Below are 57,671 nucleotides of genomic sequence, written 5' to 3'. Positions count from 1 at the left end.
TCAAGGACGACTGCAGCGAAACGCCCGTCAAGGTGAAGAACAAGAGTGGCTACGAATTCTCGGTGGCTTACCGCGGCGGGGTCACGTTCAGGGTGCGCTCCGACAAGAGCGAGGCTGCCGAGGGGCGCGACTTCCCGGCCAACATCGACTCGATAAAGCGGCTCTACGGAGGCCGCAAGGACGGCATTTACAACATGGCATACGTGAGCAACATACTGCAGCACCTGAAAGACAACTATGGTGTGCCGGAATACAAGGCCGACATGGCCGACAGGAAATATGTGTTTGTGATAGACGAGATAAACCGCGGCGAGGTGTCGAAGGTGTTCGGAGAGCTCTTCTTTTCCATCGACCCGGGCTACCGGGGCCCGCGCGGCGCCGTGGCCACGCAGTATGCCAACATGCACGAGGGCAGCGAACTGTTCTATGTTCCGGCCAACGTTTACATCATTGGCACCATGAACGACATAGACCGAAGCGTCGAGAGCTTCGACTTTGCCATGCGCCGACGCTTTGCGTGGGTGGAAGTGACGGCCGGGGAAAGCGCCGTCAACATGAGTTTGCCGGCCGACGTGGCCGAAAGGATGGGGCGGCTTAACGATGCCATCTCCGAAACCGAAGGCCTAGGCAGTGCCTACCATGTGGGCGGAGCCTACTTTCTGGGCACCGACGGGCGCCCCGACACCGACATCAAGGGCGTGTGGCGCTTCAGGATAGAGCCGCTGCTCAGGGAGTATCTGCGCGGACTGCCTGCGGCCGACGCCAAGCTCGAGGCCTTGCGCACGGCGTTCATGGATGGCGGAAAGGGCTGAGAGGGCAATGGAGAGGCTGTATACCACCGACAACAACGGCGGCAGTATGGAGGTGCCGGCCGGGTGCCTGGCCGACCTCGAGGCCATTGGCAACGTGCCGTTGGCCGAGCTTTGCGAGCGCAACCCGGGCCTGCTCGTCTTTCCCGACGACCTTTCCGACAGTCGCGACGGCATTGGCGGCATGCCCGTGTTCACCATTGGCGGCGGCCGCCTTGCCACGGCCAATGTGATGGGCTTCGTGGGGCGCAATGCCACGAGGCTGAACATAAGGTCGCGCTTTGCCCGCGACGATGCCTCCGACTATTTCCTTCATTACATGCTGGGCAGGGTGTTTGACGCCAACATGCTCGATTTCGACCAGTCGGCAGGCGGCTTAGGCATGATTGACTATCTTGACTGCCTGTTTCCCTGCTGCCTCAGGCGGGCCTGGGCCCAGGGCGTCTACAGGGCGTACGTGGGCCGGCAGTGCAACGACGCGGGTGTCAAGGGGCGCATAGACATGGCGCGCCACCTGCGCACCAACATGCCGTTCAGGGGCAGCGTGGCCTACACCATGCGCGAATACAGCGCCGACAACAGCCTCATGCAGCTTGTAAGGCACACCATCGAGCACCTGAAGGCCAAGCCGTTGGCGCGGGCCTTGCTTGCGGCCGACAGCCAGACGAGGAGCATTATAGACACGGTGTTCCACATCACCCGGCCCACATACAGCCCGCGTGGGCTGCGGCGGGTGGTGGAGGCCAACCTCAAGCCGCTGTCACACCCCTTTTTCACCGGTTACCGCACGCTGCAGCGCCTGTGCCTGCGCATACTGGCCGGCGACCGCATGGCCTATGGCAGCAGTGACGACAGGGTGGGCGGGTTGCTGTTCGACGGCGCGTGGCTGTGGGAGGAATATCTGGCCACGGTGCTGGCCGGAGGCTTCATCCACCCCGAAAACCGCACCGGGCGCCACAGGCAGTACCTGTTCGACGGGTTCCAACCCATATATCCCGACTTCATGAGCCGCACCCAACCGTGCGTGGTGGCCGACGCCAAGTATGTTCCGCTGGCCGGCAAGAGGGCTTACGGCGAGGATTCGACGCAGGCAACAGCCATATATTACAAGACCATAACGTATATGTACCGTTTCGGCTCGACCCGCGGCATGCTGCTCTATCCTCACCCCGGCACGATGTCGGAAGACGTTTGCGCCATAAAGGACACCGCCGGCAGGCTATGCAAACTGGGCATGGCCATAGCGCAAGATGCCGGCAGTTTTGCCGGTTTCTGCAGCGCTATGAGTCGCAACGAGGCCGACCTGCTTGGCCGGATAGCCGGATTTGCGCGCGGTGGCGCCGCCATGTGGTAGCATTGGGCTTGTGCCGCCATGGCCGCCGAAGGCCTTCCGTGTGCTTTTTTCGCATTGGTGAAACAGAAAGGCAACCCCACGGTGCATTCTGGATGCACTCCGTAGGGTTGCCTTTGCCTGGAGTTGGCGCGGCTGCGCCCCGCCTTCGGTCAGAACGTTACCGTGCGGCTGCCGTCTTCCTTCTCTTCAATCCTCACGCAGGTGGCGTCGCCCGGCAGCAGCTCCTCTATCAGCTCGGGCCACTCGATGAAGCACAGTGCCCCGCTGTAGAAATAGTCTTCGTAGCCCATGTCGTAAACCTCTTCAATCTTCTTTATCCGGTAGAAGTCGAAATGGTATATTAGCTCGCCCGAAGGTTCGGCCCTGTATTCGTTTACTATGGCAAATGTGGGCGAGGTAATCACGTCGTCCACTCCCAGTTCCTCGCACACGGCCTTGATGAAAGTGGTCTTTCCCGCCCCCATCTTTCCGTAGAAGGCAAACACGTTGCCGTTGCCCATGTTGTCAACAAACTGCCTTGCGGCATTGCGTATGTCCTCAAGTCTGTCTATTCTTATTTCCATCTTATCTTTTTTTTCCAGTCATTGTTATTATCGGTATGATCATCTCTTCCATCGAAATACCACCGTGCTGGAAGGTGTCTTTGTAGTAAGAGACGTAATAGTTGTAGTTGTTCGGGTATGCAAAAAAGGAGTTGCCGGTGGCAAAGACGTAGCTCGTGCTCAGGTTGGGCGCGGGCAGTTGCACCTTGGCGGGCTCCTTAATGGTGAACAGGTCTTTGTCTGAGTAGCCCAGGTTTTTGCCGAGCTTGTATCTCAGGTTGGTGTTGGTGTTGCGGTCGCCCACAATCTTCACCGGCTTGCTGACGCGTATCGAGCCGTGGTCGGTGGTGACCACGACCCGGCAATTGGTTTGTGCTAGTTGCTTGAACAGCTCGGATATGACCGAGTGGCGGAACCAGCTGAGCGTTATGCTGCGGTAGGCCGACTCGTTGCTGGCCAGTTCGCGCACCATCTTCGACTCGGTGCGGGCGTGGCTCAGCATGTCGATGAAGTTGAACACAACCACGTTCAGCGCGTTGTGCCCCAGCTGGTTGAACTTCTGCATGAACTTCTCGGCACCGGCCGAGTCGTTGATTTTCGTATACGAGAATGTGTCGTGGCGGCGGTACCGCTCCAGTTGCGTCTTTATGAGCGGGCCCTCGTTGAGGTTCTTGCCTTCCTCCTCGTCTTCGTCGACCCACAGTTCGGGAAACATTTTCGCAATCTTGTTGGGCATGAGTCCGCTGAAGATGGCGTTGCGTGCGTACTGTGTGGCCGTGGGCAGTATGCTGAAGTAGAGGTCTTCGTCGATGTCGAAGAGGTCGCCCAGCTCCCTGGCTATGATGCGCCACTGGTCGTAGCGGAAGTTGTCGATGACCACCATGAACACCTTCTCGCCCTTGTTGAGCAGTGGAAACACCTTGCGCTTGAACACCTCGGGGCTCAGCGTGGGGCGCCCTTCGGCCGTGGCCCCGGGCGTGAGCGATGCTATCCATCCGGCATAGTTGCCCTTGATGAACTTGGCGAAGGCGTTGTTGGCCTCTTCTTTCTGCATCTGCAACATCTCGGTCATGTTGCTGTCGGTGCCGCTAAGCTCCAGTTCCCACCTCACGAGCCGCTTGTACAGCTCCGTCCAGTCGGTGTGGCTCCGGCACATGCCAATCTGCATCGATATCTGGCTGAAGTCTTGCTGGTAGCCGCTTTGCGTCACTTCGGCCACTATTTCCTTGCGGTGTATGTTCTTCTTCAGTGTCAGCAGAATCTGGTTGGGGTTGACCGGCTTTATCAGGTAGTCGGCTATCTTCGAGCCGATGGCCTGGTCCATGATGTTCTCCTCTTCGCTCTTGGTGACCATGACCACCGGCACGGCGGGCATGATTTCCTTTATTTTCTGCAGCGTTTCGAGCCCGCTGAGGCCGGGCATCATCTCGTCGAGCAGCACGAGGTCGAAGTTTTGCGTGCGGCATTGGTCGATGGCGTCGGTGCCGTTGGTCACCGTCACCACCTCGTATCCTTTCTTCTCGAGGAAAAGTATGTGGGCCTTGAGCAGCTCTATCTCGTCGTCGGCCCAAAGTAACAGTCCGTTGCTCATTGGTAAAAGTCGTCTCCAAAGTCGAAGCCGCCGTCGTATTGCGGTTCGTTGTTGTTAATGATGTCTTCTTGTTGCTGCCCTTCGGCGCTGTCGCTTTCGGGCTCTTTCTCTTGCTCAACGCTCTCGGGCATGTTTAGAAGTTGCTCCTTGCTTATGCTGATGGGCGCGAGCGCGTCTTCAAAGAACTTCTCATACTCGTTGTAGCTGTACTTAGTGCCGAGCAGCTTGAGGTTTTCCTGGCTGATGATGATTCTCCTGCAGCCTTTCACCTTGGCGGCCATGGCCGGGTCGGCATACAGGTGGCGGGCATACTGCAGGGCCTCGTCGTAGCTCAGGAAACCGCTTATCATCAGCCTGCAGATGCCGTTGTCCTGGTCGACGGCAATGTCGAAGTTGCGCACGAGGAAGTTTGAGAAGTTGTATTTGGCCATGTCGTAGAGCAGCTGGTTGGCGTCGACAGAGTCGGGCTGGTATGCCAGCAGGAACACAAAGCCCGTGAATCGCTCCATGCTTAGCGTGTCGTTGGCCGTCGAGTCGGTCTCTGCCAAGGTCACGCCTCGGCGCGACCATATATCGCCTATGTCAAACTTGCCGCCGTGGAGCGCCCTTCCGGCCTGAACGCCCTTTATTATCATGCCGGCCATCTCGGCCACTTCGCTCTTCGGGTATTCCTCCACCACCTTCTTCATGTTGGCCACGCACGCATCGGTATCGCCCTCGTTGAGCATGCCCAGGCCTTCGATGAATATGAACTTGGGTCGGTTGGCACCCAGGGGGAACCGCTCTGCCGAGATCTTCGCGTTGGCCTTGACCTCGCCGAAGCGGTCGGCCTTGAAGGCTTCATACGTGGCTGCGTATATAGAGTCTTCTATGTGTACGCCGAACTTGGCGTTTTCGGCAAAGTATGGGTCGCTCAGCAGCGTTGTCCAATTGCTGTTCGGAAAGTCGGCCTTCAGCCTTTCGAGGCAGTTGTCGGCCATGGACTTGTTGCCAAGGCGAGAGTAAAGCAGGAACAGGTGGTACCAAGCCTCGTCGTTTTTCTCGTAGTCTTGGTATTGCGAAGTGAGCCTGGTGAGCGCTTTCTCGCTCAGCTTCAGGTTGTCGAGCTTGTCTTTGAAGATGACGCCCGAGTTGAAAAGGCCGTCCTTTATTATGTTGTCGCTCTCGGCTTTCTGCTCTTCTGTAAACGGTATTTGCGCCAGGTAGTATTCCCGTGTGTGCGGGTCGTTGGCGGCAGAGTCGGCCGGAGTGCCATCGGCGGCGGTGCTGTCGGTTGGTGCCCCGTCGGTGGCGGCCATTCCGCCTTCGGCGTTTGCCGCCAGCGAGTCGGCTGGTTGCTCGCCGGCCGCAAGGTTCACCACCGTCTGGTTTATACGTTGCCAGTTGTCTACATTCTCACGCTTGCCCCACTGTTTCTGGAATGCGGCCTTGCCTTGGTTGACGGTCATGGGGTTGTAGAAGTACCAGGTGCCTCCCTTCTGTTGCTGTGTCGTCGTCAGCCTGTTGCCGGCCAGTTGGTTGCCCACGGCGCCCTGTTGTTGCAGTTGCTGCTCGGCGGCGGCCTCCTGTGCGGCCCGCTTCTCCTCCTCTTCCTTCTTCTTGAGCTCTTCTATCACCCTGTCTATGGCCTTGTTGCGCTCGGCCTCGGGCAGTTTTGCGAGCACTTGGAGCGAGTCTTGCAGGTAGACGGCGTCGGTGAACGGCACCAGTTCGTCGAGCACCTCCGACCGTTTAGACAGCAGCGCGTAGTCGGGCCTGTCCTTGTCGAGCAGCCCGATGGCCTCGCCGTAGCACCTCTGGGCGTCGTTGTACTTCTCCCTGGCCCAGTAGAGGTCGCCGAGTTTCAGCAGCAGCACGCCCTTTTCGATGCCGCTGCGGGTCGATTCCTTGTTGCCTCGCTCATACGCCGAGATGGCGTTCAGCGTGTCTTGCCCGGCCAGGTAGATGTTGCCGATGGCGTAGTACACCTGGTCGAGGTAGTCTTTGTTCTTGTCCGACTTGGCCATTCGGCGCAGCCGCTTTATCATTTGCTTCGAACGGCCCCCTGCCATGACCTCGGTCTGGGCTATGCGGGCGTTGAACTCCACTTCGTAAGGCGGGTTCTGTCTCACCACCTTGCCGTAAGCCTTGTATGCCGCCTGCCTGTTGCCGAGCCGGGTCTGCAGCTGTCCCATCAGAAACCACTCGCGGGCTTTCTGCTTCTTGCGCCGTTCGTGCTTGATGACCTTGGCAAGGTATTTCACGGCCTCGTCGTATTGCTTGCTCCGTATGTAGTAGTCGGCATAGGTGTAGTCCCACTCTTTCACGGCCTTGTAGTGCATGGTGTCGCGCTTCATCTTCGTTATCACGTCTTCGGCGTCGTAAAGCCAATCGAGCTCGGTGTAGCATTTGGCGAGCCACGCCCTTGCTATGCCGTTTATCTGCGGCTGTGTGGCGTACAGGCGCGACATGTATGAGAACGTTGCGGCGGCTTCGTCGAACTCCCCTTTCTGGAATTGCGACTTGCCCATTAGCAGCCATGCCTTCCACAGGAAGGGGTTGTATTCCTTTCGGTTGAGCCATTCTATGTCCTTGGCGGTCTTGCGCCGGCTTTTGTTCCATGTGGGCCTGCGCTTTATGCTGTGCTGTTTTATGGCTTTCTCCGACTTTTCTATGGCTCTGTCGAAGTTGCCTTTGCCCAGCTCTCGGCTGGCTTTGTTGCCCACGGTATATAGCGGAATGATTTCCGTGAAATTGTCTTTGTTGCCGTTTTCTTTCTCGAGCGAGCCCTCGATATAGGCCTGGCTGCCGTTGTAGTAGGTGTTGTAGCGGGCGGTGAACGAGTGCCACCATCGCGTGTTGGCTGTGTTTTTCTTCGTGGAACACCCTGCCGCCATCATTATAGCGATGGCGGAAAGCACTATGGCGATATGTCGGTTGGCAGATGTTCTCACTATATTACATAAACTTTGCCGCTGCCGTTTTTATTGTCTTCAGGGCTGCATAAATGATGATTGACACGAATATTATTGATGCTCCCGACGGTACGTTGAGCCAATACGAGACGGCCAGGCCGCCAGCGCAGTATGCCATGCCGAACAGAATGCTCAGTGTGGCCATGCGCGGAAAGCTGTAGGTGAATATGCCGGCGGTGAGTTGGGGCATTGTCAGCAGGCTTATGGCGAGCACGATGCCCACAAGCCTGAGCGTGGCCACTATGGTCATGGCTGTCAGTGCCATCATGATGTACTCGATGGCCGGCACGGGCAGCCGTAGCGAACGGGCGAACACAGGGTCGAACGCGGTGCAGACAATGGTGCGCATGAGCAGGGCGAACGTGGCAACGACGGCCGCCGCGACAATGCCGAGCACCCAAAGGTCGCCCGGTCCGATGGCCAGTATGCTGCCGAAGAGGTAAGACGAGAGGTCGGCCACGAAGCCCGGGGTCATGAAACTGAATATTATGCCAAGGCTCATGCCGAACGTCCAGAACACGGCGATGGCCGAGTCTTCGCGTATCCGCCCCCGTGCAGACATCCATTGCACGCCGCACGCGCTCGCCACGGCAAAGGCCATGGCTGCCAGAATGGGGTTGACGCCGAAGTAAACGCCCAGCCCGATGCCGCCAAACGATGCATGTGTGATGCCGCCGCTTATGAGAACGAGCCTGCGGGATACGATATAGGTGCCTACAAGGCCGCAGGCTATGCTGGCGAGCAGGCTGCCCAGCAGAGCGTTCTGTACAAATGAGTATTCCAGTATCATGCTTCCTGCCCGGCCTCCTCGACGGTATATCCGGCGCGGCGCAGGTCGTCCCAGAAGTGAGGGTACGACTTTGACACCACCTCGGGGTTGTTTATCCGAAGCCCCGGGTGGCGCATGGCCAGCGGCGCGAATGCCATTGCCATGCGGTGGTCGTCGTATGTGTCGATGGCGGGGTGTGTTTGTGCCTCGCATCTCTCGCCCTTCCATGTCAGCTCGCGTCCTTCGACGTCGTGCAGCACGTAGCCCAGCTTGCGCATCTCGGTCTTCAGGGCCTCTATCCTGTCCGTTTCCTTAATCTTGAGCGTCTGTAGTCCGGTGAAGCGGAACTTGATGTCCATGGCCGCGCAGCACGCCACGAAGGTCTGGGCCATGTCGGGCGAGTTGACGAAGTCGTACTCCAGCCGTGGCAGCCTGTGCCCGGTGTGCCTCAGCCGGATGGTCGTTGGCAGTCCCTGCTCGGTGCAGTCGAATGTTGTCTTCACCCCCAGCAGGCTGAATATGTAGCGCGCCGACGAGTCGCCCTGCATGCTCCCGTCGGCCAGCCCGGCCAGTGCCAGCTCGTCGTCGCGGTTGTTGCTCAGCGCCATCATCTCATACCAGTATGAGGCGGCGCTCCAATCGTTCTCTATTAGCCACCTCCGCCCGGTGTAGGGCTTGGGCTTTACGGTTATCGTATCTATGTCGTTCCACTCGGCCTCTGCCCCGTAGGCATTCATCAGCCACAGCGTCAGGTCGATGTAAGGGCGTGATATTATCTCGCCGGTGAGCCTCAGCTCGAGCCCTCCGCGCAGCACGGGCCCTATCATGAGCAGCGCCGAGATGTATTGCGAGCTCACGTTGCCGGCTATTACCAGCGGGCCTCCGTCGAGCCGCTTGCCCGTTATTCGCAGCGGGGGGTAGCCTTCTTCGCCCGCATACTCTATTTCGGCGCCTATGTAGCGCAGTGCATCCACGAGCACCCCTATGGGCCTGTGGAGCATCCGCTCCGTTCCCGTTATGGTGTGTACGCCCGGTGTCACGGCAAGGAAGGCCGTCATGAACCTCATTGCCGTGCCTGCCGCCTTTATGTCAATCACTTCTGGCATTTCGTTCAGTGCCTTTACTATGACCTCGGTGTCGTCGCAGTCCGACAGGTTTTCGGGCATTGGCCCGCCTCCGGCCAGTGCGTGTATGATGAGTGCCCTGTTGCTGATGCTCTTCGATGCCGGCAGTGTTATCGTGGCGTTGAGCTTTTCCGGTGGATAAATGATGTATTGCATGGGCAAGTGTTTTTGTTTGTTCCTGATTGTACTTATTGATTGCAAAGTTAATCAATAAAATTTGCACACGCAAATCCGTCGTGCAAAACTTTGCAAACGCCCCTGTCGCGGTTTGCGTTGCTTGCGGTAGCGTGGCGGAAAGGTGCCGGGGGCGCTCCAGGACGCAAAAAATGGCACCATGCTCCGCCCGCAGGCGGTGGTGCCATCTCCTCTTAAATGTACTCTATATGTTTTGTGTTGTTACCCTGGTACAATCGGATTACATACAATTATTAATGTGATTACGCGTTAGATTTCTTTGAGTGGTATGAAAAGTCATTATCATTTCCCTTGCCGGCCGGTGCATGTAGGTCTACGGCTCCGTTGGCTTTCTGTCATATAGTGAGCAATCCCGATGAGCGGGTGTAGCCCATCACCGTGTCGTTCACCTCTATCCTGAGGCTGTCGGAGGCGAGAAGCACTATTCGGGTGCGTGCCGGTTTTTCGGTGTAGTCGGTTCCGTCGGGCATGATGTAGGTAAGCACCAGCCTTCCGTTGGCTATCCGCCACGTCCTGAGAGTGAGCTTCCCGGTTCCCACCGAGCTTGCGGCGCCGTCGGGCGCCAGCCGTAGTCCGTTGCCGCTGCCGTCGTCGCAGAGCCACAGCCCGACGAGTTGCGACACGTTGACCCCTGCCACCATGCTCCGTCCGCCGTCGTCGAGCACCATGGCGAGCGTGTCGCCCAGTGTCAGTTCGCCGGCGATGGCCTTGTGCTCGGCGGCGTTGGCCACGCCAACCGTAATCAGGCTGCTGTCTGCCAGCAGGGCCACGCTTATGCTGTCGTTGCCGGTAGACTCAATCCTGGCGTATACCGTAGGGTCTTTTATGGTTGCGGCCTTCCTGCGGGCCGCGTCGTTGCTGCGCTTCTGTGAGCATCCGGCAAGCACCATGGCCGTCAAAGCCACTATCATGAATGCATTTCTCATAAGTCAAGAGTGTTATTTAAAAGAGAGGATGGGGCTTCGTCCGAGCAACCCATCCCCTCCTTTTGTGATGTCAGTGAGCCAAAGGCCGCATTGTTACATATTGGCCTTGACAGTCACGGTGAATGTATATTCGGTCACGGCACCCCATACGTCGGTGACAGTGAGCTTGAAGTCGACATCCGTATTCTTCACCATCGAAACCTTGTCGTCGGTCACCAGGGTGTAAGTACCGTCGCCATTGCTCTTTATTTCCTTGAACAACGCGTTGTTGCTGTCGTCAGCCTTGGCGAACTCGATGCTTGTGTTGGCGATGCGGGCGTCTCTGTTCTCGAAGAAGTTTACGCGTGTTGCCGTTGCCTCCTTCGGGTCGAGGGCGTTGAAGTAAGAGTTGTTTATCGTCACGCTCTGGCGGTAGTCAACGCTGATTTCGTCGTTCTGCATTCCTTCGTAGGTCTTGCCGGGTATGTAGTCCTTTGTTCCGAGGATGGCATATCGTATCGGCGAGAGGAACTTAATCTGGAATTCGTCGGCGAATCCGCCTTCACCATTGTAGCTGATGAGGTTTGGTAGTCCGTAGAACATTATTCCGCCTGTCATCGTGTAGGTGTGCTCCTCGTTAGCCTTTTGGTTGATGGCGGCGTTGGGCACATACATCACGTAGTTGGATGCAGCCGGCATCTGCGTTGGCAAGAACTTGTGGTTGGCCTCGCCCGGTGCATACGATTCGCTGTCGTTGAGCTTGAATGAGTACGGGTCGCCTGCTGTGGGGAATCCGTTGTCAATCTGGTAGAACGAGCCGCTGAGGTCGTACCATCCCGTTGTGTTGGTTGCGTCGTTCTTGTCGGGTGTGGCCCATGCGATGGTGAGCTTGTCCTCGGTGTCGAATGCAGCCTCGATGTGCCATGGGCTTGGCTTACCTGTCGGTACGGTCATGGTGAAGCTGATGTTCACAATGTTCACCTTGAAGCCGTTGCGGTCGAAGAACGTCAGTGTGATGTTGTACTCGTGGTCGAGCTCGAGCGTGCTCGGGTCGTACGACAGTTGCAGCTGCTTGATCTTGTCGAGTGTCGAAGTGTTGAGCGCTCTCCTTGCGGCCCCTACCGTGACAGCCTCGTAATTGGTGCTCTTGTCGGCGCTGTTGAGGTTGATTACGGCACCTTTTATGTCGGCATCGTCGTTGCCCACAGTAGCCTCTACGTAGTAAGCCTCTTGGCTCCAGGTAGTTCCGTTGGAGCTCTTCTCGCCGTTGACGAATGCGAACTTGCCGAAGTCGTCAGAGTATACGGCCTGTGTTGACGAGCCCGTCGGGGCCATTGTGAGCGAGGTGTTGTCCTGTCCCCACAGCGTCTGGTTGAATACCAGCTTCTTGTCGATGGCGCTCACCGATCCGTTGTAGTTCCAGATGTAGTAGCGCAGCGTCACGGTGTAGTTCTTGTAGCTCTCCGGGCAGGTCACGTTTATGGTGTCTTCCTTGCCATAGTCGTTGGCGGCGAGTATGGTGTACAGCTGGCTGTTGGCTTCGTTGAACGTCTTCACGCCGTCGGCCAGGGGCTTGCCCTCGCTGTTGACCACGCTTACGCACTCTACGAACTTCTTGTAAACGCGCTTCCCGTTGGTGCTCAGCCTCAGCTCGCCGTTAAGTGCCGAGAACTGGATGTCGATGCCTTTGGCCGGGTTGTTGTCAAGGTTGTCGCCATGGCCAATCACGTCCATGTCGATGCTTGAGGCTGCCGTGGCGGCCTGCGGCACCTTGTTGATGGCATAGTGAGAGTATATCTTCTTCTGTATCTTCACAATATTGCCCTCTGCGTCGAGCGTGTCCTGCTCATAATTGGTGGTCAGTGCATAGAGAGCCTTGGCTTCCACGCGCTTCGTCGGGTCGTCGGTAGACGACGTGATACTGTTCACTGGCAGTTTCCACAGTCCGTTCTTCGACGTCGTGGCGCGCGTTTCGATGAGGTGTCCTTCTGCCGGCTTGGCCACGCCGAGGCTGTATATGGTGTTGCGGTCGCCCAGGCTGTTCTCAAGGTTGATTACGGCTGTCGACGCATCGATGTCGGTCGGGTTTACCGTGGCGTATATCTCGCCGGCATACTCCTGTATGTTGTAGTGGCCCACGGTCAGCTTTGCATATCCGCTATAGCCCTCGTAGGGGAATATGGCCGTCTTCTTCTCGGCGTCGTCCTTGGCGAACACTGCCCCGGCCGTGCCCACCTTTGCAAACACGTTGTATTCGGTGGCATCCTGATAGATTATTCCCGTGATGAGATTGTTGACGTTGAAGTTGAGCCGGCTGTTGATGTTGGCCAGCTTGACGTTGACCACCTTGAGGTCATCCTCGATGCCTTCGACCGTTGTCTTAAGGCTGCTTACATCATCCTTTATCAGTTCGTCGGCTGCAGCATACTCCTTCTTCAGATCCTCTATGGCCGTGCCTACAGAGCTTATGCCGCCAAGTGCCTCTTCCACCTTTTTGTCTGTGTATTCCTTGGCGCTTGCCAGGGCTTCGTCGGCAGCGGTCTTCAGCGGTTCGAGCTCTTTCCTCAGGTCGTCTATCTTCGTCTGGTTGGCTTCGATAAGCTGCCTGAGCGCGTCGTCTTCGGCTCCGAGTGCCTCGAGCGCGTCGCTGTTGCTCTTTTCAAGGGCATCCAATGCGTTCTCCTGGGCCGTTATCCTCGACGCAGCGTCTTCGGCCGTCTCTTTCACCTCTTTGAGCGAGCCTTCGATGACGTTGAGCTGACTGCTCAGCGTCTCGTTGATGGTCTTCAGGTCGTCGGCCACCTCGGCTGCCTTGTCGGCAGCGTCCTTTGCGGCTTGCGAAGCCTCGGCGGCGCTCTTGCTTGCCTGCTCAGCCAGCGTGTAAGCGTCGTTCGCGCGCGATGTTGCAGCGTCTATTCCGTTCTGCAGTTCCTCGTCGGCCTTGAGCAGAGCCTCCACCGTCTTGCCCTGCTCGTCGATGATGCTGTTGGCCTTGTCCAAGGCCTCCTGCAGTTTGGCCGATGCCTCTTCCACGAGCTGGCGGGCAGCATCGATGGCAGCGGTCTGTGCTTGCTGTGCCTGAATCTCGGCGTAGCCCTGTGCGTCGTTGGTCGCGTTCATGATGGCGTCGTTCAGAGCCTGGTCGGCCTTCTTGTAGGCCTCGTCAAGGCTTGACGCCTGTTCTTTCAATGCGGCAATCTCATTTTCGGCATTGCCAAGCTTCTCGTCGACCAGCGAAGACAGGTCTGTTGCGTTTGTTGTAATCTGACCACGGAGCTCGGTGATGTCGTCATCGTAGTCTTTACAAGAAACGAACGTACTTGTCGAGGCCGTGACGAGGGCTCCGAAAAGCAGTGCACTAATAAACTTTCTTTTCATACGATTAATTATTAAATAAGAAACTATATTTATTCTCGCTGTTCCATGAGCTTGAAAAATGTCCGTCTCTTATGGAGAGATTGTCGCTGTTTTTGTCCCGGGTCGAGTGTTTGGCCGTGGCAGAGTTGCGCTATGGTTTGCCGTTGGGCTGCTTCAGTCAGTTTGCTGAGGCTTTTGTGTGTTGTCTGAAAGGGTGTTAGGGCTGTGTGGCCGGTGGCTTTCATGCATGTGGCGTCCATCATTCGGTTGTGTTTTCATGCCCGGGCCGTTGGTTGGCATAGTAGTAATGTTTGGCTTCGTTTTGCTCAACTACTGTTTAGTAAAATAGTCGTTAAGCGAAAAAAAGACGTCGAAATATTTGTGAGTTTATTGGATTAATTGTATCTTTGCAGCGAAAATGCCATCTCTCCATAAGAGAAACTTACATCCCCACCGCTCTTGTTCGCCATCACCAATATGCCTCCGGGCCATAGCCATGGGCAGGCTTTTGCGGCCGTCGAGCCCCGAGCCCGCCGCAATGCCGGTGGTATCTTTTGTTTACACTGGCAGGGCGGCCCCGCCGTCTAGCCTGTTTGGCCCTGCCGTACGGCCCGTCTTGCATTGCCGTACGGCCCGTTTTGCACGGTCATGGCGGCCGTTTTGCAAAGCTATGTCGGCACAGGGCGCAAGTGGCTGTGCCTCAGTGGCTTTGGCCAATGGGCCCCACCGGTCGGCCGTCGTAGGCATTTTCTTACATTTTCTTGTCATTGCCATTTGCCGAAACCACGTCCATAGGCGACATCAGACGCCGCGGCCGTGGGCGGGCTGAGGCTTTTTGAAACAAAAAAACGGGCTGGGCGATACATCGTATCCTAATATTCCGTATCTTTGTCAGTGGGCCGGTGAAGCCGGCCTGAGCCCCGCCTGCGCCCCCGCCGTGCCGCGCCCCATCGGCCGCCACGGCCGTCGGCCCCCTTGGCAGTGGCAGTGTGGGCGGGCCCGGGCGTGGCCGAGGGACGCCCGGCAAACACTTGTTGTCATGCAAAAATTATTGAAACTGTTAATACTGTTGATCATCATGGCTGTAAACATTGGTTGCACCGAGCCTCAAGGCGAGGCAAGGTGCAGGCCCGCAGCCGTGGCCGGGCAGTTTTATCCTGCCGCGGCCGATACGTTGCGGGCCGAGGTAGAAGGGTTCATCGGCATGGCGGGCTGCAGCGCCCGCGGCGATGTGCAGGCCGTCATAGCGCCCCATGCCGGTTACGTATTTTCCGGCCGGACGGCCGGTCTGGCCTTTGCGCGCATATCGCCCGCCACGCGCTACGAGCGCATCTTCCTGCTCGGGCCGAGCCACCGGGCCGCTTTCGACGGCGTTTCGGTTGAGCTCGGCTATGGCGCCTATGCCACGCCGCTGGGCCGGGTGGCTGTCGACACGGCCGTCTGCCGCAGCTTGGCCGTGGCCGACAGTCTGTTTGACTTCCTGCCCGAAGCCCACCAGGGCGAACACTGCCTCGAGGTCCAACTGCCGTTCCTGCAGGTCAGGCTCGACAGCATGCCGCCGGTGGTGCCGCTCATCGTGGGCACGGCCGACATGGGCAAGCTGCGCCGTGTGGCCGATGCGTTGCGCCCGTATTTCACGGCTGCCAACCTGTTTGTCGTGAGCAGCGACTTCTCTCACTACCCGGCTTATGCCGACGCCGTTGAGGCCGACAGGCAGACGGCCGACGCGGTGCTCACGGCATCGGCAGGCGCCTTTGTCGAGGCCTTGGCCGGCAATGCGCGCCGCGGCGTGCGCAACCTTTACACCAGCGCCTGCGGCCAGTCGCCCATAGTGGTGCTGCTCATGCTCATGGAGGGCAGGCCCGACCTGTGCATCGAGCACCTGGGTTACAGCAACTCGGGCGACTCGCCTTACGGCGACACCGCCCGCGTGGTGGGCTACCACGCCTTTGCCGCCGTCGGCCGCGGGGCCTCGGCCGGCGAGCCACTGGGCCACGGCCGCTTTGCGCTCACCCGGGCTGAGAAGTCTGCTTTGCTTGCCATTGCGAGGCAGAGCATAGCCGACAGCCTGGCCGGACGGCGCATCCGGCCCGTCGACGAGGCCCTGCTGACGCCAGCGCTCAAGGCCCGTTGCGGGGCCTTTGTGACGCTTAGCGCCGGCGGCAGGCTGCGTGGCTGCATCGGAAACCTGGTGGGACGCAGGCCGTTGTGGCAGACGGTGGGCGAAATGGCGCGCGCGGCGGCCTTCGACGACCCGCGCTTCAGTCCTGTCGGCGCCGCCGAGCTGCCGGGCATAAGCATCGAGGTGTCGGTGCTGTCGCCCCTGCGCCGCGTGGCCTCCGAGGCCGAGGTGGAGCTCGGCAGGCATGGCATACTCATAGTGAAGGGCGGCCGCTCGGGCACGTTCCTGCCGCAGGTGGCCACCGACACGGGCTGGACGCGCGAGGAGTTTCTGGGCCACTGCTCGCGCGACAAGGCCGGACTGGGATGGGACGGCTGGCGCGCCGCCGAGCTGTATGTGTATGAGGCCGACGTGTTTGGCGAAGACTGACAGCTGGAGGAGTGCGCCATGACAAGGCTGGATGATGGCTTCCCGATGCGCGAGGCCGAATATTGGGAGAGTTGCGGGGGCAGGGCGGTGAGGTGCCTGCTGTGCCCCAACCGGTGCACCCTGGGCGAGGGGCAGCGCGGACTGTGCCGCAACAGGGTGAACCGCGGCGGCCGCCTGCTGGCCGAGGCCTACGGCAGGGTGTGCGCCTTGGGCGCCGACCCGGTTGAGAAGAAGCCGCTGCTGCATTTCATGCCGGGCTCTGAGTGCTTCTCTATCGCTGCGGCCGGCTGCAACCTGGCGTGCCTCAACTGCCAGAACCACGCCATATCGCAGGCTGCACCGGCCGACGTGCCGTCGCGGCGACTGCTGCCCGCCGACGTGGCTGCCATGGCCGTGGCCTGCGGGTGCGGCATTGTGGCCTACACTTACACCGAGCCGCTCACCTACATTGAGTACACCCGCGATTGCGCCGGGCAGTGCCGGCAGCGCGGCCTGCGCAACGTGCTGGTCACGGCAGGCTACGTATGCAGTGAGCCGCTGGCCGGGCTGCTGCCGCTGATCGATGCGGCCAACGTAGACCTGAAGTCGTTTTCCGATGCGGTATACCGCCGGGTGAGCCGCGCCGCGCTCGACCCCGTGCTCCGCACGCTCTGCATGATGCGCGACGCGGGCGTTTGGCTCGAGGTGACCAACCTTGTGATACCGGGCTTCAACGACGACATGAGGCTTGTGGCCAGCATGTGCCGGTGGCTCGCGGCCAACTCCCTCGGCAGTGCCCCGCTGCACTTCAGCCGTTTCTTCCCGTGCCACCGCATGTCCGGGGTGCCGCCCACGCCGGTGGCAACGCTGGTCGAGGCGCGGCGCGTGGCGCTCGATTGCGGAATCAGGCATGTGTATATAGGCAATGTCGACATGCCCGGCGCGGCCGATACCGTTTGCCCCCGGTGTGGCGCGACGCTCATCAGGCGCTGCGGCTATGCCGTCGACAAGGCGGGGTTCGACGGCCTCTGCCCCCGGTGCGGCCAGCCTGTGGCCGGCGTGTGGCATTGACCACCGGTCGTTGAAGGGTGGGGGATGTTGCCAAACAGGCCGTCCGGCAATGCCGGACGGCCTGTTTGGCCTTGTGATATGTGCCGTTTGGGAATGTCAAACGGCCCGTTTTGCAACTCGTTGTGGCCCAGAGTGTTGCGCGGGGTGGTTGCCGCCGTGGGCCGGTTCAGTCGCCGGCTTTCATCGCGGCGAACGGCACGGCAGGCAGCCCGGCCGAGTTTTCGAGGTTGGGCTGTGCCGTCTCGTGCCATCCGAAGCGCACGTAGCGTGGGCTGGCCACGTCGACGCTGTATGCCACCACGGTGCTGTCGCTCTGTATGTCGGCCACGGCGGGGTGGAAAATGCCGTCGTCGCCCGCCACCTCAAACCATCCGATGCGCTTCCCGTCGGCAGCCCTCAGGCTGTCGGCGCAGTGGCTGAAGGTCACGGTGAGCTTTCCGCCGGCGGCGCGGGCGGCCTTGAAGCGCGGCCCCGACCACTCTGTGCCACCGTGGCCGTAGGTCTTGGCCAGGGCCACGCGGGCCAGGCGTGCGCCCACAGTCCATTTGTACGACGGGTGAATGTCGTGGATGTCGTCCACAAGGTCGGTTATGCAGACATACTCGCAGTTGCCGGCCAGCTTGCCGGCGCGCTTCTGCTGTTCGCGAAACAGCGGCAGCGTCTCTGCCGTCTGGGGCCCATGGTTGTGGCGGTGCATCCTGTCGGAGTAGACGTGGGGCGCCAGCAGCACATAGTAGAAGGGCGCGTCGGGGGCGTCGAAGGCCTTGCGCCACCAGTCGGCCATCACTTTGAACTTGTCGGCGTAGCGCCTGTCGCCCGAGCCGCAGTTGTTTTCGCCCTGGTACCAAGCAAAGCCTCGCACGGCAAACGGCAAGAGCGGTTCGACGAACGTTGCGTACCACTGCCCCGGGCCTATGCCGTCGATGCGCCCTCGCTGCCCCATCTCGGCGGCAAACAGCGGCGACGCCTCGTAGGCGGCGCGCGGCGTCCATGTCTCTATGTGCGTTCCGCCGAGCGCGGCGGTGATGATGCCCACCGGGACGTTGAGGCTCCGCTGCAGCGAACGGGCGAAGTAATAGCCCACGGTCGACACGTCGGGCAGGCTCTCGCCGCTGGCCGGTGCCCAAGGCCGCTGGCCTTTGCGCGCCGAGACGTAGACGCGCAGCATGGCGTTGGCCGGTTTCTGCATCTCGACGATGGCCGAGTCGACACCGTGGGCCGGTGGCACGAAGGCCTTGTGGCGGCGCATGGAGTACTGCATGTTAGACTGTCCGGCGGCTATCCACACCTCGCCCACCACCACGTTGGTGTATTCAATGGTCTCGCGGCGGCCTTTTATGGTAAGCGTGCGCGGCGTGGCCGAAGCCGCCATGGGCTTCAGCGTGACGCGCCACGAGCTGTCGGCCGCGGCGCGGGTGCTCGTTTTCTGCTTCCCGAAGGTCACCGTTATGCGCTCGCCCGGGGCTGCCTTGCCCCACACGGGCACCGGGCGCCCCTGCTGGAGCACCATGTCTGACGACAGTATGGGCGGAGTGCTTATCCGGGCATGTGCCGCCGCGGCCGCAACAATGGCGGCCATGATTGCCAATAATGTTCTTTTCATAGTTTGTGAAGTATGGTTGGTCGTGGTGCCGGGCCCGCCTCACGCCGTCGTGCGGCAGGCCCGGCGGGCTGCCGGCGCCCACAGGCAGGGGCGCCGGCTTGCGTTTTTCACTTGTCTTCCTTGCCTGCAAAGGCCTTCCACTTTATGTTCTTTGTGTTCAGGCCCTCCACATTGGCAGCCCGTGTGGTGTATTTGCGCACGGTGTCCACCTCAAGGTTCTCTATGTTTACGTTCTTTACGGGCAGCCGTTTGTCGCCGTTTATCTCGTAAATGCCGTCGGCCTCATGGCATCTGACGTCGCGCATGAAGATGTTCCTTATGGCGGTGATGGAGTCTTTGTACGTTGGCACGAGGTCCTTCCACTGGTACAGCACGTCGGTGTCTACGGCAAAGGCCCGCTGCATGCGGTTTGCGCTGACGCGCTCCATGTAGATGTTCTCGATGAATGCGCCGCGGCGGTGGTTGGTCTTCAGGTAGAACAGCGTGATGACCTTGTCGTCCATCGAGCAGTCGTGCATGTAGACATTGCGTATTCCGCCCGAAATCTCGCTGCCAACCACGAGCAGTCCGTGGGCGTTGCGCACGCGGCAGTTGCGCACCACAATGTTTTCTGTGGGGCGCCCTATGCGCCATGCGTCGTGGTTGCGGCCCGACTTGATTACCACCCCGTCGTCTCCCTGGTCGAAGACGCAGTCTTCTATCAGGAAGTTGCGGGTCATCTCGATGTCTATTCCGTCGTTGTTGTGGCCGTGGGCATACACATCGAGGTTGCGCACCACGCCCCCCTCACAGCGGTACATGTGTATTGTCCAGAACGGGGAGTTGCGTATCTTGAACCCGTCGAGCAGCACGTTGCGGCACTGGTTGAAGTGAATCATGTGCGGGCGCAGGTGGTTTTGGCCCACGGCAGCCTGCCGCTGGGCCACGGGCGTGCCCCGGTAGCCCCAGTCGTAGAGCTGCTTGAGGGCCTCGAGGTGAGGCTTCGGGCGGCTGAACCACGTTTTCCAGGTGGTCATGTCGGGCGTGAGCTTGCCTCCTCCGGTGATGGCGATGTTCTCGCATTGGTAGGCATACACCATGGGCGAGTAGTTCATGCACTCCAGCCCTTCCCAGCTCACCTCGACGGCGGGCAGAAACCGCTCCGGGTCTGACGAGAAGAGCACCGTGGCACCGTCGCTCAGGTGCAGCTCGCAGTTGCTCTTGAAGTGGATGGGGCCGCAGGGCCATACCCCGTCGGGCACCACCACGCGGCCTCCTCCGGCCTCGTTGCAGGCCTGCATTGCCCGCTTGAACGCCTCGGTGTTGGCCGTGGTGCAGTTTTCGTCGGTGTCGGTACCCTGCTTCTTTGCGCCGTAGTCGGCAATCGAGAAGTCGTTGTGCGGGAAGTCGTAGATGGCTATTGCCGGCATGGGGAACGGCGCCGCCACCTTGATTGAGTCGTACTCGGCAACGGTGAAGCTGCTGAGCGTCATGACGGATGCTACGCCGAGCAGCAGGCTCATAAGTGTCTTGGGTCTTTTCATTGTCGTTATTTTAGTTTCGTTTGCGTTTAGTAGCTTCGTCTTTGCCTGCAAAAATAGCATTATTTTGGCAGAAACGCCTCTTTTTCATTAATTTTAATGCACTGCGCCCTTTGGCCCGCCATGTTGCAGTGCCGGCGTTGCCATGGGGTGGGCGGGGCTGGCCATATAGCGTCAAGCGTCGTCAGGATGGGGCGAAATGGCGGCGATGTGACGACCAACGATGCGTGTTTGGCTGCCGAAATCTCGCTTTTAGGGAGAAATATTTGCGAAATAGAAAAATTTTTAGGCAAAAACGTGTTGATTTGAAATATTTTTTCGTATCTTTGCGACGTGCCATTGAGAAATAGATGAGCACCTTGTGATATTTTAATTCTATATTTCGGGCCAGCCGAGGCCCGGCTTTTTGGGAGAGCATGGGATATGTTCGACGAAGAGGCGTATTATATTTACTCTTTTCTTTATAATCTGAATTTAAGCCCGGAAGTCCGTGCGTTTGTGGCGGGGAGGAGACTCCGCAGAAGCAAATGCACGGGCTTTTCTTTGTGTGTTGGCCGTGATTGTCCGGCCGGCCGGGCTATGGTGCCAATGCGCTGATATGCAGGCAGTTGGCAATACGTGCCGTTTTGCGTTGCGAAACGAGCCGTTTTGGGGTGCCGTATGTGCCGTTTTAGGTTGCCGAACGTGCCGTTTGGCTGTGCGGTGCCGTCGGGGCGAGCTTGGGCGGGGTGTTCCGTTGCCATTCGGCGGGCTGTGTCTTGGGTTGATGCTTGCCGGCAACGGCCGTCGGCGGGCGCTGCTCCGCCCTGCAATAATGCAAATGCGGGGCAGCCTCGGTGGCAGCCCCGCATTTTCGGTTGTGGCCGGCGGTCACTTGTTTTTGGTCACGGTGTGTATTGCCTTGCCCGTCTTGTCGAGCATGTACATGTTGAGTTGCTTTTTCGTGGCGGATATCACAGAAAATCCTTCGACCCCCGCGCAGAACACGGTTCCCGTGGTTGGCTCGACCTTGCGGGCCAGAGAGCCCGACGTGTTGACCACGTAGTCGATGTCGTCGCCCGCCATCTTGATGTGCTGGTAGTTGTGTATGTGGCCGCAGGCGTATATTGCCACGTTGCCATACTTGTGGAGTATGGGCAGAAGCTGGCGCTGCATGTCTTGCCGTTCCACGTCGTCCTTGCTTGTCTGGGCGTATATCGGGTGGTGGCCAACCACTATCACCCAGTCTTCTTTGGCGTTTTTGAGCGTGTTGTCAAGCCACTCCAGCTGTGCGGCGTTGTCTTGCCTGGCGGCGTCGGGGTACTTGTCGGTTTCCTCGCGGTACTTTGATATGAGCGGCGTTGTGTCGATGAAGACAATGCGCACGGTTGTTCCGTCCTCGTCGACCACCTTGGTGTAGTAGCGGGCAGGCATGTCCCAGCGCCTGCTCACCTTCGAATAGTCTATCACTGCCTGCGTGTTGCCACGGTACTCGTGGTTGCCCATTATCGGGTTCCAGTCGAGCATGAGTTCCGGGTGCGAGTATATGAGCTCGTAGTTTGTCATCCACAGCGGGTCGTTTACTGAGGCCACGCCCTCGAAATGGTGCACGTCGCCGGCAGCGATGATCAGTTCCGGCCCTGTGGTCTCGGCCACGCGCCCCATGAGCTCGGCCACGGGCTTCTGCTCATAGTATCCGTTTCGGCCCAGGTCGTTGGCCATGTAAAGAACCACGTCGCCGCCCATCTTCTCCCAGTCGGCCGGTGTCTGGGCCACGGCGGCGGTGCCCGTGGCCAGTGTCAGTGCCATTGCGGCCATGCAGGTCATCATCTGCCGGCCAAGCGTCTTGAATGTTTTCATAATCGTTTGTGTTGTTTCTGTTTTGTTGTATAATGTTGCTTGTTCGCTGTTTCGTGGCGCAAAGGTGGCGTAAGTTTCTGAAAACAACCTGAAATGCGGCCCCGGTAACAGTATTTTAATATGTGTTTCGCCCTGCCCTTGCAGCCGGGGCTTGCTGCCGCCGGTGGCACGCCACAACGCAAAGGCGGGCCGCTTGGTGTTCAAGCGGTCCGCCCGTGAGGTGTTGTTGGTTACAGGTTGATTTTGAAACCGGCGTTTACCTTCACGCCGTAGTATTCCACCTGCATCGTCCTGTCCTTCTCGCCCTGGTAGTAGCGCAGCGGTTGGTTGAGCAGGTTGTGGGCTTCTGCGAACACTGTGAACTTGGTGTCGCGCCCCCATGTGTAGCTTGCGTTGAGGTCAAGGTAGTTCACCTTGTCGTAGTAGCGGTCGAGTGCGCGTGCGCCGGTGTTCATCTGGTCGATGAACTCAGACGCGAAGTTGTACGACAGGCGCACGTTCACGCCGGCTTTCTCGAAGTACAGCGATGCGTTGGCGGTGTGTTCGGGCGACCCGGCCATCTTTACGTCGTCGCCGTCGGTTATGCCCAGGCGCTCGTTATAGTTGCGGGTGGTGCTGTGGGTGTACGTGTAGTTGCCGTAGAACCCGAGGCACTTCAGCGCGGGCGAGATGAAACCGAAGTCGCGCTGGTAGCCCACCTCGACGCCGAAGATGCGCGCGTCGTATGCATTCATGTTCTGCTCAACCTCAAACTCATTGGTGTTGCCCCTCAGTCCGAGCTCCTCGCCGGTGTAGTAGCCGATGGTTTCAACGTTGACGTTCTTGATGTCTTTGTAGAAAAGGCCCAGGCTGACCAGGCCGATGCTCTTGAAGTAGTATTCGGCCGAGAGGTCGTAGTTGAACGAAGTGGTTGGCTCCGTGTTCGGGTCGCCTATTGTTGCCTCCTCGTCGGCCAGGTTAAACGTCTTGTTGGCTATCAGGGCAGAGTATTTCGGGCGCGAGAGTGTCTCGGTGAACGATGCGCGTATGTTGAAGTCGTCGTTCACCCTGTATTTCAGCAGCACGCTCGGCAGCACGTTGGTGTAGTTGTGCTTGTACTCGCCGGTGGGCGTAAGGCTCTCCCGGTCTTGCATCTGCGGCTCGCCGTCTTCGTCGAGCACGGGCTGGCCGGCGTCGTCCAGCTCGGCCTCTTCCCACGCCTGGTAGTTGAATCCGTTGGTCTTCAGCGAGGTGTGCTCCACGCGCAGTCCGATGGTGGCGTCGAGTTTGCTGCCCAGCTTCTGGTCGAAGCGTATGTAGCCTGCCGTGATCTGCTCTTTCACGTCGTAGTTGCCGGCCTCCTCTTCATACACCTCGTCGCCATACTGAGAGTATAGCTGCAGCCCGCCGAGGAACTCTTTGCTTATGAAAGGCGAGTTGATGGGGTAGAAGTTGCCCGGCATGAACCCGTCGCGAATCTTGTATGACACTTGCTTGCGCCAGTCGCCGAGCATCTCTTCGCCGTCGAACTCATAGAAACTGACGTCCTTGCTCTTGTCCTTGTAGGTGTACTTGCCGCCGAACTTGAGCTTGTTGCCGAAGCGGCCCTTGGCGAGCGGCAGTTCAAAGTTGAGGCGGGCTTTGTACTCATTCTCCTCTATGTCCTCGTCTTGGTTGGTCAGTTCGTCGAACTCCCAGCCCTCGTCGCTTATCGACGGTATGGCCACGGTGGTGTAAGGCTGCCTTCCGCCCACGTCCTGCAGGCCGCTGGCAACGTCGATGTCTTTGTATTTTATCGAGGCGTAGCGTTCGTTCGGGCGTTCCTCGGTGGCTCTCGAGTAGCTTGCAGCCCAGTCTATCTTGAGGTTGCCGATGTAGTGTTGTCCGTCGAGAGTGAAGTCCATGGTCTGCTGCCGCTCCAGTCTTGCGTCCTTGGTGTTGTCGGCTCCGGCCTTGGTTTCCATCGTTATCTCCTGCACATCCTCGTCGAGGTCCTTGTACTGCACGCGGAACCGGTTCTCCCAGTCGTTGCGGCGGTTGTATATTCCCTTGAACGATATCTTGTTGAGCGGGTTGAACTGATAGTCGAGGGCCAGCGAATAGCTCTGCCGTTCGCGCGTCACGTAGTATTGGCGCGCCTGGATTTCTTTCAGCACCACGCCGTCGTCGTCGGTGTCATACTCAAATTCGGTGTTGTCGGAGCCTCCCGGTGCGTATTGGTATGAGGCCGACGCCATGACGCCGAGCTTGTTGTCGAAGAAGCGCTGGCCCCACGTGGCCCCGAGGTTCCACTGCGGCTTTCCGCTAATCCAGCTGTAGCCGGTGCCCACCATGAAGTTGAGCACTCGGTGGAACGGCGTGTTCTTTGTCACGAGGTTTATCTCTCCGCCTATCGCGTCGCCGTCCATGTCGGAGGTGACGACCTTGTTTACCTCGATGGTCTGAATCATGTCGGATGGTATGAGGTCGAGTTGCACGTTGCGTGTGTCGCCTTCTGCCGACGGAATCCTGTTGCCGTTGATGGTCACCGAGGTCAGGTCGGCGCTCGTGCCGCGCACCTGTCCGAATCGCGCTTCGCCCTGGTCGTATTGCACATTGATGCCGCTTATGCGCTTGAGGGCGTCACCTATGTTTGAGTCGGGGAACTTCCCGGCCTGGTCGGCCGACACAACGTTGGTCAATCCCATGCCGCTCTTCTGCATCTGGAGGGCCCGGCGCTGCTCGCTGAGCGCCCCCTGCACCTCTATCTCCTTCAGTTCGTGGCCCTCGCTCATCACGAAATTGTTTACCTGCGACTTCTTGTCGGTGACCGTTATCTTGCGGGTGATGGGGGCATATCCCACGTATGAAATCTTTAGCGTGTAGGTTCCCGGCTTCAGCACGGGCAGCTTGTAGTAGCCGTTGATGTCGGTTGTTACGCCCGTGTGCAGGTCTTCCACAATAACGGATGCTCCCGGCAGCACACGTTTCTCGCTGTCGGTGATGCGTCCTGTAACGGAACCAAGGTCGGCTTCGGCCTCCTGGACGGCCCAAGCGCCCGTGGTCATGCTTGCGGCGATGGCCGCTGTCATTACAAATCTACTTACCGTCTTCATCATATTCACAGTTTATGTCTTTTCTGGTTGCAAAATTACTTAAGGTATGTAAACAAAGCGTAACACGGCAGTTAAGGAATTGAGACGATAGTGTTGCATCGATGTTACGCCACAGGGTTGCCGCGGCGATGGCCCTTATATAATATAAATATGTGTAATGGCGGTGACGGGCGTGGCTCACGGGCCGCATGGCTTCGGTGTCTCGTGGTGTCGCCGCCCCGACGGTGCCACTTGCACGGCACGGCGAAACAGCCCCGGCATGATGTTTTGGGCGTGGCAGGTAGTGGGCGTTTGCCCTTTTTTCATTAACTTTGCAGCATATAAAGCCACGCAATGGCAAAACCACGGCCCCCTCCGGGCGCATGCCGCATGGCAGCAGGGCGCCGCCGGTGGCCAGGCCGCGTGATGCCAACCAATCATTACAGTCTATGGACAACCTTCTGACAGTGATAATACCAGTCTACAAGACCTTTTCAACCATCGACCGGTGCATCGGGAGCGTGGTCGGACAGGACTACAGGCATTTGGAAATAATACTCGTCGACGACGGGTCGCCCGACGGCTGCCCTGCGAAATGCGACGAGTGGGCGGCGCGCGACAGCCGTATCAGGGTGATACACAAGCCAAACGGCGGGCTCGGCGATGCGCGCAACAGCGGGCTCGACGCCATGAACGGTAGTTACGTGACGTTTGTTGACTCCGACGATTTCATGGCTGCCGGAACGCTCCGGGCGCTGATGGACACACTGTCGGCACACCCCGAGTACGACATTCTGGAGTATGGCGTATGCCGCTTTTACGGTTCACCGAAGCAGGAAATGCTGGCCTTTGCCGACGGAGAGTACCGCAACATTGACGACTACTGGCTCGAAGCCCGTGCATACGCACATGCATACATGTGGAACAAGGTGTTCAGGCGCGCCTTGTTTGATTCTGTTCGGTTTCCGCCGCGCCGGGCCTTTGAAGACATCTTCACGCTGCCGCAGTTGCTCGGCCGCGCTTCTTGCGTGGCCACAACGCACAGCGGGCTGTACTATTACTGCATGAACGGAGGCGGGATAACGGCCACGGCAGGCGGCAACGAGCTCAGGGCACTGCTCGATTCGCACATGCGCGTCATCGGCGCCTACCGCGGCAAGCCCGGCTTTGGCCCTTATTACATGCACGTGCTCAACATTCAGCTCTCCGTGAGCGCGCTCACGGGCGACGCCCCGAGGCTCACGGATGCCCCGGCCGGGCCGTTGGGCGTGGCCGGGGCGTCGGCGCGGCTCAAGGCGGTGGCCCTGCGCTTGCTCGGCATTGGCGGGCTGTGCCGTGCCTACCGACTGTTTTGGCGCGCCTGCCGCCTGGTTGGCGGCAGTGGCGCTGTGCCGGCATAGGGCTTGCCAGCAGCCTTCGGTTTGCTGCCCCGGCCCCTTCGCCACAGGGCCCCGGGCCGTTTGCCGTCGGGGCAGATACCGTTGCAGTTGCCGGAAGATGCAAAAAAAGTCGCCCGAAAATTTGCATATTCCACAAAATGTAACTACCTTTGCACCGCAATTCAGAAAGGTTGCAACTTTTGATCGGGATGTAGCGCAGTTGGTTAGCGCACGCGTCTGGGGGGCGTGAGGTCGCTGGTTCGAGTCCAGTCATCCCGACTTGCTGAGGCAGGGCTATCGTTTTTCGATGGCCCTGCCTTTGTTTTATGCCCCCGCGTGCCCTCGGCTGCATGGCGCCGGAAGGCTTGGCGGGAGCCACATTTTGTAAAATAGTATTACCGTGGCGTGCGTTCGGCGCAACACGCTGTGCCACAGTGCATTGCGCAACGGGTGCCGTGAGACCGCCAAACGGCCCGTCTTGGCATGTGGAATGGGCCGTTTGGCGGGCCAATACGGGCGGTTCGGCAGGGCTACATCGCCCTTGAAGGCTTTGCCTGCGACAGTTGTCATGATTGTTTACCACCCTTGCCCGACGGCGGCCGAGGCCGGCGCAAAGCGTCGAAAAGCGGCTTCAAACCACCGGCCCATGCCCCGCCGGGTTGGCTATATATGTTTTTTTTCGTACCTTTGCATCCGAATAGCTGCATGCGTACAGCCATTGGCAGATCCAACCGCTGCCCGTATGCACGGTCTTTCTGTTGTATTAAGTTTGTAAATAACCGTCTGAAATATTGTTTTATAGGATGGATGCAAGGAAAATGTTACTGTTGTCGGCCTTAGTCTTCTTTTCGTCGGGGGCTGCCTTTGGCCATGGGCGCGACACCGTGGCCTACCGTGTTGAGGCTTCGGGCGGCGCGTCTACCGGGCGCCATGCCCCGCTATGGTTCACTGCCAACCGCTGGGGACTGTCGTCTGCCGACGCCGCGGGCGGCTATCTGCGCGCCGGTGCCACCTATGCCAGGCCGCTGCGCGCCGGCTTCAGGATAGAGGCGGCTGCCGACATGGCTTCAGGTTGGGGCATCGGGGCGCCCGTGGTGGTGCAGCAGGCATACGTTGACATGTCGTGGCGGCGGCTGCGCCTGAGCGTGGGCAGCAAGCAACGGTGGGGCTATCCCATGGACAAGAACCACAGGTTGAGCTCGGGCATGATGGTGGAGGGCCCGGGCGCCAGGCCCGTGCCGCAGGTAAGGGCCGACATTGCCGACTTCGTCCCGGTGCCGCTCACGCGCGGGTGGCTGTCGTTCAAGGGCCACTTGGCCTATGGCATATTCACCGACAACAAGTGGCAGCAAGGCTTTGCCGCCCCCGGTGGGCTCTACACGCGCAATACGCTATACCACAGCAAGTCGGCGGCGCTGAGGGTTGGGCGGGCCGACCGCTTCCCGCTGACTGTCGACATAGGCATACTCACTGCGGCGCAATTTGGTGGAATGAAGATGAGAAAGCGCGCCGACGGCTCGTCGGTGATGGTAGAGAACATGCCAAACCGGCTGCCCGACTTCTTCTACATGCTCATGCCGTCGCAGGAGAGCACCCTGCAGAACGTGCAGGGCAACCACTGCGGCAGCTGGAACGTGAGCCTCGACTACCACGGCAGGGCGTGGTCGGCGCGCGTATACATGGAGCATTACTTTGAAGACCATTCGCAGCTCACCATGCAATACGGCCTTTGGCGCGACGGGCAGCTCGGGGTCGAGGTGATGCTGCCGCGCAACAGGTGGGTGAAGACGCTGCTATGGGAGGGGCTGTCGACCACCGACCAGACCGGCCCTATACTCTACGACGGCGTCGGCGGCACGTTTACCGACCTGCAGATGAGCGGTTGCGACAATTACTACAACAACGGCCAGTTTCTGGGGTGGCAGCACTGGGGGCTGGGCATGGGCAGTCCGCTGATGCCGGGGCCGGCTTACAACGCCGACGGAAGCAACGAGTTTAAGAGCAACCGCGTGCGCGCACACCACGTGGGAGTCGACGGCCAGCCTTCAGACGAGTGGGCCTACAGGTTGCTTCTGTCGCACGTGAGGCATTGGGGAACTTACCGCGAGCCCCTCGACCGGGTGAGGCTGCAGGTGAGCACTTACGCCGAGGCCACTTATTCGCCGCGCAAACTGCCCGGATGGAGCATGGCCATGGCTGTGGGTATCGACGGAGGCGACTATCTGGGAGCTTCTGCCGGAATGATGTTAACGATAAAAAAGACAGGGATATGTGCAAGGTGAAGGCGTTGGCAGGCCGCATCGGCCTGATTGTTGTGGCGGCAATGCTGGCTGCGGGGTGCTCGAAGCAACCCGTCGACGGCGACATAGAGGGGTTTTGGCGGCTGGAGCGCTTCGTGACCCATGCCGACGGCGAGGTGCATCAGTGTGAGCGCATCTTCTACGGCATAACGCGCTATGTGGTCGAAGTGGCCGAACGGCAGGGCCCCGGCGGCTACGGGGCGTTTGTGGGGCGCTTCGAATATGTGGGCGGAAGCTCGCGCGTGGCCATGAAAGACTTCCGCCACAGGGCATCGACCAGCGACAGCGGCCGGCAGGCAACGCCCGAAGAGCTGGGCCCGTTTGGGCTCGGCGCCACGTCGACAGAGTTTCGTGTGGTGGTGGCCGACGGCAACCGGCTGGTGCTCGAGTCCGACTATGCGCGGCTGGAGCTCGTGGCTTTCTGAGCCGTGTGGGCGTGGCAGGGCTGCCGCATGCCCCGGGCAGCGGTGCAACGTCAAAGGAAAATTGTCTCAAGGTCGTCGGGAACTACCACGTTGCCGCCATATTCCGTCCTCGCCTCGGCGCCATACCGCTCTTTGCGGGTGGCCAGGCTGTCGTCTTCAGTGTGGTATACAATGAGGTTGCGCGCACGTAGCGATGCCGCCGTGCGGCCGGCCTCGAGCGCCGTGCTGTGGTGTTTCTCATACGGTCTGTAGCGTTCGCGGTCGGCATACAGGCAAAATGCCTCGCTCATTAGCCAGTCGGCGCCTTCGGCCTGGGGCCTGTTGTGCTCGTTGAAGGGTTCGTCGCCGAGGCACACCAGGGTGCTGCCGCCAGGTAAAGTGGCCCTGTAGCCAAACTGCTTCTCCTTAGTCGATCCGATGTCGAAGCACAGCAGGCTCGTTTGCCCGGCCGTGACCACGTCGCCGTCGGCCACCTCGCACAGGCTGACAGCGCGGTCGAGCACGGCCCGGTCGCTGCCCGAGAGCAGCAGCATGCACATCTCTCTCAGCACGCCGAGGGCGCGCCCGTGGCCGAATATGCGCAGCGGGGCATGGCGGCGACCGCCTCGCAGCGAGCTGGCCGCCGTGCGAACAAGCCACACCGCCCCCATGATGTGGTCGGTGTGGGCGTGAGTCAGGAACATGAAGTCGATGCCGTCGGGGTGCATGCCGGCCTTGCGCAGCTGGCAGAGTATGCCGTTGCCGCCTCCGGCATCGGTAAGGAGGGTGGCTCCGGGCGTGCTTATCGCAAAACAGGTGTTGTAGCATCGCGTTACGAGGGCGCTGCCCGTGCCGAGCATTGTCAGTGTGTTCATCTCGTTGTCTTTGCGGGGTTGGCATGCCGCTTGCCGTTGCGGGCGGTCGGGGCCAGGCCCCGTGGCTGCCTATGGCGCGGCATGCTGCATTCTGCCTCGGCCGGCCCGCCGCCGGGGCCGCGGCAACCTTGTTGCGCGCCGGCGGCCGGGGCGATGGTGGCGGCGGCGCGCAACAAGGCCCGGTGGCGGCTTGTGGCACCACGGAGTGGTTGCCCCTTGATGCCCGTCGATGCCGTTGTGCAAGTGGTTTGCGGCCCTGTTGCTCAGTTGTGCACCAGCGTCCCGATTTCTTCGCCGTCCATCACGCGGCGCAGGTTGCCCACGATGTCCATGTTGAACACGTAGATAGGCAGGTTGTTCTCCTTGCACATGGTTGTCGCCGTGAGGTCCATCACCTTCAGTCCGCGGTTGTATATCTCGTCGTAAGTTATCTCGCTGAACTTCGTTGCGGCCGGGTCTTTCTCCGGGTCGGCGGTGTAAATGCCGTCGACGCGCGTGCCCTTGAGCATCACGTCGGCCTCAATCTCGATGCCGCGAAGCGACGATCCGGTGTCGGTGGTGAAGTAAGGGTTGCCCGTACCGGCCGAGAATATGCACACATATCCGTCTTCCAGGGCCTCGATGGCCTTCCATTTGCTGTAGAACTCGCCTATCGGCTCCATGCGTATTGCCGTGAGCACCTTTGTCTTCACGCCTATTGCGTTGAGCGCGGAGCTCAGGGCCAGCGAGTTGATTACCGTGGCGCACATGCCCATCTGGTCGCCCTTGACACGGTCGAAGCCCTTGGCGGCTCCGCTGAGTCCGCGGAATATGTTGCCGCCACCTATCACTATGCCAATCTGCACGCCCATTTGGCTCACCTCTTTTATCTGCTCGGCATATTCAGCCAGGCGCTGTGCGTCGATGCCATAGTTCTGACTGCCCATCAGGCTTTCGCCGCTGAGCTTCAACAATATCCTTTTGTACTTTGCCATGATGTATTTATTAAAGTTTTAAATGATGAATTTCACTTCCTTGAACTCATATTCCGACAGCCTGCCGTCGGCGCGCCGGAGCACGAGCGGGCCCTCTGGCCTCACCGTGGCGGTCGTTGCCATGAACTCTCCGCCGGCATCGCGGTACCTGTAGAGGCCCTCGCGGCGGTAGAGAGTGCCCAGGTAAAGGTTGTGCAGCCGTTCGTACTGCCCGCTGTCGACCATGGCGGCGTAGTGGGCTATGCGGTCTGTCAGGCAGTCGAGCACGTCGGCCGTGGGCGTTGTGCGGCCCGTGAGCTGTATTATCGACACGGGGTTTGGCGCCCCGCCCGCGAAGCTCCGTTGGTTGACATTGATGCCTATGCCCAGCGTGCACGTCTTTATGGTGCTGCCGCTGATGTCGCATTCAGACAGCGTGCCGCTTATCTTCCTGTCGCCCACGTATATGTCGTTGGGCCATTTTATGGTTGCCTCGCCGGTGAGGCGGGCCACGGTGTCGCACACGGCCAGCGCCCCGGCCTCGGCCATGGCGTATTGTCGCGAGGCGTGCAGCCCGCGGGGGTGCAGCCTGATGCTCACGAGCAGGTTGCTGCCCCGCTCGCTCTCCCACGTGTTTGTGCCCTGGCCGCGCCCTGCCGTCTGGTAGTCGGTGGTGGCCACGGTCATCAGCCGCCCCTCATCGCCGGTGTATTCGCGCAGCAGCCGGTTGGTAGAGTCGGTCTCGGGGATGTGTATGTATACTATGTCTTTCATCGTTTTCAGTATGGCAGCGGCACAAACGCGTCTTCTATGTGGTTGATGGTGCATCCGGCCGATGGCGCGCCGGTCACGGTGATTATGTCAAAGCGTGCGTCGGCGTCGATGCCGTGCTGCTGCATGAACGCCCCCGCGGCAGCGGCTATTGAGCGTATCTTGCGCGCGTCGACGGCCTGCTCGGCCTCCATGTAGCGGTTGTCGCGCCGCGTTTTCACCTCTACGAATACCACGGTGCCGTCTTTGTGGGCCACGATGTCAAGGTCGCGGTGTCCCAGGCGCCAGTTGCGGGCCATTATGCCGTACCCGTTGGCTTCGAGGTAGCTTGCTGCCTGCTGCTCGCCCCAGTAGCCCATGTTGTTGTGTTCTGCCATGCCGGATGAGTAATAACACTTGCAAAAATAGCATTTTTCGGGCAGATTTCAAAGGAAAATCATTAATTTTGCCGTATCAAACCGAACAATTATGACTGAAGAAGAACAGATTAAGGCCGATGAGCAGTATATGCGCCGTGCGCTGGCCGAGGCGGGGCTGGCCATGGCGGCGGGCGAGATACCGGTCGGAGCGGTGGTGGTTTGCCGCGGGCGGATAGTCTCGCGGGCCCACAACCTGACCGAGACGCTGTGCGATGTCACCGCCCACGCCGAGATGCAGGCCATCACCGCGGCAGCCAACACGCTCGGTGGGAAGTATCTTACTGACTGTACGCTCTATGTAACCGTGGAGCCTTGCGCCATGTGCGCGGGCGCGATAGGGTGGGCCCAGGTGTCGCGCGTGGTCTATGGCGCGTCCGACGAGAAGCGCGGCTACACGCTGCTGGCTCCCCGTGCGCTGCATCCCAAGTGCTCGGTGACGGGTGGTGTGCTCGCCGAAGAGTGTGCCCGGCTGATGAAGGAATTCTTCGCCGCCCGCCGGTAGCGGCCGTTCCAGGGTGCCAAACGTGCCGTTTGGCGCCCTGGAACGGGCCGTATTGCGTTGCCAAACGGCCCGTATTGCCATCGTGCTGGCCCTCAGCCATTTGCGGCGGCGGCAGTGGCGGCACGGAAAAAGCCCTCCGAGGCGGCGGCGACATGGTGTCGCTGCAGCCTCGGAGGGCTTTGCTTTGTTTGCCGGTCGAAGCCGTGGGCCCCGGCCAGCGGCTTCGGTGTATGGGTATGTCGGCCCCTGTGGGCCTTACTTGTTGTGTATCAGGTTCATGAATTCCTGCCGCGTCTTGGCCTGGTTGAATGCCCCCGAGAAGTCGCTGGTGGTGGTTATGGCGTTTTGTGTCTCCACCCCGCGCATCTGCATGCACAGGTGGCGCGCCTCGACCACGACCATCACGCCCAGCGGGTGGAGCGTCTGCTCGATGCACTCTTTTATCTGCAGCGTCATGCGCTCCTGCACCTGCAGCCGGCGGGAGTATATGTCGACCACGCGGGCAATCTTGCTCAGCCCCGTGATGTAGCCGTTGGGGATGTAGGCCACGTGGGCTTTGCCGAAGAAGGGGAGCATGTGGTGCTCGCAAAGCGAGAAGAAGTCGATGTCCTTGACGATGACCATCTGGCTGTAGTCTTCCTTGAAGAGTGCGTCGGTGAGCACCTTGTGCGCATCCATGGTGTAGCCGCGGGTGAGCACCTGCATGGCCTTGGCCACCCTCATGGGCGTCTTCAGCAGGCCCTCGCGGGTGGGGTCTTCGCCCAGCAGGCTGAGCACACTCTTGTAGTGTGACGCCAGTTCGTCGATGCCGTCACGGTATTCTGTCTCAATATCCATTGTATTTAGTATTGAACTGTGATTTTTCCTTTTACTATCAGAGCTTGATTGTAGCCGAGCTTGCGCAGCTCGGTAAGCATCTGGTGGGCCTCTTCGTATGTGCGGAAGTTGCCCACGCGGCATATCCACCGCGGTGAATAGAAGTGAACATATACGGGCTGCATCGGGAAGAGCGTCTTTATCTCGTTGCCAATGCGCTCGGCCTGCAGCCTGTCGCGGCGGGTGTTGCCCCCCGCGAATGCCTGCACCCTGTAGCCGTTCACCTTGTATGCTCCGCGCATCACCTTCTTGCTCGTGTCTATCACGGGCGTGTCGGCGCCGCTTTCGGCCGCGTCGGCTTCGGCGGCCCTGTGCGTCTCGCGCTGTGCTGCCTCGGCTGCCGGCTTCTGTGCCGGCTGTAGCTTGGCGGCGGGCGGCTGTTGCTGGCTGCCGGCCTGGGCCTTGGCCGTTGTCGGGGCCCCGGCCGGTTGCGGCGTGATGCGTACGGTGCCGTTGACCAATTCGTCGATGGCCGCGCTCTGGTTGACGGTCACTGTGCCTTGATTCTTCACTTTCTTTTGCAGGCGTTCGGTGAACGTCTGCGCCCCGGCCGTTGCTGCTTGGCAGGCTATGATGAGGATTAGTGCGACGAATTGCTTCATTTCTGGTTGTTGTGGGGTTGTGTCTGTTGGTGTTGAAAGCGCCGCCGGGGCCCCGGGCTGCGCCATGCGCGCATGCTGCCCCGGGCCTCCGGCAGGCTTGTGGGTGGGATGTTATTTCTTCCAGGCGTCTATGATGCCCTTGAAGTCGGCTGCCTTGAGCGATGCGCCGCCGATGAGCCCGCCGTCGATGTCGGGCTTTGCAAACAGCTCGGGGGCGTTGCTGGCCTTGCAGCTGCCGCCGTAGAGGATGGTGGTGTCGTCGGCCACGGCCTCGCCGTAGTGCTCGGCCACCACGCTGCGGATGTAGGCGTGAATCTCTTCGGCCTGCTCGGCAGTGGCGGTCTTGCCCGTACCGATGGCCCAGATGGGCTCGTAGGCAATGATGATGTTCTTGAACTCCTCTGCGCTGAGGTTGAACACGCTTCCCTCAAGCTCGGCCTTCACTACCTCGTTCTGCTTGTTGGCTTCGCGCTCCTCAAGGCTCTCGCCTATGCAGAAGATTACCTTCAGGCCGTTCTTCAGTGCCAGCAGCACTTTCTCTTTGAGTATCTCGGGGGTCTCGCCGTAGTAGCCGCGGCGCTCAGAGTGGCCCAGGATAACGTATTGTGCGCCGGTGCTCTTCACCATCTCGGCCGAAACTTCGCCCGTGTAGGCGCCTTTCTCCTTGTCGGCGCAGTTTTCGGCGCCCAGGCCGATTACGTCTTGGTCGAGCAGCTGTGCAATGCTTGCAAGGTGGATGAACGGTGTGCAGATGATGACGCCGCAGTTGGGCTTCTCTGCCGTGAGTGTTTCGTTAAGCTCTTTTGCCAGAGCTATACCATCCTGCAGGTTCATGTTCATCTTCCAGTTGCCTGCTACAATTTTCTTTCTCATTTTCTTTCGTTTTAAAAGTTTGTATATCTTGGTTTGTCTTTCTTTGTTCCTTACGAACTTAGACCACGCCCAAAGCCTGTCGGCCAGCGTTAGAAGAAGCAGCGGCAGCACAAACCATGTGATGATGGACAGCACGCGGCTGGCTGTGGTGTCGTCGGGCTGCCGCCCCAGTTCGATGCGTTCAAGCCTGTCGGTGAGCTGGTATTCGTCGGGCAGACGGTTGTGGCTCCATTTCCGTATTACACGTCCTGACTTGATGAGAACGAGCCCGGGGTTGCTCCGTATGACGGTCTGCAGGGTCGTCGCGTCGGTCGAACAGAACGGGTATTCGGCCCCCGTCATGTCGCGCCACCGCTCTATGGCCCGGTCGGTGCTTGCCGTGAGGCAGTAGAACGGGTAGCCGTTGTCGGTGGCGTATTCGTATATTTGGTTTATGAGGTCGAGGTGGCTGTCGTCGGCCAGCTCAAGGTAGGGGGCCACAAGGAGCATGGTGTAGCTGCTGTCGGCCAGCACCTGCTCTGTGATGTCTTCGCTGTTGTCGCGCCGTGTGATTGAGAAGTCGTGTATGGGCGGCACGTAGCCTTCGGCCGTCTGCACTGTCTTGCTGTCAATGAAAGTCCATGTGGAGTCGGGGTAGTTGTCGAGCGTGAATTCCTTGCGCTGCCCGCCTTTCTCTAATATGAACGTTGTCTCGAACTGAGGTTGGGGCGCTCCGGGCGGAATCTCCATGCCCTTGCGTATGTCTGCGCCCACATGGTAGGGGCGGAAGTCGAACTGCGGCAGGTAATACAGGCTGTAGCCCGACACGGCGAGTATGAACAGTGCCGAGTAGTTGAGCACTATCCACTGGTTGGTGCGGCTGATGAACCTTATCATGTCGGCCGGCCGGCGTGCGAGCACTACGGCGAAGGCCAGCAAGACGACGTTTTTCCAGAACGTTTCCCAGTTGGACAGCTTGATGGCGTCGCCGAAGCAACCGCAGTCGCTGATGGGGTCGGCAATGGCAAGCCACAGCGTCAGCGGTGTGAACACGGCCATGATGAGCAGCAGCAGGCGCGACGTGGCGCGTCGGTGGATGGCGAATAGCAGGCAGATGCCTATGCCGAACTCCACTGCCGACATTGCCACCGATGCGGCAAGCGTGAGGATGTCGGGCACGTATTGGGCCAGGTGCCATGCCTCGAGGTAGTCGTTTATCTTGTACTGCGTGCCCAACGGGTCGACAGCCTTGACAAACCCCGACAACACGAACGTGGCCGCTGTCAGCAGGCGGCAGGCATTGGTTATGGCTATTCTTGCTCCGGCTTTCATCTGTTGTGCTTGTGTGGGTGTATCACTGCGCGAGCTTGATGGCCCCGAACACGGCGTAGTTGATGATGTCCATGTAGTTAGACGCTATCCCTTCGCTCACTATGGTGCATCCGCGGTTGTCTTCTATCTCCTTCACCCGCTCTATCTTGGTGAGTATGAAGTCTGTGTAGCTGCTCACGCGCATCAGCCGCCATGCCTCGTCGTAGTCGTGGTTTTTGCGCTGCATGAGCGCCAGGGCCTCGGCGGCGTGGCTGTCGTATAGCTTGAGGGCATCGTCGGCGCTGATGTCTACGTGGTCGGCGAAGCCGCGGTCAAGCTGTATCAGCCCAACTATGCCATAGTTGATGAGTGCTATGAACTCGGGCCTGATGCCTTCGCCCACCAGCGACTGCCCCTTGATCTCGAGGCTTCTGATGCGCTTGGCCTTTATGAGCAACTGGTCGGTGAGCGATGCCGGGCGCAGCAAACGCCACGACGCGCCGTAGTCTGCGAGCTTTTTCGCAAACAGCGAGCGGCATTCGGCCATCACTTGCTCGAACTCTTGGTCTGTGGATGCTTCTATTTGTTTTGCCATTCTCGATATAAACAAAGTGCGGTGCAAAATTAAGAATTTATATTGAGAACACCAAACGTTTGCCTAAAAAGCCGTTGGCGGCAGCCCGGGCCGTTGTGGTGGCGGGCCGGCGGCGCGCTCAACAAGGCCCTGCGGCAGGTTGGCAACGGGCCGGGGGCGGGCTGCCGGGCTGCCTCGGCTCTGCATGCGGCATGGGCCGGCCATGACACGCGGCCTTTGCGCGGCCCGATGGTGCAACTGCAATCCCCTTGCCAGCCGTGTGGTGCCTGTGTGAATGGGCAGCGAGGCGGCACCCGACGGGTTTGCGCCCTTGCTCACCGATATGCCGCTCAAGGGCGCGCCTGGCGCCTGGCGCATGGGTGTTGCCGCCATGCGGGCGGGCCCGGCTGCGTGGCAAAGGGCATGTCGATGGCCAGCGCGGGCCGGGGCCTTGGCTGGCTGAAGCGCGAGGAGCTGTCGGACGGGGGCGCCTGGCGGCCGCCGGCGGCCCCGGCCGGGCGTATCACTCCTCCTTCTGCTTCTTGTGTATGTATTTTATCTTGGCGCACTGTACGTCGAAGCGCACCTGCAGCGAGTCCATCTTGACCTTCGTGAGGTTGAGCGTGCTCAGCTCGTCTTCGGTGGCCGTGAGGTTGGCTCGCTTCTTTTCCACCGAGTCTTTCAGCTGCCTGTAGGCGGCTTTCACGGCCTGCAGCGCGCTGTCGGTCAGCGCAAGGTCGTCTTGTGCCTGCTTGAGCGATATGTCCTGGTATAGCTTCAGCGCCTCTTTGCGCGTCTCGATGGCGTTTGGGTAAACGCGGCGCAGCGAGTCGATTGTGCGCAGCGCCTTGTCGTATTGCTTGCTCTCAAACTCTGTGTTGGCCCGTTCCAGCAGTCGGTCGGCCTCTGAGCGTGCGCCGTTGTCGCCGCAGGCTGCCAGTGCCGCCACGGCTATCAGCGCCGCCGTTATGTGTTTCTTGGTCATGCTGTTCATGTTTTGTGTGGCGCGGCTGGCCGTGTGGCGCGGCCGTGCCGGCTGTTTGTTTTTTGCAAAAATACATCTTATCGGCGTGAAACAGCGACTGTGGCCCTCATTATTAGGTATTGTTAACATGCAATGCCCGCTTGCAGGGCCGCTGCCGGGGCCGTAGGGGCGTGGCGGGGCAGCCCGTAGGGCGTAGAGGCTGTGAAGCGGTTGCCGGGCCTTGGCCGTAGGCAATGATGCCTGCCGGGGGCAGCCTGGGGCGGCAAAGTGTAAATCTGTTTCATCATTTTTGCCCCCGTCTCGTCCTTGCCTTTGGCGTTTGCCGAGGGCTTTCGGGCCCGGCCGGTTGCCCGTCGGGCCGCTGCCGCCGCGCCGCGAGGGCCTTTTCGTGGGGCCGAACGGGCCGTTTTGCATTGCCGTGAGGGCCGTTTTACATAGCCGTAGCGGCCCGGCTGTGGCGCAGAAACATGGCTTTTCTGCCCTTTTGGGGCCTCCGGCGGCCGCACCGTGGCGCGTATGGGATAGCGATTCCATGCCTGTGGCGACCTAACACCGTATGCCCCAGCGCTTTGCGTATCTTCGCCGAGAATGGCTCATTTGCGGGCCGCTGCCGCCGTGGTGCCGCGCATGCTGTTCTCGGAGGCATGGTTGTAATTAAATTTCTGCACCGGCTGGCCACCGGCAGATGCCGCTGCCGCGTTGGCTGCTGCCCCGCGCGCAGAGGGGCGCGGGCGCCGCCGATGGTAAAAAACCGCATCGCAAGAGGCGGAATGTGGATTTTTTGCATTAACTTTGCAGCCTTAACAAAGTGTTCACGACCGATTGAAGATTGGTCTTGCCGTTCGTTTTTACCGGCAGTTTCGCTTATTTAACACAGCAGTGGCATCAATGAAGATACTTACAGACGCAGAACTGGCGCAGGCGCTCGACAGCGACATATTCCATACCATATCAGCTGCAGCCGACAAGCTCGGCCTTGAGTGCTACGTAGTGGGCGGCTACGTGCGCGACCTTTTCCTCGAACGCCCTTCTAATGACATCGACATAGTAGTGGTGGGCAGCGGCATCAGCCTTGCCTCCGAGCTCAAGCAGCAACTGGGGCGCAAGGCCCACCTGTCCGTATTCCGCAATTTCGGGACGGCGCAAGTGAAGTGGAAGGGCATGGAGGTGGAGTTTGTCGGGGCGAGGAAAGAGAGCTACAGCCACGACTCGCGCAAGCCCGTTGTGGAAGACGGCACGCTCGAAGACGACCAGAACAGGCGCGACTTCACCATCAACGCCATGGCCGTGTGCCTCAATGCCGAGCGCTACGGCGAGCTCGTCGACCCTTTCTACGGCATAGAAGACCTTGAAGACGGCATCATACGCACGCCGCTCGACCCCGACGTGACCTTTTCCGACGACCCGCTGCGCATGATGCGATGCGTGAGGTTTGCCGCGCAGCTCAACTTCATGATCGAGGACGAGACGTTTGAGGCGCTCAGCCGCAATGCCGAGCGGATAAGGATTGTGAGCGGCGAGCGCATCAAGGACGAGCTAAACAAGATAATGATGACGGCCACGCCGAGCCGGGGCTTTGTCGACCTGCACCGCTCGGGCCTGCTGCAGCTCATATTGCCCGAGCTGGCCGCGCTCGACATAGTGGAGCGAAGGGGCGACAAGGCCCACAAGAACAATTTCTACCACACGCTCGAGGTGGTAGACAACGTGTGCCGCAGGGGCGGGGGGCTGTGGCTGCGGTGGGCTGCCCTGATGCACGACATAGGCAAGACGAGGTGCAAGCGCTGGGAACCGGCGCAGGGATGGACGTTCCACAACCACAACTACGTGGGCGCCAAGATGGTGCCGCAGATATTCCGCAGGCTGGCGCTGCCGCTCGATGCCAAGATGAAGTACGTGCAGAAGCTGGTCGACCTGCACATGAGGCCCATTGTGATTGCCGACGAAGAGGTGACCGACAGTGCCGTGAGGAGGCTCATGAACGACGCCGGCGACGACATCGACGACCTCATGACGCTGTGCGAAGCCGACATAACGAGCAAGAACGAGGTGAGAAAGCGAATGTTCCTCGAGAACTTCCGCATGGTGCGCGAGAAGCTGGCCGACCTTAAGGAGAAAGACTACAAGCGACTGTTGCAGCCCTGCATCGACGGCAATGAGATAATGCAGATGTTCGCACTGCCGCCATGCCGCGAGGTGGGGCAGCTCAAGCAGGCGCTCAAAGACGCTGTGCTCGATAACAAAGTGCCCAACGAGCGAGAGCCGCTGATGGCGTTGCTGCTTGAAAAAGCTAAAGAAATAGGATTGGTTTGTAAAAATTAACGCACACGATTCTTACTTTTTTGTATATTTGCCATGCCGCATATAAAGATAGTTAAATGTGCGGCAGCATATTCTTTCAGTTAGAATATTCTGTGTATCTTTGCACTCTGAAAACCTAACCGTGGGTAGAAAGTTTTCTGCGGAGGTTGTATTTAGCATAAAAATTTATATATATAATAATAGGTTATGAAAAAGAACAAAATGTTGTTGATTGCGGCAACAGCTGCACTTCTCGTCTCTTGTGGAAACAAAGGCGCCATGACGGGCGACAATAGCTACCCGGTGCAGACGGTAAGTCCGCAGAGCGCAACGCTGCAATCAACCTATCCTGCCGTGATAAGGGGTATACAGGATGTGGAAATCCGGCCGAAAGTGTCGGGGTTCATTACTAAAATCTGTGTTAAGGAAGGCCAGACCGTCAAGGCCGGCGAGTTGCTTTTCGTCATCGACAACGTGACTTACGAGGCGGCCGTGCGCCAGGCCCAGGCCTCCGTGAACACGGCTTCGGCACAGCTTAACACCGCCAAGCTGACATACGAGAACAGCAAGAAGCTGTTTGCCAACAAGGTTATAGGTGCCTACGAGATGCAGTCGGCACAGAACTCTTACGAGAGCGCCGAGGCACAACTGTCGCAGGCAAAGGCCGCGCTCGTGTCGGCAAAGGAGAACCTGAGCTTCTGCTACGTCAAGAGCCCGTCGAACGGTGTCATCGGAACGCTACCCTACAAGGTCGGGGCGCTCGTGAGCAGCTCCAGCACACAGCCTCTAACCACTGTGTCTAACATCAGCACGATGGAGGTTTACTTCTCTATGAACGAGAAAGAGATGCTCGAGCTCTCGAAGACCGCCGGCGGAATGGCCGACGCCATAAGCAAATACCCGCCCGTTTACCTGCAGCTGGCCGACGGGACAACCTACCAGCACGAAGGAAAGGTGGCCAAGGTGAGCGGCGTCATCGACCAGACCACCGGCAGCGTGCAGGTTATCGCGCAGTTCCCCAACCCGGAGCACCTGCTGAAAAGCGGCGGGTCGGGCTCGGTGGTGGTGAAGCACACCAACAATTCGGCTGTGGTCATACCGAAGAGCTGCACTGTAGAGCTGCAGAACAAGATATTCATCTATGTCGTTGGCAATGACAACAAGGTGAAATACACCGAGATTACCGTCGAGCCACAGAACGACGGAAACAACTATATCGTAACCGGCGGCATAAAGGCCGGCGAGAAGTATGTGACCAACGGAGTGACCAAGCTCACCGACGGGGCACAGATTACACCGATAACTCCAGAGGAGTACGCCAAGAGGATAAAGCAGGCAGAAGGCATGGGAGCCATGCAGAAATAACCAGACCGCAACGGTCAATCTATTGATGCGTTAAACAAACAAAGGTAATATGACATTTACAAACTTTATAAAGCGCCCGGTGCTTTCGACGGTGATATCTATTCTCATCGTCATACTGGGTCTCATCGGACTGCTCACCTTGCCTATCGAGCAGTATCCTGACGTGGCTCCGCCTACCGTCTCGGTGCGTACCACGTACACCGGTGCCGATGCCGAAACCGTAAAGAACTCCGTGCTCGCGCCGTTGGAGGAAAGCATTAACGGTGTGGAGAACATGGACTACATGGAATCTACCGCATCCAACGACGGATCGGCAAGCATAACGATCTACTTCCGGCAGGGAGTGAACGCCGACATGTGCGCCGTCAACGTGCAGAACCGTATATCCCAGGCTCAGTCGCAGCTGCCGGCCGAGGTAACCCGCGTAGGTGTTACGGTAAACAAGCGCCAGTCGTCGCAGGTGATAATGTATGCCCTCGTGTCGCCCGACGGGCGCTACGATGACCAGTTCATCACAAACTACAACGAAATCAACGTCGTTCCGGCCCTCAAGCGTATTGCCGGCGTGGGCGATGTGATGAGCCCCGGTATGAAGACTTACTCGATGCGAATCTGGCTCAAGCCCGACAAGATGAAGCAATACGGGCTCATGCCGAGCGACATCTCAACCGCGCTGTCCGAGCAAAACATCGAGGCTGCGCCCGGTTCGTTCGGTCAGGAGAGCAAGATGGCGTTCGAGTATGTCATGAGATACACCGGACGACTCAAGACTGCCGAGGAGTTCAAGAACATAATCCTTACGAGCGACCTCACCGGACAGACCCTCAAGCTGAAGGATGTGGCCGATGTTGAGCTCGGAGGACTGAGCTATACCGTGTCGATGCGTAACAACAACATGCCTTCGGTCATGGGTATGGTGCAGCAGATTGCCGGCTCCAACGCCAACGAAATTGCCACCGCAGTGAAGGCCGAGCTCGAAGAGCAGGCCAAGAGCTTCCCCCCGGGCTTGACGTATGACGTCAACTACGACGTGACCGACTTCCTCTACGCTTCAATACATGAGGTTGTGTTCACCCTTGTGTTCACCCTCGTGCTGGTGTTCCTCGTGGTTTACCTGTTCTTGCAGGACTTCCGGTCAACGCTCATCCCGCTTATCGCCGTCCCGGTGTCGCTCATCGGTACGTTCCTCTTCCTCAACCTGTTCGGCTTCTCGGTCAACCTGCTCACGCTCTCGGCCTTGCTTCTGGCCATCGCCATCGTGGTCGATGACGCCATCGTGGTCGTCGAGGCTGTGCATGCAAAGCTTGACCTTGGCTACAAGAGCGCTCTCACGGCCAGTATCGACGCCATGAACGAAATCTCGGGAGCCATCATCTCCATCACGCTCGTAATGGCTTCGGTGTTCATCCCGGTGTCGTTCATGGGCGGAGTCTCCGGTACCTTCTACCGAGAGTTCGGTATTACGATGGCCATATCAATATTCATATCGGCCCTCAACGCCCTTACGCTGTCGCCGGCCCTCTGCGCCGTGTTCATGAAACCGAAGAATGAGGATGGCACCGAGCGCAAGCTCAGTCCGGTGGACCGTTTCCACGTGGCTTTCAATACAGCCTACGACAAGGTGCTCGGCAAGTATAAGACGGGTGTGGAGCGTTTCGTGCGCAAGCCCATACTTACCGCCGTGTGCGTGGTTCTGGGCATAGCCGCCCTCGTGGTGACCATGAGCACCACCCGCTCGGGCCTCGTGCCAGATGAGGATACGGGCGTTGTGTTCTGTACAATCACCATGCCCCCGGGAACCAGCGTGCACCGCACGCAGCAGGTTATCGACCAGGTTGATGCCATGCTCGCCTCGAATCCCGCCGTGCAGAGCCGCCAGCAGATACAAGGTTACAACTTTATCTCGGGCTCGGGTTCCGACCAGGCCACGTTCATCATAAAGCTCAAGTCGTTCGACGAGCGTAACGATGCACAGAGCGCACAGGCTGTGCTTGGCATGATCTACGCCCAGACAGCATCTATCAAAGACGCGCAGATACTTGCGTTTGCACCTCCTATGATTCCCGGATTCTCGGCAAACAACGGTGTTTCGGTTGTCATGCTCGACCGTACGGGTGGAGATGTCAACAAGTTCTTCGGCATTGTGCAGCAGTATCTGGGCGAGCTTAACAAGCGCCCCGAGATTCAGATGGCCATGACATCGTACAACTCGAGCTACCCGCAGTACATGATTGACGTCGATGTGGCCAAGTGTAAGCAGGCAGGGATATCCCCCTCAACCGTGCTGACGACGTTGCAGGGTTACTACGGTGGCCTTTACGCCTCGAACTTCAATGCATACGGCAAGCTATACCGTGTGATGATACAGGGCACGCCGGAGAGTAGGCAGCGTCCCGAGGACCTGAACAACATCTATGTCCGCACAACCAACGGCATGGCACCGGTGAATGAGTTCTGCACCATGAACCGCGTCTACGGTCCGTCGAACATCAACCGTTACAACATGTATACGAGCATCAGCGTCACAGCGACCGTTGCCGACGGCTATTCTTCGGGTGAAGCCATCAAGGCCGTTGAGGAAGTGGCCAGCAACGTGCTGCCCGCGGGCTACGGATACGAGTTTACCGGACTTACGCGAACCGAGGCCAACTCAAGCAGTTCTACGGGTCTTATCTTCGTATTGTGCTTCGTGTTCGTCTACCTGATACTCTCCGCACAGTACGAGAGCTACATCCTGCCGCTGTCAGTGCTGCTCTCCGTGCCGTTCGGACTTGCCGGAGCGTTCCTCTTCACGCAGCTCTTCGGCCACCAGAACGACATCTACATGCAGATATCTCTTATCATGCTCATCGGACTTCTTGCCAAGAACGCCATCCTTATCGTGCAGTTCGCCCTTGAGCGCCGCCACACCGGAATGGCCATCCGCTGGTCGGCCATCCTCGGAGCCGGTGCCCGTCTGCGCCCGATTCTGATGACCTCGCTGGCCATGATTGTCGGTCTGTTGCCTATGATGTTTGCAAGTGGCGTGGGAAAGAACGGTAACCAGACGCTTGGAGCGGCAGCCGTGGGCGGCATGCTCATAGGCACGTTGTGCCAGTTGTTCGTCGTTCCCGCCCTGTTCATGATATTCCAGTCGCTGCAGGAGAAGCTGACGCCGCTGAAGTTTGATGACGAGGAGAACGAGGAAGTGAGCACCGAGCTTGCCCAGTATGCCCATCGCCCCGATGATTACAAAAAAGATGAATAATTGAACATGAAGAAGCTATTAACGATAATGTCCGCAACGCTGCTCTTGAGCAGCTGCGGACTCTACAACAAATACGAGCGCCCCGACGTCAACACCACTGGCCTTGTGCGTGACACGGCGTCGGTAAGCGACACGCTGGCTGTGCGCGACACCGCCAATTTCGGCAACCTGCCTTGGCGCGAGGTGTTCACCGACCCGCAGTTGCAGGCGCTGATAGAGCAGGGTCTGGAGAACAACGTCGACTTGCTCAACGCTGCCCTCAACGTGAAGATGGTCGAGGCACAGCTCACGGCCGCCAAGCTGGCCTTTGTGCCGTCGTTCACCTTCTCGCCGCAAGGCACGCTCTCGTCGTGGGACGGCAGCAAGACGACCAAGACTTACTCGCTTCCTGTGCAGGCGAGCTGGAGCCTTGACCTGTTCGGCAACCTGCTCTCGCAGAAGCGCAGTGCCCAGACGGCCCTGCTTGCCACCAAGGATTACCAGCTTGTGGTAAAGACCCAGGTCATTGCCAACATAGCCAACATGTACTACACTCTGCTGATGCTCGACCGCCAACTGGAGATAGTGAACGAGATGTCGGGCGTCACCAAGGAGACATGGGACATGATGAAGGGGCTCAAGGAGCTGAGCGCAGGCTACAACTCGACAAGCGTCAGCAGCGCCGAGGCCAATTACTACTCGGTGCTTGCCCAGGCTGCCGACCTGAAGAGGCAGATACGCGAGACCGAGAACTCGCTCTCGCTCATGCTCGGCCAGTCGGCCCAGGCCATAAAGCGCGGCAGGCTCGAAGACCAGAACCTGCCCAGCAAGTTCAGCACCGGCATCCCCCTGCAGATGCTCAACAACCGTCCCGACGTGCACTATGCAGAGATGTCGCTCGCGCAGTGCTTCTACAACGTGCAGACCGCACGCTCGCGCTTCTATCCCAGCATAACCATCAGCGGTTCGGGGGCGTTCACCAACAGTTCGGGTGCAGGCATCGTCAACCCCGGCAAGTGGCTGCTCTCTGCAGTGGGAAGCCTCGTACAGCCGCTCTTCATGAACGGACAGCTCATCGCCGGGCTCAAGGTGGCCAAGGCAGAGCAGGAGCAGGCCTACAACACTTGGCAGAATGCGGTGCTCCAGGCAGGCAACGAGGTGAGCAACGCCCTTGTGCTCTACAACACGAGCGACGAGCGCAGCCGCCTCGAGCAGAAGCAGGTGGCTGCCTTGCGCAGGGCTGTCGAGGACACCAAGATGCTCTACCACGACCGCAGCTCCAACTACCTTGAGGTGATAACGGCCGAGACCAACCTGCTCAACGCTGAGCTTACGAAGGTGGCCGACGACTTCTATAAGATGCAGGCTGTGGTAAACCTCTACCAGGCTCTGGGCGGAGGCACCAATTGATAAACCATTAAAGCTAACTATTATGGCAAGTGAAATAAGTCCAAAAGCAGAGATTGACCCGAGGGCGAAAATCGGGAACAACTGCAAGATATATCCTTTCGCATATATTGAGGGCGATGTCGAGATTGGCGACGGTTGCACCATCTACCCGTTTGTGAGCATTCTGAACGGCACACACATGGGAAAGAACAACACGGTATTCCAGGGAGCAGTGCTTGGGGCACTGCCCCAGGACTTCGACTTCATCGGTGAGAAGTCTGAACTCGTCATCGGCGACCGCAATGTATTCCGCGAGAACGTCGTCATCAACCGGGCAACGCACTCCGACGGGAAGACGGTCATAGGCAATGCCAACTTCTTCATGGAGGGCGCACACATCTCTCACGACACCAAGGTGGGCCACAGGTGTGTGTTCGGCTATGGCACCAAGATTGCCGGCGACTGCGAGATAGGCGATGCGGCCATCTTCTCGACCAGCGTGATTGCCAATGCCCGCACCCGTGTGGGGGCGTGCTCGATGGTTCGTTCGGGCTGTACCTTCTCGAAAGACATACCTCCGTTCATCATTGCCGGAAACTCGCCAATCAAGTATTGCGGCATCAATTCGGTCATGATGAGCAAGTATGGGTTAGACGCAAAGACACAAAAGCACGTTGCAAATGCCTACCGACTTGTGTTCCACGGGCAGACGTCTGTGTTTGATGCCGTATTGCAGATAAAGGAGCAGGTGCCCGATGGCGAGTCCATCCGCATGATTACCTCTTTTATCGAAGGCACCAAGTTGGGCATCATTTCGAAGATTTGACGCACTTTGTAATTGTTTTTTGATAATTGTTTGGGCCTGTCCTTTCATGGGGCAGGCTTTTTTTGTACCTTTGCAGTTGGCATGCCTCCATGTGGCCCGGGCCGTTCGGCATGGCTGTATGGGCCGTTTTGCTGCCTCATGTGGGCCGTTTGGCAGTGCCGTACGGGCCGTTTTGCACGGCGTTTCGGCGCGCTTCTGCAAGTGGCTGTGTGCCAGTGGGTTGGCTGTCCGGCCGCCATTGCTCCCGTGGGGCATGCCCGCGGCGCCCGGCCGTCGCCCGGATTGTGGCGCCAGGGCCGTGGTGTCATTTGTTGTTTTATATGGATTTTTGATATATGGGGATATACATTGAAGACGCGCCATCCGACTTCTATGGCGAGTTGCTGGCCGCAGCGCAGAGAGCCGGGGCCGATGTCATGGGGGCGTATGCCACGCTCGCCGCTGTCTTCCGCCGTGCCGTCGACCAGCGTCTGATGCACAGCACGATAGCGTTTGCAGGCATGTTCGCCAAGGTAGACTACCTTGTCAAGGAGTGCGGCGTCGAGCCTCCGCTGGCATACCGCATCAATGCCACCCGCATACGCCTGCGCCATCTTCAAGAGCAGGATGGTGGCAGCCTGCCGCGGCTGTTCCCCTACGACCTGAAGCATGTGTGCCTGTTCGTCTCCCGTGTGTATGGCGGGGCTGCCATACCGCCCGGGCTTGCCGCCATGCTGCCGGCGAGCGACCTCAGCGCCGACGGGGGCGAGGTGTTGGGCGAATGCGTCCGCGTGGTGGCCGAAAGCTGCGAGGGCACTGTGGTCACTGCCACCGGCGAGCACGGTGGCAGCCTGCGCGTCGACTGTTCGGGCCCGTGGGCCCCTCTCTGCGGCCTGATCTCGCCCGGAAGCCAGCTCAACCTCGTGCGCCCTCGTGAGGTTGGGGGGCTTGTTGTGCCCGAGCTTGTAGTCTTCGAACCCGACTACCTGGTAGACATCTCTGCCGTTGCGGCCTGTTTCGAGAGCTATGGCGCAACACCATACACTTATCTCATAAACAAGCTAAAGCCTTCGCCGCTGTCGTCGAACATACTGTTGGGTAACTTTGCCGGCCAGCTTCTCGACGAGGCCGTGCACGGGCTCGACTGCACTTACGCCGACAGCGCAGCCCGCTTTTTCCGAAACAACGCCTTGGCCCTGGCGGCTTGCGACGGCATCGACGGCGGTTTCCACAGCGAAGCCCGCTCGCAGCTCGACAACATACGCCGTGCCGTGGGCAGTGTGCTGCCCGCCGAGGTGAGCGACTATTGCCCGGCCGAGGCCATGCTCGAACCGTCGTTCTTTTGCGAGACGCTGGGCCTTCAGGGCCGCATGGACTTCCTGCAGATGGACGGGGCGCGCCCGGGGCGTTGCATACTCATAGAGCAGAAGTCGGGCAAGGGGGCGTTCCCGCCGGGGCCCGACCCCGACACGCCCCGCCACCAGGAGCGCCACTACGTGCAGTTGCTGCTCTACATGGCCCTGTTGCGCTATGGCCACGGGCGCCCCAATGCCGACATACGCGCCTTCCTGCTTTATTCCCATTACCGCAACAGCCTGCTCAAGGTAGGCCCCGCGCCCGAGTTGCTGTGCCGTGCGCTCATGCTGCGCAACCAGGTCGTGTGGTGTGAGCTGTGGTATGCGCGCGGAGGCATCAGCGTGCTGGGCAGGCTCACCCCCGACAATTTCAATGTCGGCGGCCAGTCGGGTCGGCTTTGGGAGCAGTTCACGCGCCCGCAGATAGAGCGCCTGCTGCTGCCCGTGCGCCGGGCCACGCCGCTTGAGCGTGCATATTACTTCAGGTTGATGACGTTTTTGGAGCGCGAGCACCTGCTGTCGAAGATTGGCAACAAGACGAAAGAGAACTCTGGCTTTGCCGCCAAGTGGCACGACACGCTCGAAGAGAAGCTGCAGGCCGGCAACATATTCTACCGGCTGTCAATCGACAGCCTTGTGCCCGAGGCAGAAGGTGGCTCGGGCATAGGGCGCGTAAGGCTGCGCTTTGCAGCCGACACCGATGCCGAGGGCGCCAATTTCCGTCCGGGCGACATAGTCATATTGTATTCTTACCAGAACGGCCGTGAGCCCGACGCGCGGCGGGCGGTGGTCATGCGTGCCACCGTTGTGGCCATATCCACGGCCGGCATAGAGCTCAGCCTGCGCAATCCGCAGACCGACAGCCGCGTGTTCAGCCGTCCGCCGGGCTATGCCTGGGCCGTTGAGCACGACCTGTTTGAGTCGTCTTTCTCGTCGCTCTACCGCGCCATGCACTCGTTTCTGTCGGCACCGGCTCGGCGGCGCGACCTGTTGCTGTCGCAGCGCAGGCCCCGCGTGGATGGCTCGGTGGCGCTTGCCGGCGATTACGGGGCGTTCAACGGGCTTGTGCTCCATGCCATGCAGGCCCTCGACTTCTTCATTGTGATAGGCCCGCCCGGCACTGGCAAGACCTCGTTTGCCATGCTCAACATCCTAAGCGAAGAACTGTTGCACCCCGACACGGCCGTGCTCGTCATGGCATACACCAACCGTGCCGTCGACGAGATATGCTCAAAGCTGTCCGATTGCGGCATCGACTTCGTGCGGCTGGGCTCGGCCCTGGCTTGCGCCGAGCCCTACCGGCCCTACCTTCTCAGCCAGAAGGTGGCCTGCTGCAAAAGCGTCGGCCAGGTGCGCCAGGCCATAGCGTCGGCCAGGGTGGTGTGCGCCACCACGTCGGCCGTCAACTCCAACCCGGCGCTCCTGCAGCTTAAGCGTTTCAGCCTGGCCATCATCGACGAGGCGTCACAGATACTCGAGCCCCACGTGGTGGGCATCCTGGGTGCCACTTCGGGCGGCGTAGAGTCGATAGGGCGCTTTGTTCTCATCGGCGACCACAAGCAGTTGCCGGCCGTGGTGCAGCAAACGCCCGACGAGTCGGCCGTGGCCGACCCTCTGTTGCGCGCCATCGGCCTCACCGACTGCCGCGACTCGCTATTCGAGCGGCTCTTGCGGGCCCACCGCTCCGACCCCGCCGTGGTCTACATGCTGACGCGCCAGGGCCGGATGCACCACGACATAGCCTCGTTTCCGAGCCGGGCGTTCTATTCGGGGCTGCTCTGCGAGGTGCCGCTGGAGCACCAGCAGCGCCCCCTGCCGCCCCCTGCGGGCTGTGCCGATGAGGTAGGCCGCTTGGTCGGGGGGCACCGGGTGTCGTTCGTCTCGGTGCATCCCGACGCCTCGGATGGCTCCGACAAGGTAAACACGGCCGAGGCTCGGGTCATCGCCCGGGTGGTGGCTTCGGTGCGCTTGGCCTGTGGCGACGGCTTCGACCCGGCCGTTTCGGTAGGCGTCATCGTGCCCTACCGCAACCAGATTGCCGCCGTGCGCGATGCGTTGGTGCGCGCCGGGGTGTCCGAGGCGCACCAGATTGGCATCGATACCGTGGAGCGTTACCAGGGCAGCCAGCGCGATGTGATAGTCTACGGGTTTACTGTGCGCAAGCGATATCAACTCAATTTCCTTACGTCGAATGTGTTTTTCGAAGACGGCAAGCCCATCGACCGCAAGCTGAACGTGGCCATGACCCGTGCGCGCGAGCACCTCGTGATGGTGGGTTGCGCCGGTTTGCTTGCCTGCAATGAGGTCTTTGCCGCCCTTATAGACGCCGTGAGGCACGACGGCGGCTACCTCGAGGCCCGCTGACCGTGCTGCTGAGCGTCGGCGTTTGGGCCCAGGCCGGCGGGGCGGGGGTGGCGCTTTGCGTTGCGGCGGTGCCCCGGCCGTTGTCAGTCGGCGGCCCCGGCGGCCGCCTGTTCCAGCCTTTTCTGTATGTCGGCCATCTTTGTTCGCCGGGCAATGCTGAAGGTCTTGTCGTGTCGGTCGATGAAGTCGAAGAGTGCAAACGCCCTTTGCAGCAACTCGTCACCGCCAATGCCGGCCATCAGACCGGCTTCGGCGTAATACAGCTCGGCCAGCATCTCCATGCGTTCGGCGCGTTCCTCGGGCGGAAACCGCTCGAACGAGTCCATCACTTCGTCCATCGTGCATACGTGGTAGAGCGAGTAAGGGCCCACGTATTGGTCGTACATGAGCCTTATCTCGTCTCTCTGTTTGCTTAAGTCCTTCTTCATCACCAGTTCGAGAGCCTCGGCGAACTCGCGTATGAGGCGCAGTATATAGTCGCGTTTCAGCATGATTGTCGTTCGTTTATCCGTGTGGCACTTGCCACCCGCGGGGCAAAGGTAAGTAAAAAGTTTGGTAAATGCAGCCCGGCGCGGCCAGTTTTTCCCCCCGGCGGTGCGTGTTGCCGCTGTCAGGGCGGTCTCGGCGCTGTTGCCGGTCAGGGGCGTTCGGCCCTGTATCTGAGCCACACCGTGCCGCAATCGAGGCGCTTCACGTCGGCGAGCGCCATCTTGGCGGGCATCCACCCCTCGTCGGCAATGCCGTCAAACACAGCCGTCTGCCCCTTCCTTCCGTCTATTCCCTGGCCAATCATGAGGCTTACCTCGTCGATGAGCCCAGCGGCAAGGAACCCGCCGTTGATGTTTCCGCCGCCCAGCAGGGCCAGCCTTTCCACGCCAAACTCGCCGCGCAGCGTCTTCATGGCCCCTGCCAGGTCGATGGCCGGGTTGCCCACGGCTATGTAGGATATGCCCTCGCTGCGCAGCATGTTGAGGTATTCAAGCGGTGCCCGTTCGCTCGTGATGCAAAGCAGCGGCACCCCGTCTATCTCGTTCGACGGCCACTGCAGCCTCCCCGTGGTGTCTGCGGCAATGGCATATCCCTTTGCCTGTTGCGCCATGTAGAACGAAGGCCTGCCCACCGGGGCCGGGTCTTTTGCTGCGTAATGCCCTTCCAGTGCACTGTAGTGCTCCATTGTCACCCTCCCTTCGAGCGTCGAAGGGCAGTCCAGCTCGCCCAATGCCGTGTAATACTCGTCGCCGCTGATCTTGTCTACCATAGAGCAGTCGATGCGCCCGTCTATTGATGCCATCATGTGGCAGATGATGTAAGGTCTCATAGTGCTACTTGTCATGTTGTTGTCGTTTTGCTGTTTCATGCCGCCGCCCGGCGCATTCAGTCGGCGCGTGCGGCCGTTGGCGGGCCAATGCGGCCTGCCGGGTGCAAAGTTACGGCTTGTGGCGCAAAACCATGGCATACGGATTACGTATTGATGTATACATTTCACTTTGTCTATGCGGGCCCGCCGCCGCAGCAGGCCCTGCGCCGCCAGTGGGCGTCAGCGTGCCCTCAGTTGCCAGAAAGCCACGGCGGCGGCCGCCGCGACGTTAAGCGAGTCCACTCCGTGGGCCATGGGTATGCGGGCAACATAGTCGGCGTCGGCAATAGTCTCGTGCGGCAGGCCGTCGCCCTCGGTGCCCATCACTATGGCCAGGCGCGGCTCACTGGCGAGCGCCGGGTCGTCGATGGCCACCGAGTGGGTCGTCAGTGCCATGGCCACGGTGCGGAAACCGTGGGCGCGCAGCGAGCCCGCGGGTTCGTCGAGCCACGTCCACGGCACGAGGAAGACGCTGCCCATCGACACGCGCACGGCCCTGCGGTTGAGCGGGTCGCACGAGTTGCGTGTCAGCAGCACGGCGTCTATGCCCAGGGCGGCGGCCGAGCGGAATATGGCCCCGATGTTTGTCGTGTCGACAACGCCGTCGATTACCACCACGCGCCGCGCCCCGCGGCACACCTCGGCCACGGTTTTCATGGCCGGGCGGCGCATGGCGCAGAGCACGCCCCGCGTCAGCACGTAGCCCGTCAGCCGCGCCAGCAGGTCGCGGTCGCCGGTGTATACGGGTATGCCGGGCCACGCGGCGATGATGTCTTTGGCGTCGCCCCCGATGTGCTTGCGCTCGCACAGCAGTGCCAGCGGCTCGTAGCCGGCGCCGATGGCCACGCGTATCACCTTTGGGCTCTCGGCAATGAACACTCCGGCGGCCTCGTCCTTGCGGTTGCGCAGCTGTGCCTCGGTGAGCGTGCTGAACACGTCCACCCCGGGATGCGCCAGCGAATCAATGTTTATTACAGGCATGTGTGTGTCTAATTTCTTGTCTGGCTGCAAATTTACAAAAATGGGCCGGCATGGCAAAGCTTATCGTGCAAAACATGGCTGTGGGGCCGCAGGCACTGTTGCCGGCGACAGGGCGGCCGGTGTGGGCGCAGCCGCCGGTGTGGCAATTTTGTAAAATATTGCCATGATGCGTGCGCTCCCGCCCAACTGCCTGGCCTGCAGCGGGTTGCAACAAAGACCGTACGGGGTTGCCAAACGGCCCGTTCGACCGGCCCGTATGGCCCGTTTCGCCACCCCGTATGGGCCGTTTGGCAAGCCAGTGGCGCCCCCTCTCCTTTTTGCCGGGCCTTTTGTCATGGTTTGTCATGGCCCTTGCGACCCTGCGGCCTGCGCCCCGGCCTGTGGCGCTTGTGGCTGTGGCGGTTGGCTGCGCCCACGCCGTTGAGTGCCGCCGCAGCGCTTGCCGGTGTGGCATCAGGCGGCTGCCTTGGGGCGCAAGACGTGGTTTCTGGGCCGCTTTTAAGTAATGTTGGAATATTTTCGACAATATTTAACAGCCAACTTCGGCAGAAATCACTATTTTTGCAGGCGCTTAGAAATGCCAGGCGAGTGCCGTGGCATTGCCAAACATTGTTTGTTTTTTCCTGTAATAGATAAGAAAATGGAGTTCATTCAACTTGTTATTGACTTTATCTTGCACATCGACCAGCACATGGTGCAGCTCGTGCAAGACTATCACCAGTGGACGTATGCCATACTGTTTGTCATCATCTTCTGCGAGACGGGGCTCGTGGTGACACCCTTCCTGCCCGGCGACTCGCTGCTCTTCGTGGCAGGGGCCATCACGGCGCTGCCGGGCATGCCCCTCGAGATAGGCTGGCTCGTGCTCGTGGTCTTCGTGGCGGCGGTGCTGGGCGACTCGTGCAACTACATGATAGGCCACTTCTTTGGCAAGAAACTGTTTGCCAATCCGAACTCAAAGATATTCAAGCAGGCTTATCTTGAGAAGACCCACGCCTTCTTCCGCAAGTATGGCGGCAAGACAATCATACTTGCCCGCTTCGTGCCGATAGTGCGCACGTTTGCCCCTTTCGTGGCCGGCATGGGCAAGATGCACTATTTCTACTTCATGGTCTACAACCTTACGGGGGCCGCCCTGTGGGTGGGGCTGTTCTGCTTTGCCGGCTATTTCTTCGGCGACCTGCCTTTCGTGCAGCAGAATCTCAAGCTCCTGCTGCTGGCGATAATAGTCATCTCGGTGCTGCCGGCGGTCATCGAGGTGGTCAGGGCCAGGCTCAAGCGCGACTGACGGCCTTGCAACGGGGTGTGGAAATGGCATGAACCAAACATTGCTGTTATGATGAAATATGTGTTGACAGGCGTTGCACTGATGCTTGGCATGGCTGCCGCGGCGCAGACGTTCACCGCCGTGACGAGCACGGAGGGCCGCGAGTGGAAGGAAAGCAAGGTGAGGCTGGAGCGCAATGCCGTGGCCGAGCCGGCGCTTGTGGTCGACGGCAGCGAGACCGGGACGCCCTTTTACCACTGGGGCCACTGCTTCAACGAGCTGGCATGGGACGCGCTCTGCATGCTGCCCGAGGCCGACCGCGAGGAGCTATTGCACCGCATGTTCGCCCCCGACGGCGACCTGCGGTTCACCATGGGCCGCATACCGATGAACGCCAACGACTATGCGCGCTCGTGGTACAGCTGCGACGAGGTGGCGGGCGACTTCGAACTGAAGTATTTCAGCATCGACCGCGACCGCCAGGCCATCATTCCCTTCATACGGGCGGCGCAGAAGCATGTGCCGGGAATGACGTTCTGGGCGTCGCCCTGGTGCCCGCCGAGCTGGATGAAGATTAACGCCGACTACCCGGTGCGCAGCGACAGGAAGTACAACACGATGGATGCGCGCAAGGACTATCTGCTCTACGGCGGGGCGGCGGGCGACCGCGACGACTACAAGGCGCCCACGGGCAAGACCTTTCCCGACCCGCTCTCGCACACCGACTACATGATTCAAGACCCCCGCTACCTTCAGGCCTATGCCGACTACTTCTGCCGTTTCGTCAGCGAATATGCCGCCGAAGGCATAAAGATTGGCATGGTGATGTTTCAGAACGAGGCCTGGAGCTATACGCCATACCCCGGGTGCGCTTGGACTCCCGAGGGCATCATCCGCTTCAATGTGCAATATCTCGTGCCGACCATGAGGCGTGAGCACCCTGAGGTCGACGTTTTCTTCGGCACGATAAACACCAACCGGTTTAACATAATAGACCGGGTGCTCTCCGACACGGCCATGGCCGCCGCCGTCAGGGGCGTGGGCCTGCAGTGGGAGGGCGGCCAGCTGCTGCCCGGGCTGCGCAATAAGTATCCCGGCATGCGCTTTGTGCAGACCGAAAGCGAGTGTGGCTGGGGTTCGTTCGACTGGCGGGCGGCCGAGCATACCTTTGAGCGCATCAACCATTACTTGGGCAACGGCTGCGAAGACTACACCTTCTGGAACGCTGTCTTGGCCGACAATGGCATGAGCACATGGGGCTGGAAGCAGAACGCCCTGGTGCGTGTCGACTCAGAGAAGCGCACGTTTACGCTCACGCCCGAGTATTACGCTGTGAGCCATTACACGCGGTTCATACCGCAGGGCTCGCGCATTGTGGGCTTCGTGGCGGGCGGCAAGCAGGGCCAGCCGGTGCTGGTGGCTTGCACGCCAGGGGGGAAGCTGGCCGTCATGGCGGGCAACTTTGCCGACAGCGAGCGCACCGTGACGCTGCGCATAGGCAAGAAATATCTTAACATGGCCATGGCGCCGCACTCGCTCAACACCTTTGCAGAGCGGTAAGCAGGCGGCGACGGCAAACATATAGGGCAGACAATGGATACAATAACAGGCAAAGGCAACAGGCTTACATTTGTTTTTCCCGACAGGGAAGTAGACTGTCTTGACGGCACCAACAGCCGCATGGCAGGCCTGGTGGCGCAATCAGGCATATCTATCATAGGCGATGACAACCGTGTGACCATGCGTTTCGACTCGGAAGACAGCGCCGCAGAGTTGCTTACGGGCGGAGGGTTCATGCTCATAGTCAAGGGTAACGCCAACGAGGTGAGCATAGGCAGGGTCATCGTTAGGTGCTCGCCTATACTCGGCATGACCGGCATGAAGGTCATAGTAGGCCAGTTACCGGGCCTTGGGGCGGGCGTTTCGCGCACGGCCAGCGGCTGCCGGGTGAACATAGGCGACCGGGTGGTGGTCAATGGGGCCACGCTTTACCTGCAGGAAGACAACTCGCGGCTCACCATCGGCGACGACAGTCAGGTGAGCTGGGGCGTGGACATATGGTGCACCGACGCCCACACGATAACCACTCTCGACGGCGAGCCGGTCAATTATGCCGAGAGCATAGAGATAGGCCGGCACGTATGGATAGGCAAGGACGTGAAGATTGGCAAGAACGTGAGCATTGCCGACAACAGCATCGTGGGGTGGGGGAGCATTGTCACGAGGCGTTTCGACGAACCTAATGTGGTGATTGCCGGCATACCGGCCAAGATAGTGAAGCGCGGCATTGACTGGGACAGGAAGTCGACAGGTAAATATCTCGCAACACGCTGACCTTCAGCCGATTGTCAAACGGGCCGTTTTGTGGTGCAAAACGGCCCGTTTGACATCGTAATACGTGCCGTCCTGCACTGCAGAACGGCACGTATTGCCATCCGGGCCTTATGCCCGGGGGCTGTGGCGAGCCGGCGGCGGCCCGTCACATGGCCTTTTCCACGGTCCATGTGCACGAGTCTTCAATCACCGTCTTGCCGCTCTTGCCCACTATGCGTATGGTGTTGCGGCCCTCGTCCAGCCCGACCCCCTTCCAAACGGCCCGCCTTATGTCGTCGGGCCGGGCCGGGCCTATTTTCTTGCCGTTGACATACAGCGTGGCCTCTTTGAGGTTGGTGTAGGCCTTGATGTCGGTCACCGGGTGCTTGCGGCGGTCAAACCGCTTGCTGCAAAGGTGGAGCATGGGTTGCGGGTTCCAGTTGGCCTTGTAGAAATAAAAGGCGTCTTTGCGTGTCTTGCGGTCGTAGGTGACCATCCCCTTGTCGTTGATGCCGGGTGTGTCGCCCTCGTCTTTTATGCTCGACTGCATGTCGGAAAACTGCCACACGGTCTTAGTCCACAGCCACGGCCGCTCCTTGATGGCCCGCCAGTAGCCCTCGTGGCACACAGCCTGGTATTCTTCGGGGTGGTAAGTGCCCGGAACGTCGTCTTCCTTGTAGTACAGCGGGTCGGCGTGCTGCACGGTGCTGCCGCCGCGCCCGTATTCCGACACACCCACGGGCGTGCCCCCCGAGTTGCGGCGGGCGTTGTCGAAGAACTTGGCGGCGTCTGTCTCGGCGTTCTTCCAGCCTGTGTATTTGTTCCAGGCAATGAGGTCGGAGCACCCCAGGTAGCGCGTCTGGTCTACGCAGGTGGCAAAGGTGGTGAGCCGGGTGGGGGCGAGCCGGTGGTAGAGGTCGTTGAGCTCG

At 59.7% G+C, this 57,671-nt stretch carries 41 protein-coding genes and 1 tRNA gene (2 of these 42 cut by a window edge); 18 read left to right on the top strand and 24 right to left on the bottom strand.

Annotated elements, in window-relative coordinates:
• Both H6B30_RS03605 and H6B30_RS03600 read left to right on the top strand, forming a co-directional pair.
• A protein-coding gene (locus H6B30_RS03605; protein ID WP_205108009.1) for an McrB family protein crosses the window boundary here: on the top strand, window positions 1–812 show its final stretch. It extends 967 nt beyond the left edge of the window; only the last 812 of its 1,779 coding nucleotides appear in the window; the start codon falls outside the window, past its left edge; it ends in the stop codon at window positions 810–812.
• Between the two features lie 7 nt (window positions 813–819).
• Window positions 820–2,163 (top strand): McrC family protein, encoded by a 1,344-nt coding sequence (locus H6B30_RS03600; RefSeq protein WP_205108007.1) that lies wholly within the window; start codon window positions 820–822, stop codon window positions 2,161–2,163.
• A gap of 149 nt (window positions 2,164–2,312) precedes the next feature.
• Here the strand turns inward: H6B30_RS03600 and tsaE are convergent, their stop codons facing one another.
• From tsaE to H6B30_RS03565, 7 genes are all read right to left on the bottom strand, one after another.
• Window positions 2,313–2,726, bottom strand: a complete 414-nt coding sequence (gene tsaE, locus H6B30_RS03595) for a tRNA (adenosine(37)-N6)-threonylcarbamoyltransferase complex ATPase subunit type 1 TsaE (RefSeq protein ID WP_205108005.1) — start codon at window positions 2,724–2,726, stop codon at window positions 2,313–2,315.
• Between the two features lies 1 nt (window position 2,727).
• On the bottom strand, window positions 2,728–4,296 hold the full coding sequence (gene porX / locus H6B30_RS03590; protein ID WP_205108003.1) for a T9SS response regulator signal transducer PorX: 1,569 nt from the start codon (window positions 4,294–4,296) through the stop codon (window positions 2,728–2,730).
• Window positions 4,293–7,229 carry a type IX secretion system periplasmic lipoprotein PorW/SprE gene (gene porW / locus H6B30_RS03585; protein WP_439116955.1) on the bottom strand — a complete coding sequence of 979 codons (2,937 nt, stop codon included), beginning with the start codon at window positions 7,227–7,229 and terminating at the stop codon, window positions 4,293–4,295. Before porW ends, porX begins: the two co-directional genes overlap by 4 nt.
• Before the next feature lie 4 nt (window positions 7,230–7,233).
• Window positions 7,234–8,040, bottom strand: coding sequence for a metal ABC transporter permease (locus tag H6B30_RS03580; RefSeq protein ID WP_205108002.1), 807 nt, complete (start codon window positions 8,038–8,040; stop codon window positions 7,234–7,236).
• Window positions 8,037–9,299, bottom strand: a complete 1,263-nt coding sequence (locus H6B30_RS03575) for a 3-phosphoshikimate 1-carboxyvinyltransferase (protein ID WP_205108000.1) — start codon at window positions 9,297–9,299, stop codon at window positions 8,037–8,039. The genes H6B30_RS03580 and H6B30_RS03575 overlap by 4 nt, the downstream gene beginning before the upstream one ends.
• Window positions 9,300–9,673: 374 nt before the next feature.
• Window positions 9,674–10,264 carry a lipocalin family protein gene (locus H6B30_RS03570; protein ID WP_205107993.1) on the bottom strand — a complete coding sequence of 197 codons (591 nt, stop codon included), beginning with the start codon at window positions 10,262–10,264 and terminating at the stop codon, window positions 9,674–9,676.
• 93 nt (window positions 10,265–10,357) lie between these two features.
• Entirely contained in the window at window positions 10,358–13,621 is a 3,264-nt protein-coding gene (locus H6B30_RS03565) for a hypothetical protein (protein ID WP_205107991.1), read from the bottom strand.
• 1,030 nt (window positions 13,622–14,651) lie between these two features.
• On the opposite strand from H6B30_RS03565, the gene amrB reads away from it, so the two are divergent.
• Together amrB and amrS are read left to right on the top strand one after the other, a co-directional pair.
• The gene (gene amrB / locus H6B30_RS03560) at window positions 14,652–16,151 is read left to right on the top strand and encodes an AmmeMemoRadiSam system protein B (RefSeq protein WP_239483516.1); all 1,500 of its coding nucleotides are present in this window, start codon (window positions 14,652–14,654) and stop codon (window positions 16,149–16,151) included.
• 18 nt (window positions 16,152–16,169) lie between these two features.
• Window positions 16,170–17,201, top strand: coding sequence for an AmmeMemoRadiSam system radical SAM enzyme (gene amrS, locus H6B30_RS03555; protein ID WP_239483514.1), 1,032 nt, complete (start codon window positions 16,170–16,172; stop codon window positions 17,199–17,201).
• 166 nt (window positions 17,202–17,367) lie between these two features.
• Here the strand turns inward: amrS and H6B30_RS03550 are convergent, their stop codons facing one another.
• The 4 genes from H6B30_RS03550 to H6B30_RS03535 form a co-directional block, all read right to left on the bottom strand.
• Window positions 17,368–18,804 (bottom strand): sialate O-acetylesterase, encoded by a 1,437-nt coding sequence (locus tag H6B30_RS03550; RefSeq protein WP_205107987.1) that lies wholly within the window; start codon window positions 18,802–18,804, stop codon window positions 17,368–17,370.
• Window positions 18,805–18,911: 107 nt separating this feature from the next.
• On the bottom strand, window positions 18,912–20,327 hold the full coding sequence (locus H6B30_RS03545) for a glycoside hydrolase family 28 protein (RefSeq protein ID WP_205107985.1): 1,416 nt from the start codon (window positions 20,325–20,327) through the stop codon (window positions 18,912–18,914).
• Window positions 20,328–21,194: 867 nt separating this feature from the next.
• Window positions 21,195–22,163 carry a metallophosphoesterase gene (locus H6B30_RS03540; protein ID WP_439116954.1) on the bottom strand — a complete coding sequence of 323 codons (969 nt, stop codon included), beginning with the start codon at window positions 22,161–22,163 and terminating at the stop codon, window positions 21,195–21,197.
• A gap of 230 nt (window positions 22,164–22,393) precedes the next feature.
• Window positions 22,394–25,237, bottom strand: coding sequence for a TonB-dependent receptor (locus H6B30_RS03535; protein WP_439116956.1), 2,844 nt, complete (start codon window positions 25,235–25,237; stop codon window positions 22,394–22,396).
• A 428-nt stretch (window positions 25,238–25,665) separates the two neighbouring features.
• Between H6B30_RS03535 and H6B30_RS03530 the strand changes: the two genes are divergently transcribed.
• The 4 genes from H6B30_RS03530 (at window position 25,666) to H6B30_RS03515 (ending at window position 29,320) form a co-directional block, all read left to right on the top strand.
• Complete coding sequence (locus H6B30_RS03530; RefSeq protein WP_205107983.1) at window positions 25,666–26,616, top strand: glycosyltransferase family 2 protein; 951 nt, start codon at window positions 25,666–25,668, stop codon at window positions 26,614–26,616.
• A 184-nt stretch (window positions 26,617–26,800) separates the two neighbouring features.
• Window positions 26,801–26,874: transfer RNA gene (locus H6B30_RS03525), tRNA-Pro, on the top strand.
• Window positions 26,875–27,398: 524 nt separating this feature from the next.
• On the top strand, window positions 27,399–28,877 hold the full coding sequence (locus tag H6B30_RS03520) for a capsule assembly Wzi family protein (protein ID WP_205107981.1): 1,479 nt from the start codon (window positions 27,399–27,401) through the stop codon (window positions 28,875–28,877).
• Entirely contained in the window at window positions 28,865–29,320 is a 456-nt protein-coding gene (locus H6B30_RS03515; RefSeq protein ID WP_205107979.1) for a lipocalin-like domain-containing protein, read from the top strand. Before H6B30_RS03520 ends, H6B30_RS03515 begins: the two co-directional genes overlap by 13 nt.
• A 50-nt stretch (window positions 29,321–29,370) precedes the next feature.
• On the opposite strand, the gene H6B30_RS03510 is transcribed toward H6B30_RS03515, so the two are convergent.
• The 4 genes from H6B30_RS03510 to H6B30_RS03495 form a co-directional block, all read right to left on the bottom strand.
• Window positions 29,371–30,174: an MBL fold metallo-hydrolase gene (locus H6B30_RS03510; RefSeq protein ID WP_205107977.1), complete on the bottom strand. Its 804-nt coding sequence runs from the start codon at window positions 30,172–30,174 to the stop codon at window positions 29,371–29,373.
• A 263-nt stretch (window positions 30,175–30,437) separates the two neighbouring features.
• Window positions 30,438–31,148 (bottom strand): UMP kinase, encoded by a 711-nt coding sequence (pyrH, locus tag H6B30_RS03505; protein ID WP_205107975.1) that lies wholly within the window; start codon window positions 31,146–31,148, stop codon window positions 30,438–30,440.
• A gap of 18 nt (window positions 31,149–31,166) precedes the next feature.
• Complete coding sequence (locus tag H6B30_RS03500) at window positions 31,167–31,901, bottom strand: biotin--[acetyl-CoA-carboxylase] ligase (protein WP_205107973.1); 735 nt, start codon at window positions 31,899–31,901, stop codon at window positions 31,167–31,169.
• A 5-nt stretch (window positions 31,902–31,906) separates the two neighbouring features.
• Window positions 31,907–32,275 carry a YraN family protein gene (locus H6B30_RS03495; RefSeq protein ID WP_205107971.1) on the bottom strand — a complete coding sequence of 123 codons (369 nt, stop codon included), beginning with the start codon at window positions 32,273–32,275 and terminating at the stop codon, window positions 31,907–31,909.
• A 91-nt stretch (window positions 32,276–32,366) separates the two neighbouring features.
• On the opposite strand from H6B30_RS03495, the gene H6B30_RS03490 reads away from it, so the two are divergent.
• Window positions 32,367–32,819 carry a nucleoside deaminase gene (locus tag H6B30_RS03490; protein WP_205107969.1) on the top strand — a complete coding sequence of 151 codons (453 nt, stop codon included), beginning with the start codon at window positions 32,367–32,369 and terminating at the stop codon, window positions 32,817–32,819.
• 255 nt (window positions 32,820–33,074) lie between these two features.
• Here the strand turns inward: H6B30_RS03490 and folE are convergent, their stop codons facing one another.
• The 5 genes from folE to H6B30_RS03465 all read right to left on the bottom strand — a co-directional run bounded on the left by folE (window position 33,075) and on the right by H6B30_RS03465 (window position 38,019).
• Complete coding sequence (gene folE, locus H6B30_RS03485; RefSeq protein WP_205107967.1) at window positions 33,075–33,656, bottom strand: GTP cyclohydrolase I FolE; 582 nt, start codon at window positions 33,654–33,656, stop codon at window positions 33,075–33,077.
• Between the two features lie 5 nt (window positions 33,657–33,661).
• Window positions 33,662–34,297, bottom strand: a complete 636-nt coding sequence (locus H6B30_RS03480; RefSeq protein ID WP_205107965.1) for an SPOR domain-containing protein — start codon at window positions 34,295–34,297, stop codon at window positions 33,662–33,664.
• Window positions 34,298–34,408: 111 nt separating this feature from the next.
• Window positions 34,409–36,481, bottom strand: coding sequence for a BT_3928 family protein (locus H6B30_RS03475; RefSeq protein ID WP_205107963.1), 2,073 nt, complete (start codon window positions 36,479–36,481; stop codon window positions 34,409–34,411).
• A 22-nt stretch (window positions 36,482–36,503) separates the two neighbouring features.
• Entirely contained in the window at window positions 36,504–37,055 is a 552-nt protein-coding gene (locus H6B30_RS03470; RefSeq protein ID WP_205107961.1) for a DUF1599 domain-containing protein, read from the bottom strand.
• A gap of 502 nt (window positions 37,056–37,557) precedes the next feature.
• Entirely contained in the window at window positions 37,558–38,019 is a 462-nt protein-coding gene (locus tag H6B30_RS03465) for a hypothetical protein (protein WP_205107959.1), read from the bottom strand.
• Between the two features lie 888 nt (window positions 38,020–38,907).
• Here H6B30_RS03465 and H6B30_RS03460 point away from each other — a divergent pair.
• From H6B30_RS03460 to H6B30_RS03435, 6 genes are all read left to right on the top strand, one after another.
• On the top strand, window positions 38,908–40,341 hold the full coding sequence (locus tag H6B30_RS03460; RefSeq protein WP_205107957.1) for a CCA tRNA nucleotidyltransferase: 1,434 nt from the start codon (window positions 38,908–38,910) through the stop codon (window positions 40,339–40,341).
• A 186-nt stretch (window positions 40,342–40,527) separates the two neighbouring features.
• Window positions 40,528–41,685: an efflux RND transporter periplasmic adaptor subunit gene (locus tag H6B30_RS03455; RefSeq protein WP_205107955.1), complete on the top strand. Its 1,158-nt coding sequence runs from the start codon at window positions 40,528–40,530 to the stop codon at window positions 41,683–41,685.
• A 49-nt stretch (window positions 41,686–41,734) separates the two neighbouring features.
• On the top strand, window positions 41,735–44,932 hold the full coding sequence (locus H6B30_RS03450; protein ID WP_205107953.1) for an efflux RND transporter permease subunit: 3,198 nt from the start codon (window positions 41,735–41,737) through the stop codon (window positions 44,930–44,932).
• Window positions 44,933–44,938: 6 nt separating this feature from the next.
• On the top strand, window positions 44,939–46,321 hold the full coding sequence (locus H6B30_RS03445) for an efflux transporter outer membrane subunit (protein WP_205107952.1): 1,383 nt from the start codon (window positions 44,939–44,941) through the stop codon (window positions 46,319–46,321).
• Between the two features lie 22 nt (window positions 46,322–46,343).
• Window positions 46,344–47,126 (top strand): acyl-ACP--UDP-N-acetylglucosamine O-acyltransferase, encoded by a 783-nt coding sequence (gene lpxA / locus H6B30_RS03440; protein ID WP_205107950.1) that lies wholly within the window; start codon window positions 46,344–46,346, stop codon window positions 47,124–47,126.
• 335 nt (window positions 47,127–47,461) lie between these two features.
• Window positions 47,462–50,824, top strand: coding sequence for an ATP-dependent helicase (locus H6B30_RS03435; protein WP_205107948.1), 3,363 nt, complete (start codon window positions 47,462–47,464; stop codon window positions 50,822–50,824).
• A gap of 83 nt (window positions 50,825–50,907) precedes the next feature.
• Here H6B30_RS03435 and H6B30_RS03430 read toward each other — a convergent pair whose 3' ends face one another.
• The 3 genes from H6B30_RS03430 to H6B30_RS03420 form a co-directional block, all read right to left on the bottom strand.
• Window positions 50,908–51,315, bottom strand: coding sequence for a hypothetical protein (locus tag H6B30_RS03430; protein ID WP_205107946.1), 408 nt, complete (start codon window positions 51,313–51,315; stop codon window positions 50,908–50,910).
• A gap of 146 nt (window positions 51,316–51,461) precedes the next feature.
• Window positions 51,462–52,142 carry a dihydrofolate reductase family protein gene (locus tag H6B30_RS03425; protein ID WP_205108177.1) on the bottom strand — a complete coding sequence of 227 codons (681 nt, stop codon included), beginning with the start codon at window positions 52,140–52,142 and terminating at the stop codon, window positions 51,462–51,464.
• A 219-nt stretch (window positions 52,143–52,361) separates the two neighbouring features.
• The gene (locus tag H6B30_RS03420) at window positions 52,362–53,162 is read right to left on the bottom strand and encodes a TrmH family RNA methyltransferase (protein ID WP_205107944.1); all 801 of its coding nucleotides are present in this window, start codon (window positions 53,160–53,162) and stop codon (window positions 52,362–52,364) included.
• Between the two features lie 640 nt (window positions 53,163–53,802).
• Here H6B30_RS03420 and H6B30_RS03415 point away from each other — a divergent pair.
• Genes H6B30_RS03415 through H6B30_RS03405 form a run of 3 tightly spaced genes read left to right on the top strand, consistent with a single transcriptional unit; the run spans window position 53,803 to window position 56,763 of the window.
• The gene (locus H6B30_RS03415) at window positions 53,803–54,450 is read left to right on the top strand and encodes a DedA family protein (protein ID WP_205107941.1); all 648 of its coding nucleotides are present in this window, start codon (window positions 53,803–53,805) and stop codon (window positions 54,448–54,450) included.
• A 48-nt stretch (window positions 54,451–54,498) separates the two neighbouring features.
• The gene (locus tag H6B30_RS03410; RefSeq protein WP_205107939.1) at window positions 54,499–55,989 is read left to right on the top strand and encodes a glycoside hydrolase family 30 protein; all 1,491 of its coding nucleotides are present in this window, start codon (window positions 54,499–54,501) and stop codon (window positions 55,987–55,989) included.
• Between the two features lie 33 nt (window positions 55,990–56,022).
• Entirely contained in the window at window positions 56,023–56,763 is a 741-nt protein-coding gene (locus H6B30_RS03405) for an acyltransferase (protein ID WP_205107937.1), read from the top strand.
• 145 nt (window positions 56,764–56,908) lie between these two features.
• Here the strand turns inward: H6B30_RS03405 and H6B30_RS16290 are convergent, their stop codons facing one another.
• Window positions 56,909–57,671: the end of a glycoside hydrolase family 2 protein gene (locus H6B30_RS16290; RefSeq protein WP_338088936.1), read on the bottom strand. The gene runs 1,001 nt beyond the window's last position; 763 of the gene's 1,764 nt are visible here — the last part of the coding sequence; the start codon falls outside the window, past its right edge; the stop codon is at window positions 56,909–56,911.

The organism is Marseilla massiliensis (assembly GCF_016899955.1).
GTDB lineage: Bacteria > Bacteroidota > Bacteroidia > Bacteroidales > Bacteroidaceae > Prevotella > Prevotella intestinigallinarum.
This window is presented reverse-complemented; position numbering and strand designations above follow the sequence as displayed.

Excerpts from the sequence above, each read along its gene's own strand:
- pyrH (WP_205107975.1), bottom strand. The coding sequence starts at position 31,148 with ATGGCAAAGTACAAAAGGATATTGTTGAAGCTCAGCGGCGAAAGCCTG.
- H6B30_RS03430 (WP_205107946.1), bottom strand. The coding sequence starts at position 51,315 with ATGCTGAAACGCGACTATATACTGCGCCTCATACGCGAGTTCGCCGAG.
- H6B30_RS03465 (WP_205107959.1), bottom strand. The coding sequence starts at position 38,019 with ATGACCAAGAAACACATAACGGCGGCGCTGATAGCCGTGGCGGCACTG.
- H6B30_RS03550 (WP_205107987.1), bottom strand. The coding sequence starts at position 18,804 with ATGAAAAGAACATTATTGGCAATCATGGCCGCCATTGTTGCGGCCGCG.
- H6B30_RS03535 (WP_439116956.1), bottom strand. The coding sequence starts at position 25,237 with ATGAAGACGGTAAGTAGATTTGTAATGACAGCGGCCATCGCCGCAAGC.
- H6B30_RS03420 (WP_205107944.1), bottom strand. The coding sequence starts at position 53,162 with ATGCCTGTAATAAACATTGATTCGCTGGCGCATCCCGGGGTGGACGTG.
- H6B30_RS03510 (WP_205107977.1), bottom strand. The coding sequence starts at position 30,174 with ATGAACACACTGACAATGCTCGGCACGGGCAGCGCCCTCGTAACGCGA.
- H6B30_RS03455 (WP_205107955.1), top strand. The coding sequence starts at position 40,528 with ATGAAAAAGAACAAAATGTTGTTGATTGCGGCAACAGCTGCACTTCTC.
- H6B30_RS03480 (WP_205107965.1), bottom strand. The coding sequence starts at position 34,297 with ATGAAGCAATTCGTCGCACTAATCCTCATCATAGCCTGCCAAGCAGCA.
- H6B30_RS03435 (WP_205107948.1), top strand. The coding sequence starts at position 47,462 with ATGGGGATATACATTGAAGACGCGCCATCCGACTTCTATGGCGAGTTG.
- H6B30_RS03515 (WP_205107979.1), top strand. The coding sequence starts at position 28,865 with ATGTGCAAGGTGAAGGCGTTGGCAGGCCGCATCGGCCTGATTGTTGTG.
- H6B30_RS03530 (WP_205107983.1), top strand. The coding sequence starts at position 25,666 with ATGGACAACCTTCTGACAGTGATAATACCAGTCTACAAGACCTTTTCA.
- H6B30_RS03580 (WP_205108002.1), bottom strand. The coding sequence starts at position 8,040 with ATGATACTGGAATACTCATTTGTACAGAACGCTCTGCTGGGCAGCCTG.
- H6B30_RS03425 (WP_205108177.1), bottom strand. The coding sequence starts at position 52,142 with ATGAGACCTTACATCATCTGCCACATGATGGCATCAATAGACGGGCGC.
- H6B30_RS03500 (WP_205107973.1), bottom strand. The coding sequence starts at position 31,901 with ATGAAAGACATAGTATACATACACATCCCCGAGACCGACTCTACCAAC.
- H6B30_RS03520 (WP_205107981.1), top strand. The coding sequence starts at position 27,399 with ATGGATGCAAGGAAAATGTTACTGTTGTCGGCCTTAGTCTTCTTTTCG.
- H6B30_RS03570 (WP_205107993.1), bottom strand. The coding sequence starts at position 10,264 with ATGAGAAATGCATTCATGATAGTGGCTTTGACGGCCATGGTGCTTGCC.
- H6B30_RS03405 (WP_205107937.1), top strand. The coding sequence starts at position 56,023 with ATGGATACAATAACAGGCAAAGGCAACAGGCTTACATTTGTTTTTCCC.
- H6B30_RS03495 (WP_205107971.1), bottom strand. The coding sequence starts at position 32,275 with ATGGCAGAACACAACAACATGGGCTACTGGGGCGAGCAGCAGGCAGCA.
- H6B30_RS03575 (WP_205108000.1), bottom strand. The coding sequence starts at position 9,299 with ATGCAATACATCATTTATCCACCGGAAAAGCTCAACGCCACGATAACA.
- amrS (WP_239483514.1), top strand. The coding sequence starts at position 16,170 with ATGACAAGGCTGGATGATGGCTTCCCGATGCGCGAGGCCGAATATTGG.
- H6B30_RS03450 (WP_205107953.1), top strand. The coding sequence starts at position 41,735 with ATGACATTTACAAACTTTATAAAGCGCCCGGTGCTTTCGACGGTGATA.
- H6B30_RS03410 (WP_205107939.1), top strand. The coding sequence starts at position 54,499 with ATGATGAAATATGTGTTGACAGGCGTTGCACTGATGCTTGGCATGGCT.
- folE (WP_205107967.1), bottom strand. The coding sequence starts at position 33,656 with ATGGATATTGAGACAGAATACCGTGACGGCATCGACGAACTGGCGTCA.
- H6B30_RS03540 (WP_439116954.1), bottom strand. The coding sequence starts at position 22,163 with ATGAAAACATTCAAGACGCTTGGCCGGCAGATGATGACCTGCATGGCC.
- porX (WP_205108003.1), bottom strand. The coding sequence starts at position 4,296 with ATGAGCAACGGACTGTTACTTTGGGCCGACGACGAGATAGAGCTGCTC.
- H6B30_RS03475 (WP_205107963.1), bottom strand. The coding sequence starts at position 36,481 with ATGAAAGCCGGAGCAAGAATAGCCATAACCAATGCCTGCCGCCTGCTG.
- H6B30_RS03415 (WP_205107941.1), top strand. The coding sequence starts at position 53,803 with ATGGAGTTCATTCAACTTGTTATTGACTTTATCTTGCACATCGACCAG.
- lpxA (WP_205107950.1), top strand. The coding sequence starts at position 46,344 with ATGGCAAGTGAAATAAGTCCAAAAGCAGAGATTGACCCGAGGGCGAAA.
- H6B30_RS03490 (WP_205107969.1), top strand. The coding sequence starts at position 32,367 with ATGACTGAAGAAGAACAGATTAAGGCCGATGAGCAGTATATGCGCCGT.
- tsaE (WP_205108005.1), bottom strand. The coding sequence starts at position 2,726 with ATGGAAATAAGAATAGACAGACTTGAGGACATACGCAATGCCGCAAGG.
- H6B30_RS03470 (WP_205107961.1), bottom strand. The coding sequence starts at position 37,055 with ATGGCAAAACAAATAGAAGCATCCACAGACCAAGAGTTCGAGCAAGTG.
- H6B30_RS03545 (WP_205107985.1), bottom strand. The coding sequence starts at position 20,327 with ATGAAAAGACCCAAGACACTTATGAGCCTGCTGCTCGGCGTAGCATCC.
- H6B30_RS03600 (WP_205108007.1), top strand. The coding sequence starts at position 820 with ATGGAGAGGCTGTATACCACCGACAACAACGGCGGCAGTATGGAGGTG.
- H6B30_RS03565 (WP_205107991.1), bottom strand. The coding sequence starts at position 13,621 with ATGAAAAGAAAGTTTATTAGTGCACTGCTTTTCGGAGCCCTCGTCACG.
- H6B30_RS03460 (WP_205107957.1), top strand. The coding sequence starts at position 38,908 with ATGAAGATACTTACAGACGCAGAACTGGCGCAGGCGCTCGACAGCGAC.
- H6B30_RS03445 (WP_205107952.1), top strand. The coding sequence starts at position 44,939 with ATGAAGAAGCTATTAACGATAATGTCCGCAACGCTGCTCTTGAGCAGC.